Annotated in this window: 52 protein-coding genes and 1 riboswitch; of the genes, 26 read left to right on the forward strand and 26 right to left on the reverse strand. The window is 40.5% G+C overall.

Translation table 11 applies throughout. From position 1 onward, the window contains the following. On the forward strand, positions 1-256 hold a 256-nt coding region (locus tag BM375_RS07930; RefSeq protein ID WP_139227531.1), incomplete at its 5' end, for a transposase. A 72-nt stretch (positions 257-328) separates the two neighbouring features. Here BM375_RS07930 and BM375_RS07935 read toward each other — a convergent pair. From BM375_RS07935 to recQ, 4 genes are all read right to left on the reverse strand, one after another. After that, on the reverse strand, positions 329-1,561 hold the full coding sequence (locus tag BM375_RS07935; RefSeq protein WP_093365034.1) for a site-specific integrase: 1,233 nt from the start codon (positions 1,559-1,561) through the stop codon (positions 329-331). A gap of 259 nt (positions 1,562-1,820) precedes the next feature. Next, on the reverse strand, positions 1,821-2,000 hold the full coding sequence (locus tag BM375_RS07940; RefSeq protein ID WP_093365036.1) for a hypothetical protein: 180 nt from the start codon (positions 1,998-2,000) through the stop codon (positions 1,821-1,823). A 354-nt stretch (positions 2,001-2,354) separates the two neighbouring features. Beyond that, on the reverse strand, positions 2,355-3,170 hold the full coding sequence (gene kdsA, locus BM375_RS07945) for a 3-deoxy-8-phosphooctulonate synthase (RefSeq protein ID WP_093365039.1): 816 nt from the start codon (positions 3,168-3,170) through the stop codon (positions 2,355-2,357). A gap of 251 nt (positions 3,171-3,421) precedes the next feature. Beyond that, positions 3,422-5,611 carry a DNA helicase RecQ gene (gene recQ / locus BM375_RS07950; protein ID WP_093365042.1) on the reverse strand — a complete coding sequence of 730 codons (2,190 nt, stop codon included), beginning with the start codon at positions 5,609-5,611 and terminating at the stop codon, positions 3,422-3,424. Between the two features lie 96 nt (positions 5,612-5,707). Here recQ and BM375_RS07955 point away from each other — a divergent pair, with 96 nt between their 5' ends. From BM375_RS07955 to BM375_RS07970, 4 genes are all read left to right on the forward strand, one after another. After that, the gene (locus BM375_RS07955; RefSeq protein WP_093365044.1) at positions 5,708-6,673 is read left to right on the forward strand and encodes a KpsF/GutQ family sugar-phosphate isomerase; all 966 of its coding nucleotides are present in this window, start codon (positions 5,708-5,710) and stop codon (positions 6,671-6,673) included. A 219-nt stretch (positions 6,674-6,892) separates the two neighbouring features. Then, positions 6,893-7,270: a DUF1573 domain-containing protein gene (locus tag BM375_RS07960; protein ID WP_317614816.1), complete on the forward strand. Its 378-nt coding sequence runs from the start codon at positions 6,893-6,895 to the stop codon at positions 7,268-7,270. Between the two features lie 90 nt (positions 7,271-7,360). Further along, on the forward strand, positions 7,361-8,560 hold the full coding sequence (locus tag BM375_RS07965; RefSeq protein WP_093365049.1) for a pyridoxal phosphate-dependent aminotransferase: 1,200 nt from the start codon (positions 7,361-7,363) through the stop codon (positions 8,558-8,560). 121 nt (positions 8,561-8,681) lie between these two features. Next, positions 8,682-8,975 carry a hypothetical protein gene (locus tag BM375_RS07970; RefSeq protein ID WP_093365051.1) on the forward strand — a complete coding sequence of 98 codons (294 nt, stop codon included), beginning with the start codon at positions 8,682-8,684 and terminating at the stop codon, positions 8,973-8,975. Between the two features lie 45 nt (positions 8,976-9,020). Here the strand turns inward: BM375_RS07970 and guaB are convergent, their stop codons facing one another. Beyond that, positions 9,021-10,496, reverse strand: coding sequence for an IMP dehydrogenase (guaB, locus tag BM375_RS07975; RefSeq protein WP_093365053.1), 1,476 nt, complete (start codon positions 10,494-10,496; stop codon positions 9,021-9,023). A gap of 959 nt (positions 10,497-11,455) precedes the next feature. Between guaB and BM375_RS07980 the strand changes: the two genes are divergently transcribed. The 4 genes from BM375_RS07980 (at position 11,456) to gap (ending at position 16,903) form a co-directional block, all read left to right on the forward strand. After that, positions 11,456-11,959 carry a hypothetical protein gene (locus tag BM375_RS07980; RefSeq protein WP_093365055.1) on the forward strand — a complete coding sequence of 168 codons (504 nt, stop codon included), beginning with the start codon at positions 11,456-11,458 and terminating at the stop codon, positions 11,957-11,959. A 221-nt stretch (positions 11,960-12,180) separates the two neighbouring features. Beyond that, positions 12,181-15,174 (forward strand): protein translocase subunit SecDF, encoded by a 2,994-nt coding sequence (gene secDF / locus BM375_RS07985; protein ID WP_093365057.1) that lies wholly within the window; start codon positions 12,181-12,183, stop codon positions 15,172-15,174. Positions 15,175-15,314: 140 nt separating this feature from the next. Beyond that, the gene (locus tag BM375_RS07990; RefSeq protein ID WP_093365059.1) at positions 15,315-15,908 is read left to right on the forward strand and encodes a peroxiredoxin family protein; all 594 of its coding nucleotides are present in this window, start codon (positions 15,315-15,317) and stop codon (positions 15,906-15,908) included. Next, entirely contained in the window at positions 15,908-16,903 is a 996-nt protein-coding gene (gap, locus tag BM375_RS07995) for a type I glyceraldehyde-3-phosphate dehydrogenase (protein WP_170852620.1), read from the forward strand. Before BM375_RS07990 ends, gap begins: the two co-directional genes overlap by 1 nt. Positions 16,904-16,928: 25 nt before the next feature. On the opposite strand, the gene BM375_RS08000 is transcribed toward gap, so the two are convergent. After that, entirely contained in the window at positions 16,929-17,705 is a 777-nt protein-coding gene (locus BM375_RS08000; RefSeq protein ID WP_093365063.1) for a TIGR02757 family protein, read from the reverse strand. A gap of 211 nt (positions 17,706-17,916) precedes the next feature. On the opposite strand from BM375_RS08000, the gene rlmF reads away from it, so the two are divergent. Beyond that, entirely contained in the window at positions 17,917-18,822 is a 906-nt protein-coding gene (gene rlmF / locus BM375_RS08005) for a 23S rRNA (adenine(1618)-N(6))-methyltransferase RlmF (RefSeq protein WP_093365066.1), read from the forward strand. A 41-nt stretch (positions 18,823-18,863) separates the two neighbouring features. Here the strand turns inward: rlmF and nhaA are convergent, their stop codons facing one another. After that, a complete protein-coding gene (gene nhaA / locus BM375_RS08010; protein WP_093365068.1) occupies positions 18,864-20,030 on the reverse strand; it encodes a Na+/H+ antiporter NhaA in 1,167 nt (388 codons plus the stop codon). Between the two features lie 316 nt (positions 20,031-20,346). Here nhaA and BM375_RS08015 point away from each other — a divergent pair, with 316 nt between their 5' ends. From BM375_RS08015 to BM375_RS08025, 3 genes are all read left to right on the forward strand, one after another. Further along, on the forward strand, positions 20,347-21,726 hold the full coding sequence (locus BM375_RS08015; RefSeq protein WP_093365071.1) for a TrkH family potassium uptake protein: 1,380 nt from the start codon (positions 20,347-20,349) through the stop codon (positions 21,724-21,726). A 12-nt stretch (positions 21,727-21,738) separates the two neighbouring features. Then, positions 21,739-22,416, forward strand: a complete 678-nt coding sequence (locus tag BM375_RS08020) for a potassium channel family protein (RefSeq protein ID WP_093365072.1) — start codon at positions 21,739-21,741, stop codon at positions 22,414-22,416. Between the two features lie 120 nt (positions 22,417-22,536). Continuing rightward, positions 22,537-23,385 carry a universal stress protein gene (locus tag BM375_RS08025; RefSeq protein WP_093365073.1) on the forward strand — a complete coding sequence of 283 codons (849 nt, stop codon included), beginning with the start codon at positions 22,537-22,539 and terminating at the stop codon, positions 23,383-23,385. 34 nt (positions 23,386-23,419) lie between these two features. On the opposite strand, the gene BM375_RS08030 is transcribed toward BM375_RS08025, so the two are convergent. The 3 genes from BM375_RS08030 to BM375_RS17310 are packed head-to-tail and all read right to left on the reverse strand — an operon-like array spanning position 23,420 to position 24,374. Beyond that, positions 23,420-23,860: a hypothetical protein gene (locus BM375_RS08030; RefSeq protein WP_244525850.1), complete on the reverse strand. Its 441-nt coding sequence runs from the start codon at positions 23,858-23,860 to the stop codon at positions 23,420-23,422. 52 nt (positions 23,861-23,912) lie between these two features. Beyond that, entirely contained in the window at positions 23,913-24,074 is a 162-nt protein-coding gene (locus tag BM375_RS17305; protein WP_212611646.1) for a hypothetical protein, read from the reverse strand. A gap of 33 nt (positions 24,075-24,107) precedes the next feature. Further along, the gene (locus BM375_RS17310; RefSeq protein WP_212611647.1) at positions 24,108-24,374 is read right to left on the reverse strand and encodes a hypothetical protein; all 267 of its coding nucleotides are present in this window, start codon (positions 24,372-24,374) and stop codon (positions 24,108-24,110) included. Between the two features lie 578 nt (positions 24,375-24,952). Here BM375_RS17310 and BM375_RS08045 point away from each other — a divergent pair. After that, positions 24,953-25,426 carry a tetratricopeptide repeat protein gene (locus BM375_RS08045; protein ID WP_093365078.1) on the forward strand — a complete coding sequence of 158 codons (474 nt, stop codon included), beginning with the start codon at positions 24,953-24,955 and terminating at the stop codon, positions 25,424-25,426. A gap of 30 nt (positions 25,427-25,456) precedes the next feature. Then, positions 25,457-26,800 carry a LuxR C-terminal-related transcriptional regulator gene (locus BM375_RS08050; protein WP_093365080.1) on the forward strand — a complete coding sequence of 448 codons (1,344 nt, stop codon included), beginning with the start codon at positions 25,457-25,459 and terminating at the stop codon, positions 26,798-26,800. A 109-nt stretch (positions 26,801-26,909) separates the two neighbouring features. On the opposite strand, the gene BM375_RS08055 is transcribed toward BM375_RS08050, so the two are convergent. The 7 genes from BM375_RS08055 to BM375_RS08085 all read right to left on the reverse strand — a co-directional run bounded on the left by BM375_RS08055 (position 26,910) and on the right by BM375_RS08085 (position 33,839). Continuing rightward, positions 26,910-27,191 carry a Trm112 family protein gene (locus BM375_RS08055; protein WP_093365083.1) on the reverse strand — a complete coding sequence of 94 codons (282 nt, stop codon included), beginning with the start codon at positions 27,189-27,191 and terminating at the stop codon, positions 26,910-26,912. Positions 27,192-27,277: 86 nt separating this feature from the next. Continuing rightward, positions 27,278-27,910, reverse strand: coding sequence for a thiamine phosphate synthase (locus tag BM375_RS08060; RefSeq protein WP_093365086.1), 633 nt, complete (start codon positions 27,908-27,910; stop codon positions 27,278-27,280). Further along, positions 27,907-28,974 carry an AIR synthase-related protein gene (locus BM375_RS08065; RefSeq protein WP_212611648.1) on the reverse strand — a complete coding sequence of 356 codons (1,068 nt, stop codon included), beginning with the start codon at positions 28,972-28,974 and terminating at the stop codon, positions 27,907-27,909. The genes BM375_RS08060 and BM375_RS08065 overlap by 4 nt, the downstream gene beginning before the upstream one ends. Then, positions 28,971-29,693, reverse strand: coding sequence for a class I SAM-dependent methyltransferase (locus BM375_RS08070; protein WP_093365088.1), 723 nt, complete (start codon positions 29,691-29,693; stop codon positions 28,971-28,973). The genes BM375_RS08065 and BM375_RS08070 overlap by 4 nt, the downstream gene beginning before the upstream one ends. Positions 29,694-29,759: 66 nt before the next feature. Continuing rightward, positions 29,760-29,855, reverse strand: a riboswitch (TPP riboswitch). A 59-nt stretch (positions 29,856-29,914) separates the two neighbouring features. Beyond that, positions 29,915-30,271 carry a bleomycin resistance protein gene (locus BM375_RS08075; protein ID WP_093365090.1) on the reverse strand — a complete coding sequence of 119 codons (357 nt, stop codon included), beginning with the start codon at positions 30,269-30,271 and terminating at the stop codon, positions 29,915-29,917. A 273-nt stretch (positions 30,272-30,544) separates the two neighbouring features. Next, positions 30,545-32,476 carry a heavy metal translocating P-type ATPase gene (locus BM375_RS08080; RefSeq protein WP_398357698.1) on the reverse strand — a complete coding sequence of 644 codons (1,932 nt, stop codon included), beginning with the start codon at positions 32,474-32,476 and terminating at the stop codon, positions 30,545-30,547. A gap of 208 nt (positions 32,477-32,684) precedes the next feature. Continuing rightward, a complete protein-coding gene (locus BM375_RS08085; protein WP_093365093.1) occupies positions 32,685-33,839 on the reverse strand; it encodes an aldo/keto reductase in 1,155 nt (384 codons plus the stop codon). A gap of 220 nt (positions 33,840-34,059) precedes the next feature. Between BM375_RS08085 and BM375_RS08090 the strand changes: the two genes are divergently transcribed. The 4 genes from BM375_RS08090 (at position 34,060) to BM375_RS08105 (ending at position 38,105) form a co-directional block, all read left to right on the forward strand. Then, positions 34,060-34,779, forward strand: a complete 720-nt coding sequence (locus tag BM375_RS08090) for a sensor histidine kinase (RefSeq protein ID WP_093365095.1) — start codon at positions 34,060-34,062, stop codon at positions 34,777-34,779. A gap of 109 nt (positions 34,780-34,888) precedes the next feature. Further along, positions 34,889-35,368, forward strand: coding sequence for a LytR/AlgR family response regulator transcription factor (locus BM375_RS08095; RefSeq protein WP_093365098.1), 480 nt, complete (start codon positions 34,889-34,891; stop codon positions 35,366-35,368). Between the two features lie 218 nt (positions 35,369-35,586). Continuing rightward, complete coding sequence (locus BM375_RS08100; RefSeq protein WP_093365100.1) at positions 35,587-37,857, forward strand: cation:proton antiporter; 2,271 nt, start codon at positions 35,587-35,589, stop codon at positions 37,855-37,857. Positions 37,858-37,886: 29 nt separating this feature from the next. Next, positions 37,887-38,105, forward strand: a complete 219-nt coding sequence (locus BM375_RS08105) for a hypothetical protein (RefSeq protein ID WP_093365102.1) — start codon at positions 37,887-37,889, stop codon at positions 38,103-38,105. A gap of 100 nt (positions 38,106-38,205) precedes the next feature. On the opposite strand, the gene BM375_RS08110 is transcribed toward BM375_RS08105, so the two are convergent. After that, positions 38,206-38,412, reverse strand: a complete 207-nt coding sequence (locus BM375_RS08110) for a hypothetical protein (RefSeq protein WP_212611649.1) — start codon at positions 38,410-38,412, stop codon at positions 38,206-38,208. Between the two features lie 135 nt (positions 38,413-38,547). Between BM375_RS08110 and BM375_RS17315 the strand changes: the two genes are divergently transcribed. After that, the gene (locus tag BM375_RS17315) at positions 38,548-38,703 is read left to right on the forward strand and encodes a hypothetical protein (protein ID WP_212611660.1); all 156 of its coding nucleotides are present in this window, start codon (positions 38,548-38,550) and stop codon (positions 38,701-38,703) included. A gap of 75 nt (positions 38,704-38,778) precedes the next feature. Next, positions 38,779-39,744: a sugar phosphate isomerase/epimerase family protein gene (locus BM375_RS08115; RefSeq protein WP_093365103.1), complete on the forward strand. Its 966-nt coding sequence runs from the start codon at positions 38,779-38,781 to the stop codon at positions 39,742-39,744. A 318-nt stretch (positions 39,745-40,062) separates the two neighbouring features. Here the strand turns inward: BM375_RS08115 and BM375_RS08120 are convergent, their stop codons facing one another. Both BM375_RS08120 and BM375_RS08125 read right to left on the reverse strand, forming a co-directional pair. Further along, entirely contained in the window at positions 40,063-40,707 is a 645-nt protein-coding gene (locus tag BM375_RS08120; protein WP_212611651.1) for a YiiX/YebB-like N1pC/P60 family cysteine hydrolase, read from the reverse strand. Positions 40,708-40,740: 33 nt separating this feature from the next. Continuing rightward, positions 40,741-41,139 (reverse strand): NUDIX hydrolase, encoded by a 399-nt coding sequence (locus tag BM375_RS08125; RefSeq protein ID WP_093365106.1) that lies wholly within the window; start codon positions 41,137-41,139, stop codon positions 40,741-40,743. Positions 41,140-41,308: 169 nt separating this feature from the next. Here BM375_RS08125 and BM375_RS08130 point away from each other — a divergent pair, with 169 nt between their 5' ends. Both BM375_RS08130 and BM375_RS08135 read left to right on the forward strand, forming a co-directional pair. Beyond that, on the forward strand, positions 41,309-41,701 hold the full coding sequence (locus tag BM375_RS08130) for an RNA polymerase sigma factor (protein ID WP_244525851.1): 393 nt from the start codon (positions 41,309-41,311) through the stop codon (positions 41,699-41,701). A gap of 4 nt (positions 41,702-41,705) precedes the next feature. Then, the gene (locus BM375_RS08135) at positions 41,706-42,263 is read left to right on the forward strand and encodes a hypothetical protein (protein WP_093365108.1); all 558 of its coding nucleotides are present in this window, start codon (positions 41,706-41,708) and stop codon (positions 42,261-42,263) included. A gap of 21 nt (positions 42,264-42,284) precedes the next feature. Here the strand turns inward: BM375_RS08135 and BM375_RS08140 are convergent, their stop codons facing one another. After that, positions 42,285-43,571, reverse strand: coding sequence for a Gfo/Idh/MocA family protein (locus BM375_RS08140; RefSeq protein ID WP_093365109.1), 1,287 nt, complete (start codon positions 43,569-43,571; stop codon positions 42,285-42,287). A gap of 364 nt (positions 43,572-43,935) precedes the next feature. Between BM375_RS08140 and BM375_RS08145 the strand changes: the two genes are divergently transcribed. Together BM375_RS08145 and BM375_RS08150 are read left to right on the forward strand one after the other, a co-directional pair. After that, complete coding sequence (locus BM375_RS08145; protein WP_093365111.1) at positions 43,936-45,327, forward strand: aminopeptidase P family protein; 1,392 nt, start codon at positions 43,936-43,938, stop codon at positions 45,325-45,327. Continuing rightward, on the forward strand, positions 45,293-47,497 hold the full coding sequence (locus tag BM375_RS08150) for a S9 family peptidase (RefSeq protein ID WP_244525852.1): 2,205 nt from the start codon (positions 45,293-45,295) through the stop codon (positions 47,495-47,497). Before BM375_RS08145 ends, BM375_RS08150 begins: the two co-directional genes overlap by 35 nt. A gap of 222 nt (positions 47,498-47,719) precedes the next feature. Here BM375_RS08150 and BM375_RS08155 read toward each other — a convergent pair whose 3' ends face one another. The 5 genes from BM375_RS08155 to BM375_RS08175 all read right to left on the reverse strand — a co-directional run bounded on the left by BM375_RS08155 (position 47,720) and on the right by BM375_RS08175 (position 56,163). After that, positions 47,720-48,994, reverse strand: coding sequence for a glucose-1-phosphate adenylyltransferase (locus BM375_RS08155; RefSeq protein ID WP_093365112.1), 1,275 nt, complete (start codon positions 48,992-48,994; stop codon positions 47,720-47,722). Between the two features lie 10 nt (positions 48,995-49,004). Further along, the gene (locus BM375_RS08160) at positions 49,005-50,417 is read right to left on the reverse strand and encodes a glycogen synthase (RefSeq protein WP_170852621.1); all 1,413 of its coding nucleotides are present in this window, start codon (positions 50,415-50,417) and stop codon (positions 49,005-49,007) included. Between the two features lie 4 nt (positions 50,418-50,421). Beyond that, positions 50,422-52,329 carry a 1,4-alpha-glucan branching protein GlgB gene (gene glgB / locus BM375_RS08165; protein ID WP_093365117.1) on the reverse strand — a complete coding sequence of 636 codons (1,908 nt, stop codon included), beginning with the start codon at positions 52,327-52,329 and terminating at the stop codon, positions 50,422-50,424. Positions 52,330-52,353: 24 nt separating this feature from the next. After that, positions 52,354-54,810: a glycoside hydrolase family 31 protein gene (locus BM375_RS08170; protein WP_093365120.1), complete on the reverse strand. Its 2,457-nt coding sequence runs from the start codon at positions 54,808-54,810 to the stop codon at positions 52,354-52,356. 105 nt (positions 54,811-54,915) lie between these two features. After that, entirely contained in the window at positions 54,916-56,163 is a 1,248-nt protein-coding gene (locus BM375_RS08175; protein WP_093365122.1) for an ABC transporter permease, read from the reverse strand. 202 nt (positions 56,164-56,365) lie between these two features. Here BM375_RS08175 and queA point away from each other — a divergent pair, with 202 nt between their 5' ends. Beyond that, entirely contained in the window at positions 56,366-57,415 is a 1,050-nt protein-coding gene (gene queA, locus BM375_RS08180) for a tRNA preQ1(34) S-adenosylmethionine ribosyltransferase-isomerase QueA (protein WP_093365124.1), read from the forward strand. Positions 57,416-57,671: the final 256 nt, after the last annotated feature.

Here is a 57,671-nt window from a genome sequence, read left to right on the forward strand (position 1 = left end):
CTTCGAGTATTCGCCTGATATCCGCAGAGCTATTTATACCACAAATGCTATTGAGGCTATGCACCGTCAGATCAGAAAAGTGACCAAAACGAAAGGTGCATTTACTTCTGATCAGGCACTCTTGAAGTTGGTTTATCTCACGGTTAAGGAGATTTCAAAAAAATGGACCATGCCTATTCGAAATTGGGGATTGACAATGCAACAACTACATATTAAATTTGGGGATAGAATTAAGGCCTTCGGCAACTCCTTTTAGGGTTCGCACTCGAGGCTTTCAGCCTCTGAGCACGAACCCTAAAAGGAGTGATGTGACACAGTTCAGTTTACACTACCGCCAAATGTACCACATAAATTCACTGCCTTGGAAGACAATACGATTTACATTCTGGCTGGTAATTTTCGCATAAATCTGTGTGGTAGAAATATTCTTGTGTCCCATCATTTTGCTTAAACTTTCAAGCGGAACGCCCTCTGTCAAAAACATTGTGGCGAATGTATGACGTGCAGTGTGGAATGTTACTTTTTGTTCAGTAATAATACCTGCTTGTTCAATCAGTTTACCAATGTGCTTGTTACAAGTTGCATTGGACGGCATAGAAAACACATATTCGTTTCGGGAAACTCCACGATATTTTTCAATGATGCGTTTCGGGATTTCCAAAAGACGGACGTTGGAACTAACATCAGATTTTTTTCTTCTGCTGATTATCCATTGGTGTCCATCAAAGAATGACTGAATATTACTCCATTTTAGCTTCTTGATGTCAATGTAAGAAAGTCCGGTAAAGCAACTAAAGATAAAGAGATCTTTTACAAGTTCAAATCTTGGCTTTGACGGTTTCAGTAGCAATAAGGTTTCTACATCCTCTTTTAAAAGATAGCTCCGGTCGGTTTCCTCCATACTGATTTCATAATCCTCAAACGGATTGTCACGTATCAGCCCTTTTTTGATAGCCAGCTCTGCCAAAGCGATAACAGGCATCGTATAGACCCAAACCGTATTATGTGTACATTCTTTATCAATGCGGAGAAAGAAATCAAACTCACGTATAAAATCGGAAGTAAGCTCACGGAAAGCCATATCGTCCCTATGATAACGCTCTCTTATAAATTCGCTAAGATGATTGTAACCCGTGTTATACTTGCTATAAGTGCTTTGGGAGCGTTTTCTCTTAGCGACCAGTATTTTGAAATCTTCATTTTGGTCGTTGAAAACTTTCAGTATGGCATCATCCATCACACCTACACCGAGAAATTTATTTTTTACTTTCTGTGCAGTAGCAAAGCCCTCGTGTTTCAGCATATCTTCATAAATCTTGTCGATACGCCCACGTATGTTGTCCAGCTTTTTGTTAATGCTCAAAGCTGTGGCACTCTTGCCCTCAACTCTTCCATATTTTAAATCCCAATTGTTGGGATCAATTTCTAACTTTGTACCCAAAGTCTTAGCTGTTCCGTCAATGGTAATACGTGCCATAATAGGGCCATTACCGTTCTTTTTCAATTCGTTCTTTTTCAAATAGAAAAGCAGTTTGAACGTCGATTTTTTTGTCTGCTCCATAACTCAAATGTTTAATGTTTAAAATTAAATTACATTGAGTTACAAGGAAATAGAGAAAATGGTGCAAAAGACTGAAATATAATCAGTTACTCTATGCTATTACCTTTGTCAATCGGTAACGAATTAGTAACCTAACCTTGTCATTTTAAGCCCAAAACCTATCAGACACCGAGTTCCAAACTAAGACTACTCTTTTACAAAACGTTATATAACAACGGTTCTAACCGTTTTGCTTATTTTTGCTTTTATCTAATCTTTTTTAATAGAAAAATATGAAATAAATCGCCAATAATATAACAATGGCAACAATAATTGTCCAATTCACATTTTTCCCTGCAGGCTTGTCATCAGGTTCGTCCTTTACTACATCCGCAACTTCTTGTTCTGGTGCACCTTGAATCTCTTCATGCTCATCATATTTTCTCTCATTCTCTTCCATAATATTATCCTCCTTTTATACGACATTAAATAAAAAGCCAACGTTATGTAAAAGAACAACTTAGCGAAGGTTTTGGTTTTACCAAATGGAAGAAAGGCTATTCGTATAGAAACTTTAAACAAAAATACCCTCATTAGAGCTGTCCTAAGCGTTTCGGGTGCACGACAGATTACAGTACCTCCTCGTTGTCGTCATTGCTTCGTCGTACCTCCTCGCAATGACGACAACGAAAAAATCAGATTGCTTCGTTCCTCGCAATGACGTTTTTTCAGAACCGGATTTTGTAATGCATCTGCAAAGGCAAGTCGGCGAAGAACAACAATAATGAGGGGTTTCCTAAAGAGGATTAGAAAATTACAATATCGCTTCTCTAACCCGAACCAGTTTTTCCATCAAACCATCCAACAGATCAAGGTGCAGCATATTGGCTCCATCAGATTTGGCATTTGCCGGGTCTGGATGCGTTTCAATAAACAGCCCATCTGCACCAACCACTATAGCTGCTTTGGCAATTGTTTCGATCAATGCAGGTTTACCACCTGTTACTCCAGAAGTCTGGTTAGGTTGTTGTAGGGAATGTGTACAGTCCATAATCGTCGGCACATCAAATGACTTCATCTCTGGTATTCCACGAAAATCTACAATCAGATCCTGATAACCAAAAGTATTACCCCGGTCTGTCAAAAAGACTTTATCATTCCCCGAATCCTTAACTTTATCCACAGCAAACTGCATTGAACCCGCCGACAAGAATTGTCCTTTCTTGATATTGACCACTTTCCCGGTTTCAGCAGCTGCAACCAACAGTTCTGTCTGACGACAAAGGAAAGCTGGAATTTGCAATACGTCCACATAAGCCGCCGCCATCGCAGCTTCATGGCTTTCATGTATATCCGTTACAGTCGGCACACCAAAAGTACGTCCCACCTTTTCCAATATCTTCAATGCTTTCTCATCTCCAATACCTGTAAACGAATCCACACGCGATCGGTTCGCTTTGCGATAAGAGCCTTTAAAAATATATGGGATACGGTATTTGTTAGTAATCGTAACAATACGCTCTGCTATACGCAAGGCAATTTCTTCACCCTCGATAGCACAAGGACCCGCCATTAAGAAAAACTGAGTCGAATCTCCGTTTTTGATAGCAGGCAAATAATGTAGAATCATATTTTAAAGTTTGTGGCTTTAAGCTGTATGCTTTAAACCGTAATCATCTGTATAATTTATTTAAAGATTATCGCCTACAGCCCCTATTGCCGTAAGCTCTATTTTAAAGTTTCCCATTTAAACCTATAAGGTTTTTCCTGATATGGCGGTTTTCGTGAGACCCCATTTTTCTAATGGATATATAACCAAACCTTATAGGTTTTTATTTTAAAGTTATCGGGCTGATGGAAGGAATATCTCAATACTCAATACTAATTCCCTAGCTCTGACATAAACTTGATACGCATCAACTGAATATCCTCGTAGGTGTAATCCTCTTCACCCAATTCGCTCAGTGCAGTGTCGATGGAGTCCACCTCTGCGCTTTTGAAATAATCATAAACCTCATCCTGACGATCTTGGTCAATCATTTCATCCACGAAATAGCCGATATTGAGTTTTGTTCCTGAGTTTACGATGGATTCCACCTCTTTCAATAGGTCTTCATAGCTGATACCTTTTGACGAAGCAATGTCATCCAACCCGATTTTACGGTCTATATTCTGGATAATGGATACTTTCAAAGCAGACTTGTTCGCCGTGCCCTTTACAATTAAATCCTGTGGTCGGTCAATCTCATTTTCCTCTACGTACTTCTTAATTAGCTCTACAAACGATGCCCCGAACTTCATAGCTTTACCTGCTCCAACCCCCTGTATCTGCTTTAATTCATCCAACGACACCGGATAATGCGTACACATCTCTTCCAACGATGGGTCTTGGAAAATAACAAACGGAGGTAAAGATTTTTGTTTGGCAATCTTCTTACGCAAGTCCTTCAACATCTTCAATAGCTCCACATCTAGTGCACTGGAAGCTTGCATCACATCATCTCCGCCCTCTTCTTTCGCTTTTTCCATCGGACGGTTAAGAACGAACCGCAATGCATAAGGATTCGCTATATATTTCCGTCCACTTTCCGTCAGCTGTAACAGCCCGTAATGGTCAATATCTTTCTTGAGGAAATCGTTAAGCTCAGCTTGGCGAATAAGTGAATTCCAATAATTCACACCCTTTTCCTTACCTTTTCCGAACAGAGTATGTGTATCATGTTTATAGGAAGATATCGGTTGATTGTTCTGTCCTACCATGACATTAATCATGTGGTGGTCATCAAACTTCTCTCCTTGCTCCTGAATGAATTTCAATACATCCAGAAGTGATTCTTCCGCGTCAAAATAAGTCTTTTCTGTACGACAGTTATCACACATATTGTTACAACCAGTCTCGTCGAACTGCTCTCCGAAATAATGTAATATCTGTTTCCTTCGACATACCGAGGATTCCGAATAATCGATAACCTCCTTGAGTATTTGTGTTCCTATTTCCCGTTCGGAAACAGGTTTATCTTTCATGAATTTTGTCAATTTTTCAACATCCTTCTCAGAATAGAATGCCAGACAATAGCCTTCGCCTCCGTCACGTCCCGCACGGCCTGTCTCTTGATAATAGCCTTCCATCGACTTTGGAATATCATGGTGGATAACATAGCGCACATCCGGCTTGTCTATCCCCATACCAAAGGCAATGGTCGCGACAATTACCTCTACATCTTCCATAAGGAATTTGTCTTGTGTGTCTGCCCGTGTCTTAGCATCTAAACCTGCATGGTAAGGCAACGCCTTTATTCCATTAATATTCAACACTTCCGCAATCTCTTCTACTTTTTTACGGCTTAGACAGTAAATAATCCCTGTTTTCCCACTATTGGCTTTTATAAATCGGACAATTTCTTTAACAACATCAATCTTCGGACGTACCTCATAGTAAAGATTCGAGCGGTTGAACGAAGACTTGAACAAGGTAGCATCGTTCATTTGGAGGTTCTTACGGATATCCGACTGCACTTTGGGTGTAGCTGTAGCAGTCAAAGCAATGATAGGAATATTTTCGCCGATACCGTTAATAACTTGTCTGATTTTTCGGTATTCCGGACGGAAATCATGTCCCCATTCCGAAATACAATGCGCTTCATCTACTGCTACAAATGAAACATTTATCTGCCTAAGAAACTGCACATTATCTTCTTTGGATAAAGACTCAGGCGCTACATATAACAATTTTGTCTTTCCATCAGTCACATCCTGTTTTACACGAGTAATTTCTCCTTTATTGAGCGAAGAATTCAGAAAGTGCGCAATACTATCTCGTCCACCAAAAGCCCGCAACTGATCCACTTGATTTTTCATCAAGGCTATCAGCGGAGATATAACGATTGCCGTTCCCTCGCTCATCAACGCAGGCAGCTGATAGCAAATAGATTTACCCCCTCCCGTAGGCATAATCACAAAAGTATCCTTTTTATTGAGGATATTCGTGATGATAGCTTCCTGATCCCCTTTAAAGGTATCAAAACCAAAAAACTCTTGCAGATTGTCAAATAATGACTTTTCTATTTCCATCGACTGTTGAACAAAAAATTAGTTAGACCTGTACCTCTTTTGAATCTGAAATAACTTACTTTTGTAATTTCTAAAATAAAATTAGACATTTTTTCCGTGATACACAACATTGATATCAAAAAGACAGCCATAGACACCTTACTCCTTGAAGCCCATGCTTTAGAAGGATTGGTGCAACATATTGACACTGACTTCGAAAAGGTCATTCAATCCATATTAGAGCTGGATGGACGGGTCATTGTAACAGGTATAGGAAAAAGTGCTATTATCGCTCAAAAGATAGTAGCCACTTTCAACTCCACAGGTACTCCGGCAATCTTTATGCATGCTGCAGACGCCATACACGGTGATTTGGGAATTATCCAGAAAAATGATCTCATCATCGCTATTTCTAAAAGTGGAAATACACCTGAGATTAAAGTACTTGTTCCTTTTTTAAAACAAACTGGCAATATTTTGGTAGCCATGGTTGGTAATTTAAGTTCTTTTCTGGCACAACAAGCTGACTACATCTTGAACACGACTGTGGACCGTGAGGCCTGTCCGAATAACCTTGCTCCTACAACTAGTACCACTGCCCAATTAGCAATGGGCGATGCGCTCGCTGTGTGTTTGCAAACCTGCCGACAGTTCTCTGATCGGGATTTTGCAAAGTATCATCCGGGCGGTGCTCTTGGTAAGCAACTTTACTTAAAAGTAAGTGACCTTTCCGATAATAACGGCAAACCTGCCATCGACACAGACGCCTCCGTCAGAGAAGTTATCATCACGATTACCAATTTCAGATTGGGTGCTACGGCAGTGCTATCCGACAACAAGATTATTGGTGTTATCACCGATGGAGATATCCGACGTATGCTGGAAAAGCACGAAGATCTCAGCAATCTTACCGCAAAAGATATCATGAGTCAGAATCCAAAAACAATTGAAAAATCAGTTTTAGCGGTCGATGCCCTACATAAGATGCGTGAAAACAATATCACACAGCTCTTGGTCACGAATGAGGGTCAATACGATGGCATCATTCATATACAGGACTTATTGAAGGAAGGTATTATTTAGTTTTTTGTTTAAAGGTTAGAGGTTATAAGGTTAAGGTTTAAGGGTTAGGAGTTAATTCAATTAAACAGTTAACCGTTTCACCAATTAAACAGTTCACCAATTAACCACATTAACTGTAAAATTTTTGTAGGTTTTGGAGAAGTTATCAAAAAAGCCAAATGGTATTTCTATTTTTGGCGCATAATTTGAGTATATTTGGTAAAACTAAATTAACGAGATATGATGAAGAAAGCATTAGGAATACTTACCATGTTGGTAGCAGTAATAGGTTTCACAGCAATGGGATTAGCGATTGGTGAGTTTAAGTTTGAAAAAGAAACACATGATTTCGGCAAAATTGAACAAAGCAAACCGGTATCGTATGATTTCAAATACACCAATAGTGGTGATGCGCCGATTATCGTTTCCGAAGTAAAACCGTCCTGCGGATGTTCGGTAGCTGAATTTACAAAAACACCTGTAAAACCAGGTGAGACTGGCACAATCACCGTTACCTTCAATGCTGCTGCGAAAGGACCTTTCACCAAGCAGTTTACGGTAAGATCCAATACGAAAACTCCTGTCAAAACCTTGACTATTAAAGGTGCAGTAGAATAAGATATTGATTGGGTAAAACAAAAAAAGCCATCAATGATGGCTTTTTTTGTTTTTTATAATACTTTTGAACCAAAATTAAACTAAAACAGCATGCCAAAAATATCGAACAAAGGCATTAACATGCCTGCTTCACCTATCCGCAAGCTCACACCTTTTGCGGACAAGGCAAAAAAAGAGGGTAAGAAGATATATCACCTTAATATCGGACAGCCCGACATCGAAACACCGGAAGTCATGCTCAATGCTTTAAAAAACATTGACTTCAAAGTATGGGCTTATACGCCATCGGAAGGAACAGCTTCATATCGTAGCAAACTAGCGGAATATTACAACAAGCTCAACTATAACGTGGAGCCTACAGACATCTTGGTAACCAATGGAGGATCTGAAGCCATTACCATTGCCATGCAAGCTTGTCTAAATCCGGGAGAGGAAATTATTATCCCAGAACCGTTCTATGCCAACTATAACGGCTTCGCATGTTCCTCAGATATTGTTGTCAAGCCTATCATGTCCTATATCGACAATGGTTTCGCACTTCCTCCTATTGCGGAATTTGAGAAATTGATTACAGAGAAAACGAAAGCTATCGCTATCTGTAACCCGAACAACCCGACAGGTTACCTTTACTCACGCGAAGAGTTGGATGCTCTTAAGGAATTATGTTTAAAACATGATCTTTATCTATTTTCTGACGAAGCCTATCGAGAATTTTGCTATGACGGCCGTGCTTTCATTTCACCTATGCATTTAGATGACCTAGAGGAGAATGTGGTGGTACTGGACACGGTGTCTAAACGCTATTCTGCCTGTGGAGCACGTATAGGCTGCTTAATCACTAAAAACAAAGAACTATATCAGGTAGCTTTAAAATTTGCCCAAGCACGTCTAAGCCCGTCTTTAGAAGGGCAGATTGCAGGCGAAGCCGCCGTTGACACACCTGACAGCTACTTTGAAGCGGTATCCAAAGAATATACAGCACGTCGCAATACCTTGGTAGAAGGACTGAATGCCATGGAAGGCGTATTCTGTCCAAATCCGGGAGGTGCTTTCTACGTAGTCGCAAAGCTCCCTATAGACAATGCCGACGTATTCTGTCAATGGATGTTGGAGGAGTTTGCATACGAAAGCGAAACCGTCATGATGGCTCCAGCCACAGGTTTCTACAGTAGTTCTGACGCAGGGAAGAACGAAGTACGTTTAGCCTATGTGCTCAATCAACAGGACTTGAAAAAAGCCTTGACCTGTCTTCAAAAAGCATTGGAAGTCTATCCAGGTCGAGTAAGTTAAAAACGTTTATATCAAATCTAGAAAAAATCTCCTTGGTCATTATGACCAAGGAGATTTTTTTTTCCAAAACAAAACCACCTTTCTATATGTTCTATCCTTAGAATCAAAAAATAAAAGTGATATGGATAAGTTGAAAAAATTTGATTTAATGGAAAAAATAACCCGAGAACTGGAAGATGTCCGTCATAGCCAACAGGCTGTTTTGGAAAAGATCGGTAAGATCGAGGTGGACAATATCGAACTCGGGGACAAGGTTATCGAAAACAAAATTCCCGACATTTATCAGCGTACAGCTGAAAATGCCGATGCTATCAAAGAAATTCTGGAATCATTTCAACAGAAGACAGAAGAATTTGGAGAGAAGAACAATGTCGACAAACTTCGGGAACAAGAGGCTATCAATAATTTAAAATGATAATCAAACAAAAAGGGCTTGCAAATGCAAGCCCTTTTTGTTTGATTATCCTCGACTATTGTAGTTCGGTGCTTCTTTCGTAATCGAAATATTATGTGGATGTGACTCTCTTAAGCCAGCACCTGTAATCCGCACAAATTGCGCTTCTTTCAATCTTTCGACTGTCGGTGCTCCACAATAGCCCATTGAAGCTTTCAATCCACCAATGTATTGGTAAACCACTTCGGCCAATGTCCCCTTATAAGGCACACGTCCTACAATGCCTTCTGGCACCAATTTTTTTATATCGTCTTCTACATCTTGAAAATAACGGTCTTTGGAACCTTTTTGCATAGCTTCCAACGACCCCATCCCACGATAAGATTTGAATTTACGTCCTTCGTAAATAATGGTTTCACCCGGTGCTTCCTCTACACCAGCAAACAATGATCCAGCCATAATGGTATCAGCACCAGCAGCTATAGCTTTCGCTATATCCCCCGTTTGTTTAATACCACCATCAGCGATCAATGGAACCCCCGTACCTTTTAAAGCTTTAGCCACTTCATATATCGCATACAATTGTGGGACACCTACACCCGCGATAATCCTTGTCGTACAGATTGATCCCGGACCGATACCAACTTTAACAGCATCAGCTCCTGCTTCAGCTAATGCCTTTGCTGCTGCGCCTGTTGCAATATTACCAACGATTACCTGCAACTCAGGGAATGCGCCTTTCACTTCTTTCAATTTATCAATTACTCCTTTGGAGTGACCATGTGCCGTATCAATCGTTACCACATCCACACCTGCAGCCACTAAAGCTTCCACACGCTCCAAAGTGTCTGCCGTAACCCCTACCGCAGCACCTACCAATAGGCGTCCATGAATATCTTTTGCTGCATTTGGATAATGCTTATATTTCTGAATATCTTTAAAGGTAATCAAACCCTTCAATATACCGTTTTCATCCACTACCGGTAGTTTTTCGATTTTCTCATTTTGCAAAATCTCTTCTGCCTGAATCAAGTCTGTACCCACTGGAGCAATGACCAAGTTGTCTTTAGTCATCAACGTATTAATCGGTTTTGACATATCCTTTTGGAAACGCAAATCACGATTAGTCACGATACCAACCAATTTTCCTTCAGCATCCACGACAGGGATTCCGCCGATCTTATGGTCTTTCATAATTTTGAAAGCATCTCCTACGGTAGAACCTTCCAACAAAGTTACCGGATCCTGAATCATTCCACTTTCCGAACGCTTTACTTTACGAACTTCGGCAGCCTGCTCAGCGATACTCATGTTCTTATGCAGCATACCGATACCGCCAGCTTGTGCAATAGCAATAGCCAGATCAGCTCCAGTTACAGTATCCATAGCGGCTGAAACTAAAGGAATGTTTAATCTGATTTTTCTTGTCAATTGGGTGCTCGTATCGACATCACGAGGCAAAACTTCAGAGTAAGCTGGTACTAATAATACATCGTCATAAGTGAGACCTTCAGCTACAAATTTTTGTGGATCTAATTGCATATGGCAAATATCTTTGGGGTTTCTATTTGCGAGGCAAAACTACGTATTTTCTCTTACTTTTCCAAATAAAATATTCTTTTGAATAAGGTAAGCGCATATTATTTTCAACCCGTTATGCATTATGGAATAAAAAGCATCCTAAATTGTCCTTTGCTATCCGTAGTGTTAAGCGGATCGCACTACGGATGGGGAAATAAAAGGTAGTCTGAGACTACCTATCATAACAAAGTCCTTAGACACCCTTCGGAAGTCGAAGGACAGTAAGAGGTAGGTGATTTGGAATTATTGCCCCTCCTATCCGTAGTGTTGAGCGGAGCGCACTACAGATGGGGAAATAAAGGGTAGTCTGAGACTACCTACCATAACAAAGCCCTTAGCCCCCCTTCGAAAGTCTAAGGACAGTTAAAGGGAGAAGTATATAATATCTGAGCGGAATATTTCCGACGTTAAACCCTAATTGCACTATAGTTAAACCCTAGTTAAAAGGGACTTGAAGGGGCTTCCACGGACTTTAGCGGACTTTAGCGAACTTCTTCTCTTAATATTAGTAGTTTTTTATGATTAGAAAACAACCCCTCCAAATATACTTTTTTTAGCAGAAAATGAACTAACAGGTTACTAAGAAAAACATATCTTCACGTTTTACACTATTCGGTATCGAACAGTTCTCAGAAATAAAAATTTCAAAATATACTTATTCCCCTGCTAGCCGTAGTGTTGAGCGAAGCGCACTACGGATGAGGGAAATAAAGGGTAGTCTGAGACTACCTATCATAACAAAGTCCTTAGACACCCTTCGGAAGCCTAAGGACAGTAAGAGGTGGGTGATTTGGAATTATTGCTTACAGATAAAGTAATCTTTTCTTTTTTTGGCAGACTATTTGCTTAGAGCTTATTCAAGAGGGATTCAATAGTTGATTTCCTCAGTTTAAGTTAACATTATATATAATTAAAGATCCATGAAAAAAGTATTTTACTCTTTATTAGCGACTTCAATCTTGGCAATGGGGGCACAGGAACTTAAAGCACAGACGCGTTACAGGACTGCTTTGGGTTTAGGTATCGATGTGGGTGATGGACCTACTTTAGTTGGACCACAAATAAAGCATTTTTTTGATGGACAAAATGCCGGAAATGCACAGGTTCTTTTTGGAGATGACGTAACTGTATTAGGTGTGGACTATTCTTACAACCAGGCTATTCGAGGTGCAAACGGTCTAAGTTGGTATGTTGGTGTGGGGCCGCAATTGACTTTTATAAACCATGGACGTTGGCACAGTGGTCACTGGGACGGCGATAATCATACGGATGTTGCTATTCGCCCAGCGGTAGGATTAGAATTCAAGATTCCTACTGCTCCGTTGGCTTTCCACTTTGATTGGAAACCATGGTGGAATTTATCCCACGATTCAGATTTTGAACCAGCCCGTTTTACTTTAGGGTTTAAATTCACCCTTAAATAAGAAGTAGGTTTACCTTTCTAAAGATGCCCGTAGCTCACTACGGGCATTTTTTATACCTATTTTCCCTCCAAAAAGCATAACCAAAATTTAATTGTCATATATATACAATAATCTTCGCTTTATACAAAATTTTTATACCTTTGCGAATCTTGGCTACAATTAGGAAAAGCCTGAATTTGTTAAGAAATTATTAAAACTAATACACGAATTACTAAAAGACAATGCAGAGTAAAGGGTTGATTAAATTTTTGGTAGTAGTGGTATCAATAGCATGCCTCTATTCCCTATCATTCACATTTGTTACCCGTAAGGTTGAACGTGAGGCCGCTGAATACGCAAAAGGCGACATGGCTAAAGAAAAAGCGTATTTAGACTCTATGGCCAGTGAAGATGTTTACAATTTAGGAATTGCAAAATTCACGTATCGTGAGGCAAAAGCTAACGAATTAGCATTAGGCCTTGACCTTAAAGGTGGGATGAACGTAACAATGGAGATTTCCTTAGAGGAATTGATCCGCAATTTAGCCGACAACCCAAAAGACGAGAAATTTAATGTTGCATTGGAAAATGCCGTTAAGAAAAGTAAATCCGTAAACAAAGGTGTTGTTGATCTATTCGTTGAAGAATACAAAGCGGTAGGCGGCACAACGCCATTGGCTTCTTTCTTCGCTACGAAAGACAACGCTTCTTTAATCCAAGCAACCGACTCCGAAGGAAAAGTACGCAGCTTCTTAAACCAAGAGGCAGACAATGCTATACAAAACTCCTACAAAGTCTTGCGCACACGTATCGACAAGTTCGGTGTGGCTTCTCCGAATATCCAGATCCAACAAGGAACAAACCGTATCCTTATCGAGCTTCCGGGTGTTAACGATGAAGACCGTGTACGTAAACTATTACAGGGTTCTGCAAAATTGGAATTCTTCGAAACCCATGACAATTATCAGGTATATCCTTTATTGGAGAATATCAATGGTATTTTGGCCCCCTCATTGAAATCCAACAAGACTCCTGCTACAACTACTCCTGCTGACACAGCTGCGGTAGAAACAACCAAATCCGATGAGAACTTATTGGCGAACTTAGGTGCGGGTAGCACAAACAATGCAGATTCTGCTGCTGTTTCTGCTGAATTAGCAGCTAACAACCCATTATTCGCTATCCTAAATCCAGCAACTTACGTAGAGCAAAATGGTCAACCTCAGTTGATGCCTGGTCCAATGGTAGGTATCGCTAACTTGAAGGATACTGCTCGTGTAAACGAATATTTGAACCGCCCAGAGGTTCGTTCTATCATTCCGAACAACCTAAAATTATTATGGGCTGTTAAACCTGAGCAAAGAACACCAAACTTCCTTTCTTTGTATGCGATCAAAACATCGGGTACAGAAAGCGGAGCAGTAATGACTGGTGATGTCATTACGGATGCACGCGATAACTTCGACGAACGCAACAATCCGGTTGTCTCCATGCAGATGAATACCGATGGTGCTCGTCAATGGCGTAAAATCACTGCACAAGCTGCACAGAACAGAGAGGCCATTGCTATCGTATTAGACGGCGTTGTTTATTCAGCACCTAACGTAAACGAAGAAATCCCTAACGGAAACTCACAAATATCCGGAAACTTTACTATCGACGATACAAAAGATTTAGCAAACGTATTGAAGGCGGGTCGTCTTCCTGCTACTGCTAAAATCGTAGAAGAAGCAATTGTAGGCCCTTCTTTGGGTCAAGCTGCTATTGATGCTGGTGTAAATTCTGCTGTAATCGGTATTATTGTGGTAATGATTTTCATGATTGTCTACTACAACCGTGCGGGTATTGCAGCCAATATCGCTGTATTGTTCAACGTATTTTTCTTAATGGGTATCTTGGCATCACTGAATGCTGTATTGACCTTACCTGGAATTGCAGGTATCGTGTTGACGATGGGTACCGCAGTGGATGCCAACGTACTTATTTATGAGCGTATCCGTGAAGAATTAGGCTTAGGCAAATCCATCCGCCAAGCTATTGCTGATGGTTACAAACATGCTATGCCATCTATTCTGGACTCACAGATCACCACTTTCTTGGTCGGTATCGTGTTGTTCTTCTTCGGTAGTGGTCCTATCCTAGGTTTTGCAACTACGTTGATGATCGGTATCATCACCTCACTCTTTACCTCTATCTTTATCTCCCGCTTGATTTTCGAATTCATGCTGGAAAAAGATTGGAAGATTTTAGTATCCTTCCCTTGGTCTGCAAACACGTTACAAAACGCAAACTTCAAGTTCATTAAGAAACGTAAAACTTTCTATGTTATTTCTATTATAGCGTCTATCATCGCTTTGGCGGCCATCTTTACCAAAGGATTTACATTAGGTGTAGACTTCAGTGGTGGTCGTACGTATACAGTAGCCTATGAGAAACCTGTAGATTTGGAAGAAGTACGTAAGAACTTGGATGCAACTTTTAACTTGACTACAGAGGTAAAAACTTTCGGTAGCTCCAATCAGGTGCGTGTAACAACAACTTACCATATTGACAACACCAATGATGAAGCAGATGCGGAAGTATTGGCCAAATTGAATGAAGGTTTATCCAAAATATCGGGTAATGGCTATGAAATCGTGTCTTCCCAAAAAGTAGGACCTACTATTGCGACGGACATTAAAGATCGTGCTATCTGGTCCGGTATCTTCTCTATTCTCATTATTGCGGGTTATATTTTGGTACGTTTCCGTAAATGGCAATACTCTATCGGTGCTGCCGTATCTACAATCCACGATGCGATTATCCTGTTAGGTTTATTCTCTATCTTAGATGGTATCGTTCCGTTCTCATTAGATATCGACCAGCACTTTGTCGCTGCTATCCTAACTGTTGTCGCTTACTCTGTAAACGATACAGTAGTTGTATTTGACCGTTTGAGAGAATACCTGAACAAGCCAAATGCACATCGTGAAGATTTTGGTGATACTGTGAACAGTGCAATCAACTCGACATTGAGCCGTACCATCATCACATCGTTGACGATTATCTTCGTATTAGCGGTATTATTCATCTTTGGTGGTGAAGTAATCAGAGGTTTCTCTTTCGCCATCTTGATCGGTATCGTCGTAGGTACCTATTCATCCATTTTCTTAGCAGCTCCAACCGTTTACGATTTGGGTAAAGGAAAACACATACATGAAACAAAAGCAGAAAAAGCTAAAATCGTGACCCCATAGTCACTTTCAGCCTTTTCTAAACAAAAAGCCCTCGGAAAAATTTTCGGGGGCTTTTTGTTATATTATTGTCTATAGATGACATCCCAGCCTCTACTCTCCTATTTTTTTGTTAGTTTTGAATTCAATAAAAAACACAACGCATGAGAAAACTATTCATCGGACTTTCTATCAGTTCACTTCTAGCTTTAGCATCTTGTCAGTCAGAGAAAAATAACAATACGCAACAGCAAGCGAATGAAACTCCCGCAGCGTCCCAACAGGAAGCTCAAACTATAGCAAAACCTCAACAGACTGTACCTTTAGCAAAAGAGCCGGCTACAACAATACCTCCATTCAAATTCTATAAAGTAAAATCTGGAATGGCCTTCAGCAATGAAGATATTCCTGCAAATAGAAACAATGTGTTCCTTCTCTTCGATCCGAGCTGCGGACATTGCCAACATGAGACTACACTTCTAGCAAAAAACTACGATAAACTAAAAGATGTGAATCTTTATTTTGTTTCCATGAACGATCCTGCATTAATGGCTACCTTCTTGGAAACTTTTGGCAAAGAGTTAGTTGGCAAACCCAATGTAGAGGTTTTATACGACCGCAATCAATTATTTATACAGCTTTTCCATGTACCTAAACAATTCCCAGCAAACTACGTTTACAGTGCTGACGGCAAGTTGAAAAGCAGTTGGGAAGGCGAAAAAGACATCAATTCTGTAATCGCTGAATTCACTAAATAATGAAAGTAGCCATCAATGGTTTTGGGCGCATTGGACGTAATACGTTAAGAAATATCTATAGGCGCAACCTCGAAAATCTCATTGAGGTTGTTGCCATTAATGATTTAACAGATTCTGCCACACTTGCCCATCTGTTGAAATACGACTCTGTACACGGACCGTTTGAGGTTTCTATTGCTCATGATGAAAATCATCTATTCATAAACAATAAACCGATACAGGTTTTAAGAGAAAAACACCCAGAAAAGCTTCCCTGGGCAAGTCTAGGTATTGATGTGGTTGTTGAATCTACAGGCCTGTTTACCTCAAGAGAAAAGGCTGAAGGTCATTTAAAGTCAGGCGCTAAACAAGTCATCATCTCAGCGCCATCCTCCGACAGAGATGTCCCCACCGTCGTACTAGGCATTAATGACGAACAGTTTGATTGGAGGACGCCTCTCTTTTCCAATGCATCCTGCACCACAAATAATGTAGCACCACTAGTTAAGGTATTAGACGAAAACTGGGGGATTAAAGATGGTTATATCACGACCGTACATTCCATGACAGGAGATCAGAACCTACATGATGCCCCACACCGTGATTTACGTCGTGCGCGAGCTGCCTCCTCTTCTATTATTCCAACAACAACCGGAGCAGCCAAAGCTATCACCAACGTGTTTCCACACTTGGAAGGCAATCTTGGTGGAGCAGGTATACGCGTCCCTGTACTGAACGGTTCCTTGACCGATTTCACTTGCACTTTGCATAAGCAAACTTCTGTAGAAGAAATCAACCAAAAGTTTAAAGAGGCTGCTGAAGGTTCGTTGAAGAGCGTCCTGTACTATACCGAAGATCCTATTGTATCCGTAGATATTATCAATAATCCTTATTCCTGCGTCTTCGATGCACAACTTACTTCTATCGTTGGCGGATTGGTCAAAGTAGTGGGTTGGTATGACAATGAGTTTGGTTATTCCAATAGAATGGTCGACATATTAGTTTGTTTATTATAGAAGCGTAGCTTCTATAATAAACAAACTAAACTTCTCTCTCCACTCCAATTCCAAATAAGGCAAAATCATATTTCACAGGATCATTTGGATCCAAACGCCGTAAATTCTCTGTAAGCTCTACCGCCGTTTTCCAATTGACCTTATCAGCGGTAATTAGTCCAAAGCGTCGCGCCACACGTTCTACATGTACGTCGCAGGGACAAATTAAATCAGCTGGTCGAATGCGCTTCCATAGACCAAAATCTACACCTTTATCATCTTGGCGCACCATCCAGCGCAGAAACATATTTAAACGCTTACAACTGGATTTTTGACGCGGAGAGCTGATATGCTTCCTCGTACGAATGGGATAATCCTGTAGTGAGAAAAAATAAGCTTTAAACTCATCCAAACTACGTTCAATAGATATTGTTTCCACTTCCTCCTGTTCGATTAGGAAAGCATCCTCCAGAGAATCGAAGCGCTCGTAATGAAACCTAAGAAAAGCAACAAAGTACAGTAAATCCGTATCGTTAAAAGTGCGATGCTTGAATCCCAGCAGGTGCTGTAAGTCTCTTTCCTGGTGATTTCGGATAAAGTCATAGGGTTCGCCTCCAAAACGTTCTATAAGTTCCATACATTTATTGATGATGGTCTTGCGTTGACCCCAGGCCAATATAGCCGCAAAGAATCCCATAATCTCTATGTCCTGTCTTTTTGTAAAACGATGTGGAATAACAATAGGGTCATTCTCGATGAAAGTAGGTTGGTTAAACTGCTCAACCTTTGCGTCCAAAAAGCCTTTAATATCAAAATCTGCCATAATCTCCTCCAACCGTAAAGATATTTATTTCATCCATACCTGCCATATTTATAATACCTTTGTATTAGTACATCACAAAAATGATGTCATCGTCATTGCGAGGCAACGAAGCAATCTCATGACATCAAAAACACAGATTGCTTCGTCATTCTTCCTCGCAATGACGTGTTTTTTTTGTCATGTAGTGAATAGTTTGTTTAAAAATTAGAACATGGACAGCAACACATCAAAAAAGACGCTACATGAGCGCAATATACACAAAACAGGATATGACTTCCCAAAGTTGATCCGCGCAAATCCTGCATTGAAAGAATTACTTATCAAAACCCCGAAAGGGACAACTTCCATAGATTTTGCTGATCCTGTATCCGTATTAGCGCTGAACAAGGCTCTTCTGCTAGCTTACTACAATATACAGAACTGGTCTATCCTTAGCCATAGCTTATGTCCACCTATCCCAGGACGTGCCGATTATATTCACCATTTGGCAGACCTGTTGGTTTCCGAAAATGATGGCAATATACCTACAGGCAATAAAGTTAATATTCTGGATATCGGTACAGGTTCTTCATTGATATATCCCATCCTGGGAGAGCGGATTTATGGATGGAACTTTGTAGGAACAGACATTGATGAGACAGCACTTAACCATGCCCAATCCCTCATCAAAACCAACCGTGATCTATCCAAACATATTACCTTGCAATTACAGGAAGACAAAAAACAGATTTTTAAAGGCATCGTCCGCAAAGAAGACCGCTTTAATGCCGTGATGTGCAACCCTCCCTTCTTTAAATCCCGCGAGGACAATTGGGGCAAAACGTCGAAAAAATTCCATAACCTTCATAAAAATCCTGAAAAGCTTCCTGTACAAAACTTCGGCGGACATGCCAATGAACTCTGGTGTGAAGGCGGCGAAAGGCAATTTATCCGTACAATGATTAATGAGAGTATGCTCTATAAAGGGCAATTAGGCTGGATAACGACCTTAGTTTCCGATAAAGACAATCTGAAACCTTTAATTGCCAATCTGGAATATAATAAGGCTTCCAAGATTGAAATCATCCGCATGGAACAAGGAAACAAGACTATGCGGATATTAGCCTGGAAATGGTAACTGAGGCATCGGGGGTCTATAGAAAAACCTATAGACCTATATTAGGTTCGTTGTTTTATACTAAGGAATAAATAACCTAAGACACCAGCCAATAAAGAAGTCAGGAGGATAGAAAGCTTTGCTTCGGCAATGTGCAGAGCGTCTTCAAAAGATAGGATAGCGATAAAAATAGACATGGTAAAACCAATACCTGCTAATAGCCCCACTCCTATTATATGCCTCCAACCGCTTCCCTCCGGCAACGCACTCAACTTAACTTTGGTACAAATCCAAGAAGTCAAAAATATACCTATAGGCTTTCCAAGCAGCAATCCCAGCGAAATTCCTAATCCTAATGGAGCTGTTAAACCATGAATCATATCACGCTCTAATGTGATATTTGTATTGGCAAATGCAAATATCGGAATAATCAAAAAATTCACAGGCTTTGCAATAGTATGTTCCAGTCTTTCCAATGGAGATTCCTTATCTGTATCATTGGTCGGGATAGTCATCGCGACCAATACGCCGGCAATCGTGGCATGTATGCCCGAATGGTGCACAAAATACCATATAAAGACTCCTGGTATCAGATAGAGATATGGATTTTGCACATTCATCCTATTCATGATAATCAAGATAATAATGCCTATCCCTGCATACAAAAGATAGGTCATCTCAATACCCGAGGAATAGAAGAACGCTATGACTAATATCGCTATCAAGTCATCCACAATAGCCAGTGCCGCCAGGAATATTTTTAAACTGCCCGGAATACGATCACCAAGCAGATTGATAACCGCTAAGGCAAAGGCAATATCCGTTGCCATAGGTATTCCCCACCCTCCTGCTGTGTCCTTGCCTGCATTCAGGCTCAAATAGATCAAGGCTGGTACGACAGCACCGCCAATGGCACAGAGAATCGGTAAAGAAGCTTTCTTCGGAGAGGACAACTCTCCTTCTACGATTTCCCGCTTTATTTCCAGACCGACCAGCAGGAAGAAAATGGCCATCAACCCATCATTTATCCACAACAGCACACTGTAACGTAAATGCAGGTATTGGTTTTCAAATCCAATCGGATAATCCAGTATACGCTGTAATCCCGCTGCCAAAGGCGTATTGGCGATAACCATAGCGATTACTACGCCAATAAATAGTAGTATTCCTCCTGCATTGCTGGATTTCAAAAAGTCTTTAAAAGCATTCAGATTGATCAATTGAGCCATGATTAAGATTCGATTTTATTATTTTCTATTACATACATCTATTGCAGAAAAGGTACAGCATGCATCAACCAGGATAAGCACAACAATACACTGTTTATTAACTACTAACAGCTGAATGAATTTATTTTATTTATTCAAAAATTGAAGTGCCCAAAATAGATAAATCCGGGTGTGTTTTACAGAATTATTGCATAGATAATTACTATAAAAAAGACAAAATAAATCAATTTAATTTATCAGTTCGCATATTCATCTTTTTCCACCTACAGCTCAAAAATTATTTTATATCTTTACACCGAATTTATTCATTTGAAAATTGAAGAAACGTTTCTACAATCCGGCACAGCTCTTCGTCCTCAGTTTTTTCCTGCTGATAGTCACAGGAACATTATTACTGAAGCTGCCATTTGCCATTAACCAACCTTTATCTTGGATTGATTCCCTTTTTACTTCCACAAGTGCCGTTTGTGTGACGGGGCTTGTCGTGGTCGACACAGCCACCCATTTTACTATTTGGGGGCAACTCATCATTATGTTACTTATTCAGGCCGGAGGGATTGGTATTTTGAGTTTTGCTGGTTTGTTTGCCTATTTCCTAAAAGGCGGCAGTTCGTATGAAAACCAGCTAACCATAGGTGGTTTTTCGAATACTGAACGCATGTCCGAAGTGTTTGACCTTCTTAAAAACACCATTGTCATTACTTTCGGGATAGAATTGGTTGGTGCATTAGCCATTTACTCCAGCATCAGCAATGATATTCCGGCTTCCCTAAGCTCAAAAGTTTTTTTCTCCTTATTCCATTCCGTATCGGCATTCTGTAACGCAGGTTTTGCTATCTTGCCTGATGGGCTTATGAATACCAGCGTTGTTTATAATTATAACTTTCAGCTCATCATTGCTTTTATTTATATTTTCGGTGGTCTGGGTTTTCCTATTGTTTTAAATGTATTGACGTATATTAAACACCTTTGTTCTTTAATGATTGGGAAATGGGCTTATAAGAAAGCTATGTATAAGCCGTGGGTGCTAAATATAAACAGCAAAATAAACCTCATAACCACAGCAGTTATTTCTTCTTTAGCCACCGTTATCCTTTTTGTTAATGAGTACGACCATGTCTTCTCCGAACATGGTTTCATTGGTAAAATTGTCATTGCATTTGCCACGGCAACCACACCAAGAACTGCGGGTTTCAACAGTATCGATTTTGGAGATTTACAATTCTCGTCCGTCATGTTCATCATCTTTTTAATGTGGATTGGGGCCTCGCCTAACTCTACAGGAGGGGGAATCAAGACCAGCACGTTTTCCATAGCTTTACTAAACGTGCTAAGCTTAGCCAGAGGTAAGGATCGCACAGAGATTTTTGGACGGGAGATCAGCAAAACATCCATACAGAGGGCATTCGCCACTATGTTCTTGTCTTTAATGACCATTGGTTTAGGTGTATTTTCCATATCTTTTTTTGAGCCTAAAAGACCTTTATTGGAGATTGCTTTTGAATGTTTTTCTGCGTATAGCACCGTTGGTCTTTCCTTAGGTGTCACCCACGAATTTGTGTATGGCAGCAAAGTTGTTTTAATCTTATTGATGTTCATCGGCAGAGTAACCATGCTCTCTATACTTATTGCCTTTATTAAGAAGACAAAATACACGTATTACAGATACGCACAAGAGGAGCTCACTGTTTATTAAAATTTTAAAATCATGAAATTCATTGTTATCGGATTAGGAAATTTCGGTGCCTCATTGGCCGAAAAGTTAACCATGCAAGGCAATGAAGTCGTAGGCGTAGACCAACGAATTGAAAAAATAACCGCCTTAAAAGAGAAAATAACACATTGTATCTGTTTAGATGCAACAGATGAGGCAGCCTTTCATACACTTCCGCTAAAAAATACAGACGTGGTCGTGGTCGCTATCGGTGAAGATGAAGGAGCGAATATCATGGTAACCGCCCTCTGCAAAGAAGCCCAAGTGAAGAGACTAATCAGTAGAGCCGTCAATCGACTGCACGAAAAGGTTTTAACGGCATTGGGGGTATCAGAGATTGCACATCCTGAAGAGGAATCTGCAGAACGATGGTCTAAAAAATTATGCATGACAGACTTAGTAGATTCCTTTGAACTAAACAGCAATTACTCCATTGTGGAAGTGGTTGTGCCGGAAAAATACGTTGGTAAAAGTATTCAAGAGATTGGCTTCAGGGAGAAATATGAACTTTTGGTACTAACCATATTAAAGAGCCAGGAACAAAAAACATCTTTTGGCAGCAGTATGGTCACCACAATACTACATGGCATACCTAAGCCTAATACCATCTTGGAGAAGGGAGATATTTTAGCCATATACGGCTACAACAATCATATTAAATCTTTCTTATAGAGAAAACCTTTACAAAATCAGGCAGTATTTTTCAGAATTAACAATATTTTTCTTTATTTTGGAATAAGCACACTTTTGCTTTGTTTAAAGCATCAACAACTTTTACAATCATACCATATCATGATGAGCAAGACCATTTTAATACCTTCCGATTTTTCCAATAATGCTTTAGTTGCAACACGTTATGCCTTGGATTTGGCTAAGCAGCTTGGTGCGAACCTACATATCTTGCATGCGTACAGCTCCTTCAATTCTGCATTTCAAAGCCAATCAGTCAATGAAACCGATGCAACACGCGCACAAAGTGATGCAGAAAATAACATGGGTGAGTTCTTAGGAAAAGTAGGTGATTCTAAAAATGTCACGATCACGACTTCGCTCCTTAAAGATAGCCTTACAGATGCTGTAGAGGCTTACTTAAACACGAATACGACCGTGTGCCTTATGATCATGGGAACTCATGGTGCTTCCGGCACACGTAAGGATATATTGGGTAGCAACACCTACGATATAGCCAAGTCGGTCAATATCCCATTGCTTATTGTCCCTGAACATGCCTCATCATTTCATTTGGAGCGTGTTGCTTTCTTTACCGACTATCAAAATCAAGACATCGCGACGCTACAGAGCCTCAAAAACCTATTGGATGGACAGGAACTTCCCTGTACATTGGTACATATTACACAACTCAAAGACAGTTCTTTGCAAGAACAGGTAGCATTGTTAAGCAATTGGTCTAAAAAGCTGAGCCAAACAGTAGGCTATGCAAACCTGAATACAGAATTGGTTAGTAACAAAGAGGATATTACGATTGTTGATACGGCTTTAGATCGTCTGTCAGCTGATCTTTGCCTACTTACGGTGGTAGGTGGGCGCAGTTTCTTTGAGAAGCTCTTTCACAAAAGTTTAGCCCGGGAAATTATCCTTAATCCTAAGGTACCGGTTTTACTGACCTCGGGGCATAGATAAATATAAGTAGGATAACACGAGGTTAGCTCTACGGCTAACCTCGTGCTGTTTCCAACATCTTCATCAATGGTTCCAAAATCTCCTCCTCATATGTCATTGCTCTTTGCTCTGCCTTTTTCCCTGCGCCAAAGCTTGGGCTTATCTTATAACTTTTAAGAAACTGCTTTTTCTTGACTCCCAAACTGTAATACCAATCTCCCGTATCAGAACTTGTAAATATCGTGACCTCATCAAAATGCATAAGTTTTCGTTTTCCAAATAATGGGCTTTCCCTATAAACGGTCTTACTATTCAGATCAAATCGATAACGTATAGGCCGTCGGAACAGATAGTCTATCAGAACATGGACTACACAGTAAAGCACAATAGCTAAACCTATCATCTGTCCCCTTTCGCCTAGCCAATCCCCAAACAACAATAAGACAACGACAATAACTGCTATAATACCTGCAGACCATAACAAACTATGCTTCATATCTCGATGAGGTTGAAACGAGATACCATTGGCATCAGATTTAAATCGCAATCTATCCTGCAGATTCATTTTTCCCTAAAATATCATCTACATCATTCAAAATACGTTGTATTGGACGGGAGAAAAAACTTTGCACCAAGCTGGCTTCCTTTTCCTTCCCTTTGTCATTTATATAGCTTGCCACTAATGATACATTTACTGTAATAAATCCCATATATTGTACTTTATGCACACTAAAGCCCTGTAACTACTCAATAGGAATAGTAATCGGTTTGCTGAATAACCCTGCGCGGATACGGATTTCTCTTTGGTTCATATCAACGATTAAGGAATACTTCAAGAATAAGAAAAACATAAGTAGAGCAATACCTAACATCCACCACTTAAAGGACGATTCAGGCGCTTCAGTAAACCCTACTATGGATAAAATCAGGAAGGCTCCACATAAAGGAACAAACATACCATATTGCTTTTTCAATGTGTAGACATTACCGTCTTGGATAAATTTTTTCATATTATGGCGATTAAAGTATTTTTGTTATTTAAGAACATTGGGACAAAATGATAGAAAAGACTAATAACGCAAAAAAAGCAATCAGCAGAAAAAACGTCCACCATGGTGTCTTCGCTTTTGTTACCTCTATTTTATAGTTATCCAAAAGTGCGTTCGAAAACTCTTTTTTATTAAGTACTTGCTTACAGTGGGCACAAACAGAGGTCGTGGACTTCCATAATGGAAAAACTGGTATCCAGAACAAATGAAAGTAATTTTGATGTATAAAGAACCACACCTGTTTCTCCTCACAATGAGAACATGGTATCGTTGCCTGCTTTTCGACAATTTTTGTCGAGCGTAGTCCAAAGAAAAATATCATATGCACTAAATTTATATAGAATCAAAGTTCTGACATTCACTTGAAATAAAGAAGAATATCTGGACTACAAACAGACCACGAGCAACAAAAACAATGACTACAATGTGACTACAAAACTCATAAACACCTAATTATCAAACTATTTAAACAACCAACAGAAACAATATTTTATATAGCTATCCAGCCCTACTATTTGGAGGTTCATTATATTTGTATTATGAAACAACCCATCCCTACGATTGTCTTTATCTTTTTATCCCTATGTGCACAAGCACATAATGGGTATATCGACAGTTTACAGAGGGTGTTGAAACAAGCCTCCGATTTCAATAAAAAGATTGCCATCCAACAGCAGATTGCCGATTGGTATCGATCTAGTGAGCAATATTCGGAGGCCATCAGCATGGCTAACCTTAGCTTGCAGAACAGTTTGGATATTTCATCGCATAACTTAGACGTTACTCGTTCCTATTGGTTATTATCCAATATCTACACCAATATGGAGAATTTCGAAATGGCCAGAGAATATGTGGATAAAGCTTATCAATCTGCAGAAGCACAAAACAGCCCTTTGCCCATGGCTTATGCACATTATGCGGAAGTAATCTTGCAACGCACATTATTTGATGCAGATATTCCAATCCAGAAACTACACGAAGCACTCTCAAAAATTAAACATCCAAAAGAGTAAGCAGCTCTGGTTGCTCGCATCTATTACCAATTGTACGGTATCTATTCTGAATGGAACGATGCGGATAAATCACAGGATTATGCAGAGAAGTCCATTACCTTTGCTAAATTATCGGGCAACAAAAATCTACTGGCCAATGGCTATAGTGCACTATCCGTGGCTTATACGTACCGATATGAGCAAAATAAGGAGCAACAGTATTTAGATAGTGTGATGCACCTTCTGGATGCAGGTATTTTACTATATCAGCAATATCCCGGGCAGATATTGCATAATACCTACTCCATGCTACACATTAACAAGGCAAGTTATTATCAGAAATACTATAATCAAAACGATAACCATATCAAGCAACAAATACGAAACCATGTACGCGAAGCCATGCTTGCCGCCCAAGAAACTAGTGGTAATGAAGCTGTAGTAGCCAGTGGGTATGGTATATTGAGCGAATTAAGCCTTCAAGAACAAGATCTACAATCAGCAGAGAACTATCTCTTGTTAGCATATACAATGATGGTTCAGAAAAAAAGCCCTTATTATCACACCCTTATCAATGTTTTGCAATCTTTGGTCAAAATCAATGTCCAAAAAGGCGACTTCCAAAAAGCTTTCGACAATCAACAGGAGATCACCAAGTACAGTAGGATACTTTTCAATGAAGAGTCTGAGGCAAATGCCAAAAGATTGGAGGCCCAGTTTGACTTCACCAAGAAAGAGCAAGAAATACAGCTACTGAAAGAACAGACAGAAAGCCATCGTAAACAGAAACAACTTCTGATTGGACTCATTGCTATTGGTCTGGTGGGTGCATTTTTCATGTTTCGTTCCTATCATTTCAACCTGAAGTACTCTTTAGCAAGAGAAAAACAACTGACAGCTGAAAAGAACGAAAGTGTCTTACAAATCAAATATGAAAAAGAAGAACAAGCTCGATTAAAAGCTGAACAGGAATTATTGGAATTGCAACAGCAAAAGCTACAAGACGAGGTTCTGCTTAGCCAGCTACAGTTACGCCATAAGAGTGAAGTACTCCAACAGGTAAAAGAAAGATTGACCACAGAAGATACAGACAATCTGAAACAGATTCTTCGCGAGGAGACTTTGGTAGACGGTGATTTTGAACGCACGAAGTTCCACATCCAAGAGCTGCATCCCAACTTTTTTCAGCATCTCACCGAACAGGCCCAACAAAAACTTACCCTCTTGGATCAAAAATACTGTGCATATCTCTATTTTGGTATGGAGACCAAACAAATTGCTTTATTACTAAACGTAGAACCTAAAAGTGTACGAATGGCCAAATATCGGCTAAAACAAAAATTTAATCTTAATTCCGAAACAGATTTAGTGGACTATTTAAAGGGTATCGGATAATTTGAAACCCTATGCTTCGATACGACGATAATAAAAATCAACAAAGGTAATCCAAAGTATAAAAATAGAACAGCTCACTAGGATTTGAATTGTTCTATTTTTATACTTACTAAACCAAACTATTTGATTCAATCAATCTAAAATTCGTTATAGTTTTACCATTCAGGTGCTTCTCCCACCTTTCCAAAAGCGGTTTCTCCAGTTCAAATTCTCTGTATTCATCCGGGCTCATGATAGGGATTCCCCGTATAATAGGGTATATTCTCGTACAACTTGAACACAACAGATATCCTTCTTCAATGTTTCCATCCAATTTAGTATGGATAGTAGTCAATGTTAGCTCGCCTCTATCAAAAAGGCAGCAAAGTTTTTTTATGGTTTCTATATACATAATCTCGTTTCTAATAAATGTTTTAAAAAGCTTCCTTACTAATCTTCTCGCTATATTCAATCCTAAAGATGTATAGCACATAGTATTTAACATCCATTTTTAAGGTATTCACGTATGGATTGGTCGGGTGTATCACTATTCATCACGCCCGATATAACAGCAATGCCAGTATAGGGTAAGTTTCGAAGCTCACCAATATTATCAGGGTTGATTCCTCCAGCTAAGAAAATAGGTCCTTCAAAAATTTCTCTTGCTTTTCTTACAGAGTTATGGTTTACCAGTTCACAGCTCTCCACAGTTTTCGAAGGAAACATAGAACAGAATGATATATAATCCACCTTGTGGTCCCTAGCCCATAGAATGTTATCCATATCATTCGAACAAGTTATTCCACATAAGAACGATCTATTAATTTCTTCTTGGAGCTGTTCATAATACAGAGGAACAACGTCAAAATGCACTCCATCCAACATCGTACTCCTAAGATACTGCCATTGGTTGTTAATCAACACCGGAACACCCTTAGCATGGCAGCGCAGACACAGCTCATCAATCAGACTGTCAATATCATCTTCTTGGTCAAAGTTGTCCCAAATCTGCACAGCTGCAATTTTCTCCGTTAGTATTCTCTCGATTTTGCTGTACAATACTGATCTCTCCATAGAGGGATCTATAACAATATAGATTCCGGAACCAATATCCTGTAGCTTACGTATCATTTCCACCCCCTTTCACAAGCGTGATAGAAAGCAGCCCAATAGGGATCATCTTCGTAGTAAGTCAATTCCTTTTCGAAGCCCTGTTCTATAAGTTTTATACCTGATGAGATATTCGTAAGCCTACCGACTTCAACACAAGATATACTTACTGTTTTTAGACGATGGATAATACGCTGTGCTGCTGCTTCACGACAGGCAATAACCATAGAACCAGCTCCGACACAATAACGATAGTCCAAACCAAATATCTTACATATCTCATCCTGTACAGGTGACACTGGCAGTTTATCACTATCAATGACGACACCGTTGTGGGAAGCATTTGCCAATTCATAAATAGCCCCGAGCACTCCTCCTTCCGTTACATCATGCATGTCACTGACATCATCCACATGCTCATTATTTTCTACCGCAGTAAGAGCGTCTTTAAGAGAGGAAGTTTGATAAAAAGAGTTGCAAGCCAATTGATAGAGCTCTGTACCGACTTTGTTCTGTACAGTTTGAGGGAAACTCATAGCTAATATTGCTGTCGAAGAAATAGCAAATTGCTTTGTTACCAACAAGACATCCCCTTCTCGGGCATCGGTAGAATTACGCATTGTTCCCTTCGGAGCAATTGCCACGAACGTACCACCGCCTGAAATAGTCGAATTTTGATGTTCAACGAAGCCTGTATGCCCTCCTGTAATTGCTACACCAATATCTACACAGAATCGGTGGATATAAGACCAATACTGCTTAAAATCTTCCTTAGTCAAAGATGTCGGTAAGTTCAAAACAAACTGTCCATACATAGGAGCATGGCCTGTTGTTGCCATATCATTAGCCATAAGGTGCACCGAAAGCCACGCCGATGCCTCCAAACCTAATGAGGGAATGAGAGAAAGAGGGTCGCTAGTCATTGCCATGGATATCCCTCCTGGCAAATCCACAAGCGATACATCAACGCCAAACTGTGGCCCACGCCTTACCTCTTGCCGTTTGTAACCCTTCATCGATGCAATAGTGCTATCAAAGATCGGTATTCCAATCTTCCCAAGTTGCTTTTCTGTCGTTGTCATCATTCTACATCGTTAAATTGCACATACAACCCAAAAAAGTCACCATAAGGGACGCCCCATTGCTGCACAGGAAACCAGCTTGGAAGTCCGGCACAAGTCCATTCAATGGTATATTCACGTCCTCGTAAAGCTCTATGAATGATATGGGTTAGCATTTTAGGTGTGTAGAACGTGGCCGTTAGATAGAAGGGGTTCTTTCCAAATAGTTCCTGCACACGACGGCGTACAACCTTAGGAGAATTACGGTTCATCATGCCCATGGCAATACCGTATTTGCCTACACGAGCAGCTTCCTGAATAACGCGTACTGGATCTTTGTAATATTCGAATGTAGTGATAAAGGCAAGCGCATCAAAAGTATGATCCTTAAAAGGCATATGATGAGAATCTGCCATGACCAGATCTCCCGCAAAGAGATGCATTGCCTGCGAAAGCATCAACGGTGAGATATCTCCACCTGTAGCTTCAATACCGATTTCTTTCCACCATCGTGTGAAACGTGTGGTACCACATCCAAATTCCAGCAAAGTCTTTACGCGTTGGTCCTTGACCAACAGCTGTTCCATTACTTTTTTCTGCCAAACTTCGGCACGCTTGTACCGCCCTTCATACCATTGCTCATAAGTGTCGGTATGCGCTCTGTTGAAAAACCATTCTGGGCGGTTTTGCCAGTTTTCTTGCTGTTTCGGAATGAGTTCTAATGTTGTTTTTTCTTGTTCCATATTATTGCCAATGTTTATTAGCAACCTTAAATGGAAGATTGCCCAAGGCAACGAACAAGAATCTTGATCTTGTGCGGTGTGCATCCCTACGTTGGCATTATCCAAATCAGGTCATAGGGTATAATCTCAGCCCCGATTATCGAGGCACCCCTTGCTATGTCTGTAAACAAAGATAATTAATTTTTTGAGTAAAAGAAAAATGTCTGGGTTATACTACCCTCTTATAATTTTACCCCCTGTCCAAACGTCAACAAATTGCTATCCGGATCGAGCAAAGAGAACTCCCTTTGTCCCCAAATCTTCGTTTCCAGATGACCATTCTGATGAATAGGAATATTATTGTTCAAAAGAGACTGGTAAAGTCTGTCTATATTATCCGTGCGGATATAGATCTGACCGTAATTTTCTTTAGGATCAAGCATTCTGAATTCAAAAAAATGAATTTCGACAGCGTCTTTTTCAATAATCAGATAGTCCCCATAGTCCGCCAATTCCTTAAAACCTAATTGATCAAGGTAAAAACCTTTGGTTGCGACTTTGTCTCGCATGGGCAATTTGGGGTTGATAGATGTAAGCATATCAATAAATTTAAACTAACCGTTGTACATTACGCAATAACAAGTCTCTTAGTTGTCACTCTGAGCTTGTCGCTGTGCCTCGACCATGGCGAAGGAAGAGCGACATGTCTATCCTTCGACAAGCTCAGGATGACAATTCCTTCGATAAATGTCAGGCTGAGTCTATCGAAGCCTCAGGAAGACAAAAAAGGCGATAATGCATAACGGATTAAACTCACTTATTTGTTATTCAGTCCTTATACATTTAACGCAATAACCTTGAGACAGACAGACTCAAAACTGCATCCTCTGTATTCTTACAGCATTCAATATCGCCAACAAGGCCACGCCTACATCAGCAAAAACAGCTTCCCACATCGTTGCTAAACCACCTGCTCCAAGGATAAGTACAATTGCTTTTACACCAAAAGCTAAAGCAATATTCTGCCAAACAATGTTCTTGGTTTGCTTTCCGATACGAATGGCCATAGGTATTTTACTAGGCTTGTCATCTTGTATAACCACATCAGCCGTTTCAATAGTAGCATCACTTCCTAAGCCTCCCATAGCAATACCGACATCACTCAGTGCTACCACAGGAGCGTCATTCACACCATCCCCAACAAAAGCTACATTTTCACCTCTGGCTTTTATTTCTTTTACTTTATTCACTTTATCTTCAGGCAACAAATCGCCAAAAGCATGGTCTATTCCAAGTTGCTCGGCTACGTATTTTACAACGGTGCCTTTATCACCGCTGAGCATCGTCGTTCTCACTTGCAGTCTATGCAGCAGGTTGATAGTTTCCTGCGCATCTTCTTTAATGCTGTCTGCGATCGTGATGTAGCCAACAAATTTATTATCATAAGCAACAGCAATAGTTGTGTAGACAATACTGCTCGGATCTAAGCCGTATGATAATCCAAATTTATCCATCAATTTGAAATTCCCTACTAATAAATCCTTCTCATCAATAGAAGCTTTCAATCCGTGTCCAGCGATTTCTTCTATATTTTCCAGAAGGATCTCATGGTTTGGTTTTCCGACATATTCATGAATAGCAGTTGCCACGGGGTGCGTGCTCTTACTTTCCAATGCATTGACCATCTCCAATATATCATTTTGATTGCAATTAGGGTCAAAGACAACTTCCTGTACTTTAAAAACACCTTCGGTCATTGTGCCCGTCTTATCCATCACGACATTTTGGATATTAGCAAGGCTATCTAAAAAGTTACTCCCTTTAAACAGTATTCCATTGCGTGAAGCGGCTCCAATTCCTCCAAAATACCCTAAAGGAATACTGATAACTAAGGCACATGGGCAAGAAATCACCAAAAATACCAGTGCTCGATAGAGCCAATCTGTAAATATATAATCAGTAACAAATAATGCTGGCAACAAGGCTATTCCAATAGCAAGGAACACCACAATTGGTGTATAAACTTTAGCAAATTTGCGGATAAACAATTCTGTTGGGGCTTTTTGCGAAGTAGCATTTTGCACCAATTCCAGAATTTTACTCAATTTACTATCGGTATATGCAGTAGTCACCTTTACCTGTGCAACGGTATTCAGGTTTATCATCCCTGCCAAAACTATTTCGCCTTTGTTTTTAGTATCAGGTTTGCTTTCTCCGGTTAAAGCGGAGGTATTGAAAGATGCTGTCTCGGATAATAATTCTCCGTCCAAACCCAATTTTTCCCCTGGTTTTAACTGTATTATCTGACCAATTTTTACAGCTTCGGCCTTAATCGCTTGCGGTTCATTGTTTACCAATACCACTACCTCGTCAGGCCGCTGATCAAGTAAGGATTTGATGTTTGATTTTGCTCTTCGCACCGCCATTCCTTGAAATACTTCCCCGACAGAATAAAACAGCATTACAGCGACTCCTTCAGGATATTCACCAATGGCAAATGCGCCGACAGTAGCAATTCCCATCAGAAAGAACTCTGAAAAAACATCACCTTTACGAATGCTTTCAACGGCATCTTTCAGTACAGGTACCCCAACTGGAACATACGCCACCACATACCAAATAATCCTCAACCAATCTTTAAACCAAGTTTGCGGAAACCAATTGTCCATGGCGATGCCTAAAAGCAATAGCACAAAAGAAATAAGAGCAGGCGCAAACATCTTGAAAATACTACCGTTACCATGCGCATGATCGTGTCCGTCACCATCAGTATGATTTTTTGTACAGCAACTATCGTTCTGCATAGTAGAATTTACTTTGAGGCTTACTTTCTCTTCATGCATACAACAATGCTGTTGGCCATTTTGTTCGTGTTCCATGATTTTGCATTTGCGGTTAACCAAAGATAACGGACTAATTCCTGTAATCCTATTGAAAAATTTTGTTCCGTACAAAAAAACAACCTTTATCAGCAATGAAAAGGCGTACTTGTAACTTCGGCGATAGAACTATTTACTTCGCAGTCGGATAACCTGTGGTATACCGTTCACCGAAAATCTCTACGCCTGATAAATCCTCGGTTAGCTTTTTCAATTCATCTGCCATGAATTCATATTCCGATGCCCACATATTCTCCTGCAAATGTGCCAGCTTGGTTGTGCCGGGGATAGGAACAACAAAAGGCCTTTGCGCTAATAGCCAAGCCAATGCTACCTGTGCGACGGTCAGACCTCTGTGGTCACCAAACTCTTTCAGTATATCTATTATCGGCCAGTTGGCAATAATCGTTTTAGGTTCATATCGAGGCAATGTTGCACGGTTATCGTTATCCGGGTTGTATTTCGTGCGTTCATTGATGTAGCCCGAAATAAGCCCACGGCTCAACGGACTATAAGGCACAAAACCGACACCCAACTCCCTGCATAAATCCAGCACACCGTTCTCCGGATTACGGGTCATGGGTGAATATTCACTTTGGATAGCTGTTACGGGCTGTACAGCATGCGCCTTACGAACAGCATCTAATCCTCCTGCACTCGCGTTGAAGTCCCTTTCACTCATGCCAAAGTGCCTCACTTTGCCCTCGGCAATAAGGTCTTTTACCGTCCCGGCAACATCTTCCACGGGCACATTCGGGTCAATACGATGTTGATAGAGTAAATCGATATAATCCGTTCGCAGGCTTTTAAGCGAGTTCTCGACAACCTCTCTGATCCTTTCGGGGCGACTATCCAGACCTATCTCGGGTCGACCTTCCTTAAAACCAAATTTGGTAGCGATGATGATCTCATTGCGGATGGGTTCCAGCGCTTCGCCCACTAATTGTTCATTGACAAATGGTCCGTACGCTTCTGCCGTATCAAAAAAATTAACTCCAAGATCAGCAGCCTGACGAATCATCTTTATCATCGCTTGCTTGTCCGGTATGAAACTTCGGTGGTAACTCATTCCCATGCAACCTAATCCCAAAGCAGATACTTCTATACTGTGATCGCCTGTTCCCAGTGTACGTTTGGCGTTATCCTTTTTTGTGTTATTTGAAGTACCGTTATCTTTGTTCGAATCTGCATTACAACTCTGTAACCCCACTGTCGCTAAAGCCATGGCAGAAGTTGCCAACACACCCGTAGTCAGAAATTGTCGACGGTTCAAATTTGATTTTTCCATATTGTTCTTTTGAATCAATTGTTTACAAGATAAAGTTCTTTAAAATCTGCTTAGAGATTGGTATACAAATTACTGTTTTCCCTACCAAAATTACGGATTTGGATGTTCTTCGATATTATGGACACTATAATCCCTACAACAAAATATCCATTACCATTCCTCTCGAACAGTCGAGTTTAAGTATATTTGCTCGACATAGCTTATCAAAGGAAGAACAAAAATGGAAGACCATTTCTATTGGCTAATTATCATTGCAATAGGTATTGCTGCCTCTTGTGCCTTGTGGATCATGTACCGAAAAATACAGGATCTTACGAAAAGGAACAAAAGTCTTTTGGAGCAGAAAGAGACAGAACGAAATAGCTTCCATCCCGACCTCACTCCTTATAAGTTAGATCCGCATTTGTTAAAAAATGCATTAAATGCCATCCAGTCGCACGCCTACCACAGCTATCATGCCTTGGACAAATTATCGAATGTCTTAGATTATATCCTATACGAATCAGACGAGAAGCTAGTCAAACTAAAAGACGAAATAAACTTTGCCCAGAACCTGATAGAGATTAACCGTTTAAAGGTCAGTCCATTATTTGACCTCCACATGCGCACAAAAATCACTCCTGAAGCAGGAAACTTGATGATTGCACCTTTCATTACGATAAATCCCATCGAAAATGCTTTTAAACACGCAGATCTACAAAACGAAAATAGCTTTATCTCAGTCGTGTTTGAGGCTACGGAAGACACAGTCCTACTATCCGTATCAAACAAGATAAAAGAGAATACAATGGCCAAAGGCACCGAACGTGGAGGGATTGGTAATAGGTCCTTTAAAAACAGGTTGGATAAATTGTATGGCAATCGGTATACTTTAGTCACCGAACAAAAGGACGATGTGTATCATGTCAAAGTTGAAATAAAATTATCTGGCAATGATTAAGTGCATTCTACTGGATGATGAGCTACCTATGTTAAGTTACTTGCAGGCTTTATGCCGAGAGTTAAATGATACGGAGATAGTCAAATAGTACAATAATCCATTAAAGTTTCTGAATGATATTAACAGTCTGGATTTTAACACCTGCATTCTGGACATCAATATGCCAGGCATAAATGGCTTAGAACTGGCCAAAAAGCTGGAAGGGAAAGCCATTATTTTCTCTACAGCTTACAAGGAATACGCTGCTGAAGCCTTTGATTTAGATGCGGTGGATTATATCCGCAAACCCTATCAGCTGGAGCGTCTGGAAAAGGCAATGAATAAAGCTCGGACTTGGCTGTCCCATAATAAAAATGCTACTCCGATTTATATAGAGCTCAACAGCAGTCTTGGGAAGTCGAGGATAAACCCAAATGATATTGCTTATATCGCTGTTGCGGAAAATGACCGTCGCGACAAGGACATCTGCTTTAAAGACGGTCAGCGCCTTTTGGCAAAAACATCACTTTCGATGAACTTCTCGAAAAGCTTCCAAAGGATAAATTTTGTAAAATTAACCGAAGAACAGCAATTGCTGTGGATACTGTAAGCCATTATACAACACAATGGATTTCTTGCGAGCTATCAAGCCATAAAACGCCCATCCAATTTAAACTATCCGAGCAATACCGGGAACAACTGATGACACTACTTCCAAGTTAGTACAAAAAAAAGTCGTTTCAGTACAAAAACAATTCTTTCCGACATAGCCTTCCAAACAAAACAAATATACTTGTGTCAATAACTTTATAGACAACGGATACAAGTATGAAATTACGAAGCATCTTATATTATCTTTTTATTATCGGTGGAGGTTTGGCATTAGGCTATTGGATTATCCTTTCTGGTGGAAATATCGAAAGCAACACAACTTTGAAACAAGTCGCTTCTGAAGGATCTGCCTGGCAGCATTTTGTGGAAGGAATCCAAACCAATTTAGCCTATCCAGCAGCGATACTATTGCTTCAGATAATTGCTATAATTCTCGTCGCAAGATTTTTTGGCATTTTATTCCGGAGAATCGGTCAGCCCTCTGTTATTGGTGAAATCGTCGCTGGTATCGTCCTTGGTCCTTCTCTATTGGGAAATTATTTTCCAGAGGTATCGGCATTTCTTTTTCCTGTGGAATCCCTGGCAAACCTTGGTGTTGTCAGCCAACTGGGGCTTGTCCTGTTTATGTTTGTTGTGGGGATGGAACTTGACTTAAAAATCCTTAAGAACCAAGCCCATGATGCCGTTGTTATCAGCCATGCCAGCATTATCTTTCCTTTTCTTTTAGGAATGTCGCTGGCTTATTTTATCTTCCAACAAACAGCACCTCCTGATATTTCTTTTCTTTCCTATGCCCTTTTCATCGGCATTTCGATGAGTATCACGGCATTTCCTGTCCTTGCCCGTATCGTTCAGGAACGCGGCATGACCAAGACAAGATTGGGTTCTATAGCCATCACTTGTGCAGCTGCCGACGATATAACCGCGTGGTGTCTGTTGGCAGCCGTAATCGCTGTGGTAAAAGCGGGTTCATTGGCGAGTGCTGGCTATACTATTCTATTTGCAACGGCTTATGTCGTACTGATGCTGCGATTCGTACGCCCTTTCCTACAGCGCATAGGCGACCTCTATTCCAGTAAAGAAAGGTTAAGCAAACCTGTGGTCGGCATCTTCTTTTTGACTCTTCTCATTTCCGCATGGACAACAGAGATTATCGGTATACATGCCCTATTCGGTGCTTTTATGGCAGGCGTTATTATGCCCGCCAACGTCAGTTTCCGAAACATCTTTATCGAGAAAGTAGAAGATGTGTCACAAGTGCTTCTGCTTCCATTATTTTTTGTTTTTACGGGATTGCGTACACAAATCGGCCTGCTAAATGAACCTGGATTATGGCAGATATGTGCCTTGGTAATTGTGATTGCCGTAGTGGGGAAATTTATCGGAAGTGCTATATCCGCCAAATTCGTCGGACAGAACTGGCACAGCAGTCTCACGATTGGTGCTTTGATGAATACCCGCGGTTTAATGGAATTGGTAGCCTTGAATATCGGATATGATCTCGGCGTATTGACTGCTGAAATGTTTGCCATATTAGTACTGATGGCCTTAATCACAACCTTTATGACAGGGCCAGCCCTTGACTTAATTAACCGCTTCTTTGAACCGGAAAAAGAGGTTGAAGAGGCAGGCATTCCCATGAAGAATAAATACAATATCTTAATCTCTTTCGGCAATCCTAATACAGGTAAGGTTCTATTAAGACTTGCCAATATGTTGACAAAGAAATCTATCAATACATCCACCATATCGGCCCTACATCTATCGCCCGGGAACGACTTGAACCAGTTCAACACCGAAGAATACGAGCGGGAGAATTTCTCTCTATTGGATAGGGAAAGTGAGCTTCTGGATCAGCCCTATAGACCGATCTTTCGGGGCACGGATGACATAGAGGAGGATATTGCCCAGATGGCTAATGCAGATGACTACGACCTACTGCTTACCGGCATGGGGCAGTCGGTATATGAGGGTACTTTATTGGGTAGAATATTCGGTTTCACCAGCAAAATGATCAATCCTGAGCGACTATACGGCACACTAACGGGCAAAGAAAACCTATTTGTAAGCGATTTTTTTGATGATCGCACAAAGAACCTTATCAAGACGGTGAACATCCCCTATGGTATCCTTATCGACAAAGGTTTGCCCGAAAATATCAACCGTATACTGGTTCCTATAAATTCATTAAGCGACAGCTTCCTCTTGGTCTATATCCATAAGTTAATACAGAACAGCGGTGTGCATATCACGCTTTGGGATCTCAATGACACCATTAAAACGTCGTTAGAGCTCAAAGAAGCGGTGCGATCTATTGATCATGCTGCACCAAACCATATTGCGGTACAGTATGATATGTTCAATAGCTCTACTGAACTTCAATATTTTGAATTGATGCTGAGCAGCTTAACGACATGGAAAGACTTGTTCCAAAAGGATGAGGAATGGTTAAGAGATATACCCAGCGTCTTAATATTAAAAGCGTAATTTTTGATAACCCATAAAACTATAATGTCATGGAAAATTTCAAATTCGAAGCATTGGTAACAGAAGAATCCCAATTAAAAAGATTGGAGAAATGCGTACAAAAAATTCCGAATGTCAGCGATTGGCAGGTCACAAAATATATCAACGGGATATTGCTGTCGGTAAAGGCTGTTAATATCCGTGCATTCGATATTCTACAGACACTGCAGCAGGAAGGTTTTACACTGGAACAGGTGTATGAAGAATAATTGGGTTTTCGAGTAATACCCCTACTTTGCATTGCACATTTTTAGATTTTTTATACTATGGAATACGCTATTGCCATGCGTATTCCATACCTGTAATGCATCACCGTCCGTCTAACCCTTTTTCCTTTAACCAGTCAGAAAGCAGATCGGCTATTTCTATATTGTTCAGGTCAGAAAAAGGAAAATGCGTGTTTCCCTTTATTCCGATTTCGGGCAGGTGGATCACAGTGACATCGCCACCATGCTGATTCACCACATCCCGCCATAGTTTAGCCATTTCCAAGCGAGCACGCCAACCATTTGCCAAGGTCTTTGAGCTAAATTCCGAGATGATACACCCCTTTGCTATCTATAATCAGAAACGGTCGTGACTTTGAGTAAAATTTACTCTATACCCAACTGACAATACAGCATCAATATTGTAATACTTTACTTTAACATTTTGGCTTTTCCCTTGAATTGCTCCGTGTTGGGTGGTATGTTCCAAAACGGAACTAACCGCATTTTCGTCCAATTCTGGGTTAATATACAGTCCTTAGGGAATTATGATTGGGCAGAAGCTGATAAACCTATTGTTTGCAAACTGATGGTGGAATAAATTGATTATCGTTTATACATTTTAAAGCAGAATAATTCTTAAATTGTGCCTTATATAAACCCTAAATCAAATACCATGAAAGAAGAAACATCATTATCCCGCCGCACATGGCTTAAAAACGTCGCGTTGGCAGGAGCTGCAACGGTGCTATCATCGGATTTATTAGCAGAAGAAAAAGTAGCGAACAATAGTAAACCTGCTAAATATGAATCTCCAATACGCTTTGCCGTATCTTCCTATTCCTACTGGCATTTTGAAAAAGTAAAGTATCCCATAGAACGTGTTATTGAAAATGCTTCAAAGCTAGGTTTCGATGGTGTGGAAATTCTACACCGACAGATGGAGAGTGAAGAGATTCCATACATGAATAAATTGAAGCGTTTAGCCTTTGATGCTGGTCTGGCACTCCCTATGCTATCCATCCACCAAAGCTTTGTTAAACCTGATATCGAAGCACGGAAAAAAGATATTGAACACACCAGACACTGCATAAGATTAGCTGTACAGATGGGGATTCCCTGTATCCGGATGAACACGGGAAGTTGGGGAACAGGCCGATCCAATCCTGATTATTACAAAACAGGAATAGAGACTCCCCTTCCTGGATATACAGATGAAGATGCTATCAAATGGTGTATCGATGGTTTAGCAGAGTGTTTGATAGATGCCGAAAAAGCAGGCGTTATATTGGCTATTGAAAACCATTGGGGTTTGTCTTCAAACATCGATTATCTAGAACGCATTTACTTAGCCTTAAAGGATTCTCCAGCCATGGGATTGAATTTGGATACAGGAAATTATGTTGGCGACCCTTATCCACAATTTGAACGTTTAGTGGGTCACGCCAATATTATACAGGCAAAAACATATTATGGAGGAGGACATTATTACGACTTAGATTTGGATTATCCACGCATTGGAAAAATAGCCCGTGAGAAAGGCTTCAAAGGCTATGTATCGTTAGAGATGGAAGGTAAAGAAAACCCAGACATCGCCGTACCGAAAAGTTTAGAGGTTCTTCGAAAAGCATTTAATGGATAACACCATTATTGAATGACATCCTTACCTGCTATATTGACAGTTTTCAAAAGGAGTACGGACTTTACAGGAAATGATCAGTTGTAAAAAAACATAGAATCATTTTGTTACTGTTAAAATCTGTTAAGCAACCTGTCATTTTCAAAAACGGCACAGAGATTGATTATATCTTAATACTTTTCATAAATTAGGTTTATAATTGGTTAGTTAGCTAAAATCCTGAGGTTTCCCGCCTCAGGATTTTTATGTTTTACTTAAACCAAGAAGAGAATAAGAAATTTGCATTCATCATAGAGAATAGCAGTTAAATGCGCATAAAGACTACTGAAAAACACCTATACGCTGGACATGTTCATTTGCTGCCAAACCATTCGGATTACAACCAATTTTTCCTTCTGGCGCTTCTATGCCCAATTTCTCATAAAAAACTAGCCAAAAATCGTCAACTTTTCCGGTCTGCGGATTGACAAAAGTCATCGGTTCAAGTGAAAACAGCGATACCGATCGGAAAGCTCTTTCAATAAAATCGGAGCAATAATAAGACGTATCATTCAGCACATACGACCAATTATAAGGTTTGCCCAACATAGATCTTGCACGTTCGATAGCTTCTGGAATAGCTGCTCTAAATACCTCACTGACACGATAAACCACAAAAGTAGTTTCTTTTTGCTCTCCCCGTTTCAACAAACTATCCAAAGGCTCTCGCACCGAACCTTTAGAACCCGTAGCATGCAGGACATAGGGTTGTCCCTCGGCAAGCTCGATTAATCCTACATGGTCAAAAGACACATCAGCCGTACGTTGGGTCACGCGATTGATGGCTCCAGAGAGATGCTCACGTTGCGCTCCCACAAAAACCAAATCGCCGGAATACAAAGCCACACCCCGATAGCTCAAAGGCTCTTGACCAAATACAAATGCTTGAAAGGTTATAAAAAGAAATAACAACGTGAATTTCATCATAACACAAAGATAGTAGGTTCGGAGAAGAATGCTCTATTCTATCCAGTCGTTTTCCAGTAGATATGTGAAAATAAACTGATCCACAGGAGAAATCTTATCTCTATCAGCTGTACTCAAAAAAGCATATTCAGCAATTTCAGAGGTGGGTCGGATCTGCCCCTTATAATCTGCCGTATAACAAGTCATCTTTACGATGACACCTTGTGCGTGGTTGGCTGCTTGTGCTTGAAATGTGCCGATATAACGCAGACTACTCAAGTCGATTTCCACATCAAGCTCTTCTTTGATCTCCCTTGTAAGGGTTTCCACATCATTTTCCAAGGGTTCACGCTTGCCTCCTGGCAGAAACCAAATCTCCGAACCCGCAGAACGGGTGCTAAGTATTTTCTTATCTTGAATATATATCCAGGCAACTTTATCTATTACTTTCATCCGTCACAAATTAATGAAACTTACAAAAAAAATTAAATCTTTGTAAGAATTGCTCTCCAAAAAACAACTAATTACAAAAACACATGAATGGAAAAAGACTTTTTACATATTATCGATCAACATCAGGGTATCATTTACAAAGTCTGCAAATTATACAGAACTTATAAAGATGAACAGGAAGATCTTTTTTCAGGACATTGTACTCCAATTATGGCGGGCTTACCCGAAGTTTAGAGGAGAATCCAAAGTAAGTACGTGGATATACCGTATCGCCATCAATACAGCGATAACCTCCTTTCGTAAAAAAAATGCTCCTATCGAATTACAGGAGCATTTACCCGCTGACAACTGGCACACTGAAAATATCGAACCCTCAGAAAATGAAGAGAAGATGTTTCAGGCAATCCGCATGTTAAAAAAAGAAGATAGGGCCTTAATAGCTCTTTTTCTGGAAGATTATTCTTATCGGGAAATAGCACAAATTATAGGAATATCGGAAAACTATGTGGCTGTAAAAATGAGTAGAATAAAAGACAAATTAAAAGATATACTAAAAAGTTAAAAGCATGAATATCGAACAATTAAAAACGGAGTGGCAACAATTCCCCTCTCCTCACAAAAGCAAAAAACAACTCTGGTCAATGACAAGAATCATCAATCATCCCGATTTATACCGAATACGAGTACAGTTTGTTATGGAAGTCATCGCCATCTCCCTATTTTGTTTTATTTATTACGATGCTTTTGACGGGCAGAATAAACCCCTATGGGCAAATGTCCTCTTACTATGCAGTATAACCATTTATCTCGTACAACGCATCATGGCTTGGTTTTATTTACGGTCTACATACCATAATCAAAATCTTAAAGCTAATTTAAACCATTTTGTGAAGAGATTAAGATGGATTTCCCTATTATCCCTTTCTACGTATATTCTATTCATGACAGCAGTAGTAACATTCTTTCTGTCGTCCATAATATTTACACCGACAAAATTAACAGGCTTAATTCTTATTATAATCGCTACGGCCTGGGGAGGCTTTTCCAGTTTAAAACTATGGAGAAAAAGAATAACCGGTATTCAAGCCGTACTCCGTGGATATGAAGAAGAATTTCACACATAGGAAAAATTCATATCGGTATGGCTATCCCAAAATAGCAGGTAGTTCATACCCATTATTATAGCTCGGCTGTATATAAACATTGGCTTCAGCATCCGTAAACTGTTCCTGTGCAACATCCCAAAACAACTTTTTACCTGTTCGGTAAGCAATATTCCCCATTTGCGAAAAGCGGGCGATATGTGCTCCTGCCTGAATAGGCGCATGAAGCAATTTCGTATTCCGCTGGCGGATAGCCTGCACAAAATTTTTCGTATGTTCTTCCAAACCATTGTCCACAGCTTTTTGCAAGGATACAGCTTCCATCCTGTCGCCTTCCGGAATAACTTCCCAACCGTCCCTGTTAAGCACCAAAGTACCATTTTGACCAATAAAAGCCACACCATGATTTCGAACATAAGGTCCGAGACCAATACCTATAGCATGTTCCCATTGAATATTGAAATCCGCAAATTCATACACAACCGATAAAGTATCAGGCGTTTCCGAGGCCCCATTCGGCACCGCATATTTACCTCCCGATGCCATAATGGATATGGGATCGGAAACGTTCATGCCCAACAGGGCATAATCCAGCATGTGTACACCCCAATCCGTCATCAATCCACCGGCATAATCCCAGAACCAACGAAACTCAAAATGAAACCGGTTGGGATTAAACGCTCTTTTTGGAGCAGGACCTAACCACTTATCATAATGCACGCCCAATGGCGGCTCACTGTCCGGCATAGGTTCTATCGGCTTTTTCCAATCCACATAAGACCAGGCCTTAACTGTCCGTATTTTACCTAAATGCCCGGCATGGACAAAATTAATCGCATCCCGGAAATGTTGTTGGCTCCTTTGCCACTGCCCTACCTGCACAATGCTCGAATGCTTTTCCACCGCCTTCACCATGATGGCACACTCCGCTATCGAATTACCGATCGGCTTCTCCACATAAACATCTTTCCCGGCACGTACCGCATCAACCATTTGCAGACAATGCCAATGATCCGGCGTCGCGATAATGACTGCATCAACCGTATCTCCTTTCAGCATTTCCTTGTAATCGATATACTTTTTTACCGCAATGCCCTGTTTCTGCAATTCATTTGCCCGTTGCAGCAGGGTATTTTCATCGACATCACTGAGCGCGGTACACACAACATTCGTATTTTTCAGAATAGCTTTCAGGTTGGACCAACCCATACCATGCACACCAATCAATCCAACACGAATTGTAGAAACCGAGGTAGCGCCATAAGAAAAGGGCATAAAAGCAGAAGCCGCCAACAAAGATGAGGCCTTAATAAAATCTTTTCTTTTCATCTTGCAATAAAAAAACTCATTGATGCAGTTAAGGTTTATTACTCAAAAATAGCCATTACCAAATATATTCCCAAGCTTCCACCCTTGTAATAATTAAATTACGAACAGACGCACTTAGAGCCTGTTTAAAAATAAATACCCAACAGTTTCCAACCACTATGTTTTATCTTTCGACAAGCTCAAGATGACACATGAACGTTTTTTTTCACACTGAGCTCTGTCGTTGTGCCTCGCTGTGTCTCGGCTCTGACGAGGACTATGGCGAAGAAAGTGCGGTAAAACCAGAAATTTAAACAGCAGTCGCCAATTCTTGCTTTTTTTCTTAGATTCGTTTCACTTTTCAATTACACTAAAACACAATATTATGTTCTCTGTAGATACTTATCAACACCGAAGAGAAAGGCTAAAGAAACAAGTTGGCAGCGGTATTATCCTGCTTTTGGGCAATATCGAAAACCCCATCAATTTTGAACACAACACCTACCCTTTCCGGCAAGACAGTACTTTTTTATATTATTTCGGTATAAAAGCCCCAAAACTGGCTGCTATAATTGATCTGGATGAAAACAAAGAAATTATTTTTGGATACGAACTAAGCATTGACGATATCGTGTGGACAGGGAAGCAGGAAACATTGAAAGAGAAGGCTATGAAATCTGGCATAAACGACAGCAGACCTTTCGATACATTGGCAAGCTATTTACAGCAAGCCCTACAACAAAACAGGTTTGTCCACTATTTGCCAGCTTACCAATCAGCAAACAAAATCCTTATCAGTCAACTATTACAGATAAAAATAGATGCTATACAGCCTTCCACAACCTTAATCCAAGCAGTTGTAGCGCAGCGATCCATCAAGGAAGAACAGGAAATCGTACAAATTGAGGAAGCCATACGCGTATCAACAGAAATGCATCTTTTGGCGATGCGCATGACAAAACCCGGGATAAAAGAATATGAAATCACAAACGCGATACAGCATCTGGCCGCAAACCAGGGTTGTCCTTTCGCCTATCCGCCTATTGTCACCATACACGGTGAAATCCTACACAACCAAGCCAACCATAATCTATTGAAAAGCGGAAATCTGGTACTCAATGATTCCGGTGTGGAGACTGCTATGGGTTATGCCGGAGATTTGACACGTACTTTTCCTGTTGACCGCAAATTCACTACGAAACAACGCGAGTTATACGATGTTGTATTAAAAGCATTCACCGATGCCCGCGATATGCTTCGCCCGGGAATAACCTTCAAAGAAGTGCATCTGCAAGCTGCAACCTCTTTAGTTAACGGACTAAAGGAAGTGGGATTGATGCAAGGAAATACCGAAGAAGCCGTAAAAAACCATGCGCACACCATGTTCTTCCAATGCGGTTTGGGGCACATGATGGGTCTGGATGTACACGATATGGAGGATTTGGGCGAGCAATATGTCGGCTACACACAAGCAGAGCCGAAAGATACAACGACATTCGGGCTGAAATCTCTACGATTAGGCAAAGCCTTGGAACCGGGATTTGTGCTTACCATCGAACCGGGCATCTACATCATCCCAGACCTCATCGATATGTGGAGAGCAGAGAAGAAAAACGAAGATTTTATTAATTATGAAAAACTGGAAGAATATCGCCATTTTGGAGGCATACGCATTGAAGATGATTTCTTAATTACAGAAAATAATTTCCGCTTATTAGGACCTGAGTTGATAAAAACAGCAGATGAAATTGAAAACTATAGAACGAACCATGTATAAAATTAACATACCTCTTGTAAAGACCATTGTCTTTTTGACGAGCTTTTTTATAGCAAGTCTGTCGTTTGGACAAATGCAATGGACGCCAGACGGAAATGCCTATTATAGCTTTACGGAATCGGGTATCGATATTGTTCATCTTATCGACAAAAGTAAAAATACAAACTTCTTAAAGCGACAAGACCTTATCCCACAAGGGAAACATGAGCCGTTGCATGTACAAAGTTTCCAAGTCTCGCCAGATGGCAAGCTTCTTCTTCTATTTACCAATACTCAACGGGTATGGCGCGAAAATACCAGAGGTGATTACTGGATATTTAACAGCGAAAGCAAAAAATTAACACAATTAGGTGCAGGCCTTTCCGAAGCATCTCTTATGTTTGCCAAGTTTTCACCCGATGGCTCAAAAGTAGCTTTTGTTTCGAAACATAATATCTATATCCAGCGCTTAAACGATTTTCAATACGAACAAATAACCCACGATGGTACAGACCGCATCATTAACGGCACCTTTGATTGGGCTTACGAAGAAGAGTTCGGAACAAAAGACGGTTTTCGGTGGTCTCCTGACGGAAAGAAAATAGCATTTTGGAAACAAGATGCACGAAGTACCCGAAACTTCCTGATGATAAATAACACTGATAGTCTCTACTCTTTTACGATTCCTGTGGAATATCCAAAAGTAGGCATGAATCCCTCGGCAACAAGTGTCTGGTTGTACGACCTTGAAGAGAAGAGCACCAGAAAAGTAGAAATAGAAGGCGACGAAGCGCAACATTATATTCCACGCATGGAATGGGTTTTGGATGCTAAGTCCATTATCCTCCAACAACTCAACCGCAAACAAAATCACAGCAAAATCATACTGACAGATGCCAATACCGGAAAGAGTAGTACCATTCACACGGAGGAAGATTCCGCATGGATAGATATTAAAGCACGTTGGAATAACGGCGATCCCAGTGGTTGGGATTGGACAGACAATGGAAAAGCATTCATCTGGGTATCGGAGAAAGGTGGTTTTAGGCAGATATATAAAATCAACCTTGAAGGAAAAGAAACGCTCCTTACAACAGATGATTTCGATGTCATTCAGATAGATATGATCGATACCAAAAACGGTTACATTTATTTTTCAGCCTCTCCTTCCAATGCTACCCAGCAATACTTATACAGTATACCGTTAAAAGGAGGCAAAGCTACACGTGTAACACCGAAAAACTATGCAGGAACAAACTATTACAGTATTTCACCCAATGGCAAAGTTGCGCTTTTCCAAACAAGCAGTACAAGCTATATGGCTTCTGGAGCAGTCGTATCCCTTCCTGAGCACAAAGAGCTAGTAACACCACACTCGACACGCAAAGCCGGGCCTAACGATGCAAAGACAGAATTTTTCAAAGTAACTACAGTTGATGATGTGGAATTAGACGGTTGGATGGTCAGACCTAAAGATTTTGATCCAACAAAGAAATACCCTATTGTTTTCTTCGTATACGGAGAACCTGCCATGCAAACGGTAATGGACAACTTCTATGCCGGCAAAAACAGATTATACTTAGGCGACATGGCAGAAGATGGTTATATCTATGTATCTTTAGAGAACCGGGGAACGCCTGCACCCAAAGGTAGAAAATGGCGTAAATCAATCTACCGCAACATCGGAATCGTTAATATCCGTGACCAGGCAATGGGTGCCAAAGAAGTGTTCAAATGGGGATTTGTGGACACTACACGTGTCGCTGTATGGGGATGGAGCGGTGGCGGTGCTTCGACGCTCAACCTGTTAGGACAATATCCAGATATTTATCAGACAGGCATTTCCATCGCCCCTGTAACCAATCAGCTGCTCTATGACAACATCTATCAGGAGCGTTACATGGGATTGCCTCAAGAGAACGAGGCCGATTTCTTAAAGGGTTCTGCCATCACCTATGCTAAAAATGTGAAAGGTAATCTCTTGCTGGTTCATGGTACAGGTGACGACAATGTACATTATCAAAATGCAGAAGTATATATTAATGAATTGGTAAAACACGGGATTCCTTTCCAGATGATGGCTTATCCGAACCGTAGCCATTCCATCAATGAAGGTACTGGAACAAGTGAACACTTGGCAAAAACCTATTCCCAGTTTTTGAAGACATTTTGTCCACCAGGAGGGAGGTAAGACTGTTTATCTAAGGATATAAGCAAATCGATTTGTTAAAAAATGTTAAGACAGTGTAGAATATGTAATATAGGAACAGAAGTTGCCGTTATATAGGTACATTTCATAATTTCATAGGTTAATAATTGGTTAGTTAGTAAAAAGTCTCGGAGCTCCCCGCTCCGGGATTTTTTTATTAAAAAAGGGGCTGTTTCCAGCCCCTCACACTTTATAGTGGATTAATTAGCAGCCAATCGTTGTTCCATTTGGAATCACAGCATCTTTCTTCACCACAACAATTCCATCACAGATGGAATGTGTATAGAAGTTTCCGTCATCCAAGTGTGGACCACCTTTGATACGCACATCATTGCCAATACGACAGTTCTTATCCAGGATAACATTCTCGATATAGCAACGTTCGCCGACGCCTATTGGGGGTGGTTGCTGTGAACTAACTTTTTCCAACACCTCTTCCAATTTTTCGTAATAATCGCTACCCATCATATAGGTTGCTTTCATGACCGTGCCAGCTGCTATCCGCGAACGCACACCGATCACCGAACGTTCCAACTTATCTGCATTAAGAATACACCCATCGGCGACAACTGTATTATTTAATGTCGTTCCTGATATTTTAGACGGCGGCAACATACGCGCACGTGTGTAAACCGTCTCATTGAACAAGTTGAAGTCCGGAATATCATCCGTAAGACCGATATTGGCATCGAAAAACGATTTAATCGTTCCAATATCAGTCCAATAGCCGTCAAATTGATAGCTCAAAACCTTTTTAGTCTCTATTGCATCAGGAATGATCTCCTTACCGAAATCAAGGCCCGGGTTTTCTTCCAACATACCTTTCAAGACACCTTTGGAAAACACATAGATTCCCATAGAAGCCAGATAGTTCCTTCCTTGCTGTTGCATTTCTTCAGACACCTCAGACGGCCAATTAGGTAGTTCTTCTTTTGGTGGTTTCTCTACAAAGGACGTAATCTCATTGGCATCATTAGATTTTAAGATACCAAATCCTGTTGCATCTTTTGCCGTTACAGGGATGGTTGCGATGGTGACATCACCTCCATTTTCCACATGAAAATCAACCATAGCGGAATAATCCATCTGGTACAACTGATCGCCCGAAAGAATCAGCACATAGTCATAATCAACATTGATTAGATTCTTTTGTGTACGCCGTACAGCATCTGCAGTTCCCTCGAACCAGCTATCACCTTCGGCGGTCTGCTCTGCAGCAAGAATATCCACAAAGCCCTTACTAAAAAGGCTGAAATTGTAAGAATTCTTAATGTGCTTGTTCAAAGAAGCCGAATTGAACTGCGTCAATACAAAAATCTTGTTATAACCAGAATTCAAACAGTTTGAAATAGGAATATCGACCAAGCGATATTTCCCAGCAATAGGGACTGCGGGTTTTGAACGTTTTTCCGTCAATGGGTAGAGCCTCGTACCGCGGCCTCCTCCTAAAACAATCGATACTACTTTGTGTTGTGCCATACCTCTAAAATTACAACCGGTTATACAAATTGATATACTGTTGAGCGGATTTATCCCAAGAGAAATCCAACTCCATTTCTTTCTTACGGATACGTTGCATTTTGCCGCGTCCTCCAATATATTCCAAAGCACGTTCTACTGCCGAAACAGCATCCTGTGCCCTCGCTTCCGGGAATACAAATCCGTAACCGTTCTTTTCCGTTACGTCGACTACTGTATCCTTCAATCCGCCTATTGCCCTTACAATCGGAATTGTACCATATTTCATCGCATACAGTTGATTCAATCCACAAGGCTCTACACGTGATGGCATTAAAATCATGTCAGCAGCCGCATATACTTCATGCGCCAAGCCTTCATTATAGCCAAAGAACACTTTGAGATTATCGGGATACCTGTCTAACAACGCTTGTAGGTTCGCTTGGATTTGCTCATCTCCAGAGCCCAGTATAAATATACTTATTTTATTTTCAGGATTCCCAAAAATATTTTCAATTACTTCCGGCAACAAATCTGCACCCTTTTCACCCGCAAAACGTCCGATATAAGTTAATAAAGGCAACGAAGCATCCAAACCTACTTTTTCACAGAATGTTTTTTTATTCTTCTCTTTACCTTTTTTCACCGCAGCAACATCATAATTATTCGGAATCAGTTCATCTTCTGTAGGATTCCAATAAGCATCATCAATACCATTGACAATACCAAATCCTTTTTCAGATTCTGTTCTAAATAGCCCTTCCAGACCATTTGCCTGTTCATAAAGCTCCAACAAATAGCCTTCACTAACCGTGGTAAAAGCGTCACTGCACTTAATCGCCGAAGCTAAAGGATTAATCACTCCATCCCAGTCCAACAATCCCCAACGCCAAGTATCAAACGCGGGAAGTAAAACGCCTTTATTCCAAGGCATCCAACCTTGATACTGCCCGTTATGCACAGTAATCACTGTCTTGACATCATCAAATTGGTTAAAGTCCGTTGCATGTTTCATCAAGAAAGGTACCAGCCCCACATGATGATCATGGCAATTAACTACATCCGGCATAATATTCGCGTGCTTCATCCAATGTAGGAAAGCATGTTGAAAAGCAATCCATTGCTCAGCTTCATCCGGGTAACAATATACTTCCGGACGGTCTAATTTTCCTGGAATTTTGATAAGATAAAGAGGAAAACCCAAACTATCTTTTCCCTCCTTGAGAACTTGGTAATGCAGCACCTCCGACCCCTGAAAGAAACTTCCTTCAAATACGGTTTTCAGTTTTTTCGATTGTGTAAAAGGACGATCGTACCAAGGCGAAACCACCCATGCATCTTGCTTTAATTTTCTTTGATAACGTGGCAATGCACCAACGACGTCAGCCAATCCACCAACTTTTGCCAAAGGAAAACACTCTACACTTAAATGTATGATATGCATAATTTTAAACTCTTTTTAAAACCACCCCACTTAAAGGTGGTAATGTTAATGCTATAGATTGTTCACACTCCATCCACGCAATAGCTTCTGACTTAGCCGCTTGTTGATTGACACCACTTCCGTGATAAATTTCATCATCCGAGTTCAAGAGTACTTCCCATTCTCCCGCATACGGAACGCCAACACGATAGCCATCCCGCACAACAGGTGTCAAATTGAGAACCACTAAGACCGTGTCCGCTTGCTTGTTTCCCTTACGTAGGTAAGCAAACACACTATTGGTATGATCACCCAATTCTATCCATTGGAAACCATCCGAACTAAATGCTTTTTCGTACAAAGCTGGCTGCTCTTTGTAAAGTGCGTTAAGATCTTTGACAAATCGCTGCAGACCTTTATGTGGCGCAAATTGCGTCAAATGCCAATCGAGCGATTGGTTAATACTCCACTCCGCGGTTTGCCCAAATTCACCGCCCATAAACAAGAGCTTCGTACCAACGAACGTAAACATATACAGGTAAAGCGCACGCAGGTTGGCAAATTTCTGCCATTCATCGCCCGGCATTTTGTATAACAAAGATTGCTTGCCGTACACGACCTCATCATGCGATAGCGGCAGCATAAAGTTTTCATGGAAACTATAAACCGTTCCAAAGGTCATCTTATCGTGATGGTACGAGCGATTGATCGGATCCTCCTTAAAATAGTTCAAGGTATCATGCATCCAACCCATCATCCATTTCATACCGAAGCCAAGTCCTCCATCGAATGTCGGGCGGCTTACGCCTGGCCAGGAAGTGGATTCCTCAGCAATAGTCTGCACATCAGGAAAGTGGGAATAGACCGCTTCATTGAACTCCTTTAAAAAGTGTACAGCTTCCAAATTCTCATTTCCGCCATACTCATTTGGTATCCATTCATCTGCTTTACGAGAATAATCCAAATACAACATCGAAGCCACTGCATCAACACGTAAACCATCAATATGATATCGGTCTAGCCAGAAAAAGGCATTGGAGATCAGAAAAGATCGCACCTCATTCCGTCCGTAATTGAAAATATAGGATTTCCAATCCGGATGGAACCCTTTACGAGAGTCTTCATGCTCATAAAGAGCCGTACCATCAAATCGGTATAAGCCGTGTCCATCACCAGGGAAATGCGAAGGTACCCAGTCAAGAATAACACCAATATTGTTTTTATGCAACATATCGATAAGATACATCAGATCCTGCGGACTGCCATATCTGGATGAGGTTGCAAAATACCCTGTAATCTGGTAGCCCCATGATGGATAATACGGGTGCTCCATAATCGGCATTAATTCCACATGCGTAAAACCCATCTCCTTAATGTATGGCACCAATTTGTCGGCGACTTCACGATAGTTCAAAAAACGTTCGGGGTCTTCCGGGTCTCGCTGCCAGGAGCCGATGTGCATTTCGTAGACCGAATACGGCTTGTCAAGAGCATTGTGATCCGCACGGTTGCGCATCCAAGCATTATCATTCCAAGCATACCATGTTGTGGATACAATGGAGGCGGTTTTCGGGGCCTGTTCAGCGAATAAAGCAAAAGGATCGGCTTTCTCTAAGTGTTCACCAGTACTGGAGTGGATCTGATATTTGTATACCTCACCTAAGCCAAGCCCTTCAATAAAACCTTCCCAAATACCACTACTATCCCATCGCGGATACAGCTCATGACTGTGCGGGTTCCACCCGTTAAAATTTCCGATAACGGATACCGATTGTGCGTTAGGGGCCCAAACGGCAAAATAAACACCTTCTTTACCATTTTGGGTAACTGTACGAGAACCTAACTTCTCGTACAATTTAAAATGTTTACCAGATCGAAATAACGCTATATCAAAATCTGAAAAAAGGGAATATACTTCTACTGGATAATTCATAACCCTCGGTTTATTTGTTAAAGATTAGTCAATTATCAATTTTCTGAATTCTTTCTCTACGGAAATGTAAGGTGTTCCTTCTTCATCGTAAGACCAAGCGACAGTATCACCATCCACGTGTACGGATTTGCTCTCTGCTGGTAAACCGAAGAAATACAACTTGTATGTATCAAAACGTTCGTTGTACAAGCCTTCTATATGCTGTCTAACCGAAAGCACATTATTCTGACATTCTACAATAAAGTGTTTTTCATTGTACACACTTTGCTCATAAGCAAAAGTCTCTCCATGGTCAATGTATACATAAGAGTCATGCGTACCCTCACCATAGTAGATATTCAGTTTTAATGCATCAATGTTTTTCTCAAATGTATATTGCATCACTGGATATTCTGGAATTACGCTACCTCCTTTTACGAAAACAGGCATCTCATCCAAAGGAGTATCTATCAAATGCTCCTGACCTCCTTCAAAAAATTTCTCACCGAAATAATAGTACCAACTTCCTTCAGGTAGATAGACCACTTTAGAAGTCTGTCCTGGATTAATCACAGGAGATACTAAAATCTGATCCCCAAAACCAAACTCTTCTTCTCTCAGTAAGTTCTTAGGCTTATGCTGTTCCAACAAGGAAATAGGACGCAAAATCGGCTCACGATACTTGTGTTGACGCCAAAATATCGTGTAGATATAAGGCAATAACTTATAACGCAATTCAATAAATTTCTTACAGATAGCCTCCCATTCTGGTCCAAAACTCCATGGCTCACGGTCACGGGTATCACCTGCAGAGTGTACGCGCATGAAAGGTGAGAACACACCAAACTGCATCCAACGCGTATACAATTCTCCATCCGGTTCACCTGTAAAACCACCAATATCTGTACCACAGAATGACAACCCCGACATAGACAAACGTTGTAATTGCAACAAGCCTATGCGCAAGTGTTCCCAAGTAGCAATATTATCACCTGTCCATACGGACGAATAACGTTGTGTTCCCGCATAAGCCGCACGTGTAATCGTAAACGGACGTTTGTTTTTCTGCAATTTTTTCAGACCATCGTATGTAGAACGAACCATCTGCATACCATACACATTATGTGCTTTGCGGTGGGAACCTCTGATTCCATCAAAATGGTGTCTTACATCGTCAGGGAAAGTTCCGCGCCCAAATACAGCAGGCTCGTTCATGTCATTCCAAACCCCCGCTACACCGTCTTCCACAAGACCCTCATACAACGTTCCCCACCATTCACGCACTTTCGGGTTGGTATAATCTGGGAACTGGCAGCGTCCTGGCCACACATAGCCCTCCATAAAATAGTCATCTCCCCGACGACAGAAATATTTATTTTCTTTTCCTTCCTGGAACACCCAGTAATCTTCGTCTACTTTGATCCCTGGATCAATCATCACGACCGTCTTGAAACCATCGGCTGCTAAGTCGGCAATCATCTTTTTAGGATCTGGGAAATAACGTTTATTCCAAGTGAAACAACGATAGCCGTCCATATAATCTATATCCAAGTAGATTGCATCACATGGGATAGAGCGTTTTCTGAATTGCTCCGCTACCTCACGAACATTCGCCTCTGGATAATAGCTCCAACGACACTGGTGGTAACCAATCGCCCACAATGGTGGCATATAGTGTGTGCCCGTAAGTTCATGATAGCGCTTTATAACGTCCATCATTAACGGCCCTTGGATATAATAGTATTGCAACTCACCTCCTTCGGACCAGAAACTGGTCTGGTTATTCTGTTCTGCAGCGAAATCAAAGAAAGTTTTAAACGTATTATCAAAGAAAATACCATAGGCATCACTATCAGTCACACCAATATAGAATGGTATAGTCTTATATAAAGGGTCTTGGTTAAAACCAAACCCATAAGTATCAGAATTCCAGTTGCTAAAGCGACGCCCACGAAGATTTAAATTTGTCGATTTATCTCCCAAACCAAAAAATGCTTCATCGCTCTGAGCTTCTTTAGTACAATAGACATAGTATCCCCCAAAATCCGGGCTTTCTTCCCAGTGCATCGGTGCATGGTCACGATTAATCGTTTTCCCTTTCGTATCGCCAAAGGAAATGAAGAAATTATCTTTCTGAATTCTACAGGTTGTAGCTGCTGTTTTCACCAAATAAGCATCTTCTAATTCTTCTAACGAGAAAGAGGTTGGATGCAGGTGTAGATCTGTTTTCACGGCATATGAAAAATCATCCAAGAAAGTTCCTTGCGGAGCTAATCGTACGCGGATAATTTCATCCGAAAAGATGCGAACCTCAACTTTGGCTTTTCCATCGGTAAAAACATAGGCGTTTCCTTCTTTGGAATACGAACGTACTTGGGATAAATAATTCTTCTCAATTGCAGGGACATCCAACACTGGATTGTTCACGTGATGTATATTATCTAAGGACTCCTCGCCCAGTATATCCACTGCGAATTCTTCCTTTTTTTCTAAATCAGGCATTTTACTTCTCTCTCTTATGGTTTACATTAAAAATTATTGCACTTAAATTACAATAATTTCCTTGATAAAGAAGAAAAATAAAAGAAAAAAATTTGAAAAATGAAATTATTTACTTCGGATGGCCTCTACAGGATCAAGACGGGCAGCATTCAGAGCGGGAACGATTCCGGCAATCAAGCCTATGATGGTAGATAGAATAGTTGTTAGCATGACCATCTTCAAACTCACCACAATAGTTACATCAAGAGCCAATTTCACTAAACCAGCCAAACCGTAAACAATACCCAATCCGATCGCACCGCCAATCAAGCAGAGTAAAATACTCTCAATCAGGAATTGCGAAAGAATAAAAAAGTTTTTTGCTCCCAAAGCCTTTTGAATTCCAATAAGATTAGTTCGCTCTTTCACACTTACAAACATGATATTCGCAATACCGAAACCTCCAACAAGAATAGAAAAGATACCGATACAAAAGCCAGCAAGGTTAATAATCGTAAACATTTGGTCGAGCTGAGCTGTTATCAGTGTTGTTTTATTTACAGAAAAATTATCTTCACGCTGAGGAGCTAGTCTACGCGATGATCGCATAATTCCTATCAATTCACTTTCAGCTTCCTCTAAGGAGTAGGGATATTTCACTTCTATGGCGATACTAGGACCATAATTTTCATAGTTCACAATATTTCGCGCCAGCGTAAAAGGAATATAAGCAACATCGTCATTTGACACGTTCATTAATACGCCTGCCCCTTCTTTCTTAAGCACACCAATAACTTGCAGTCTTCGCCCCACCAAAGTAATATATTTCCCAATAGGGTCTTCATTGGGGAAAAGCCCTTCAGCGATGGTTGCACCAAGAATAACGCTCGGCCCTGCTGCACGCGATTCCTGTTCCGTGAAATACCGACCTTCTACAATATCTAAATTCCGAATACTGTAAAGCTCATGCGTACCCGCGGTTACCGTAATATTCGCGGCAGAATTATTATCATATTTTGCTGTGCTGTTTGAGATATTGATGGTATAGGCTACCTGTTCTGCAGTAGTCATTCGGTCTCTGACAGCTTCAAAGTCTACATATTTAGGTTCAGGACGATTGATGTACTTCCACCAAGGAAAATCTGGCCCTCCATCCCAAGGCCATTTTTCTATATACAAAGTACGACTACCTATCTTCTTAACGGATTCTTCCAGGTTATTACGCAGGGTATCTACCGCAGAAAAAACACCTATAATGGTCATGATTCCGATAGTCACACCCAACAGAGACAACAGTGTACGCGTACGGTTATCCCGCAACGCCGACACGGCAAAAACGAAACTTTCTCTGATCAGGGTTAGAAACAAACGCATACGGTTATAAAAGTATAATTTTTTTTTGATTAACCAATGAATTGTTTTATCTGTCTCGATAACGGTCTATAAGGTTAAACAATACAAACAAAACATGATATTTAGATTAATAATTCGTAGCTTTGTAAGCCTTTTTGAAACCTTAAGGAGCGGTTGTTTGTTAAGGTATTCAACAACATACATAATATTGAAATAGTAAAAGATGAAATTATCACAGTTTAAATTCAACTTACCGGAATCACTGTTAGCGTCAGAACCTTCAGAGCACCGTGATGAATCACGCCTTATGGTTTTACACCGTGATACGGGAAAAATAGAGCACAAGATTTTCAAGGATGTTTTGGATTATTTTGATGACCAAGACGTCATGATCTTGAATAACACGAAAGTTTTCCCTGCGCGTATGTACGGTAACAAAGAGAAAACAGGCGCTACCATCGAAGTGTTTCTTCTAAGGGAATTGAACAAAGAGTTGCGTTTATGGGACGTTCTTGTTGACCCAGCTCGTAAAATCCGTGTGGGCAACAAGCTATATTTTGGCGATGATGATTTATTGGTTGCAGAAGTCGTAGACAACACAACTTCCCGCGGACGTACTATCCGTTTCCTATTTGACGGTACAGATGAAGAGTTCCGCCGCAATATCGAAATATTGGGTGAAACCCCACTTCCAAAATACATTAAACGTAAAGCTACTCCGGAAGACAAATTCCGTTACCAGACCATCTATGCAAAAAATGAAGGTGCTGTAGCAGCTCCAACTGCTGGCTTACACTTCTCTCGCGAATTGATGAAACGCTTAGAATTGAAAGGCATCAATTTTGCCGAAGTGACATTACATGTTGGCTTAGGGACTTTCCGCACAGTAGAAGTAGAAGACCTGACCAAACACAAAATGGACTCAGAGCAATTCATCATCACCGATCAGGCAGCTAAAGTAGTCAACAAAGGTATAGATGAAAAAAGAAGAGTTTGTGCCGTGGGAACAACTTCCATGCGTGCTATCGAATCTTCTGTTTCAGCCGACAAACACCTCAAAGCAGCTAACGACTGGACTAGCAAATTTATATATCCACCTTACGATTTCAGCATCGCTAATTCGATGATTACCAATTTCCACACACCGGAATCAACTTTATTGGTAATGATTGCAGCATTTGGCGGTTATGAAAATGTAATGAACGCTTATGAAGTAGCTGTAAAAGAAAAATACAGATTCTATTCCTACGGCGATGCTATGTTGATTATTTAATAATCTAAAATAAATAATATTGGGTAGAGACGTAGCGATGCTACGTCTCTACTAATATAAGGCGGTTAGTAAATGAGAAAACGATGATTGTGAACTACTTTAAACTCCAGGGAAGAATCCTCAAAAGGCACATCTCCGATGCCGGCTTCCCTCCCGTTGTTCTCCTTCCAGCAATAATTCTGCTTTACATAGCCTTATATTACTTTTATCAAATCGTCTCCAACTTAGGGAGCTTACCTCCTCATCTTAGCCAACA

This window comes from Sphingobacterium wenxiniae, assembly GCF_900116225.1.
GTDB classification, from domain to species: domain Bacteria; phylum Bacteroidota; class Bacteroidia; order Sphingobacteriales; family Sphingobacteriaceae; genus Sphingobacterium; species Sphingobacterium wenxiniae.

Coding starts and splice junctions, on each gene's coding strand:
- BM375_RS07935 (WP_093365034.1), bottom strand. CDS start 1,561: ATGGAGCAGACAAAAAAATCGACGTTCAAACTGCTTTTCTATTTGAAA.
- BM375_RS07940 (WP_093365036.1), bottom strand. CDS start 2,000: ATGGAAGAGAATGAGAGAAAATATGATGAGCATGAAGAGATTCAAGGT.
- kdsA (WP_093365039.1), bottom strand. CDS start 3,170: ATGATTCTACATTATTTGCCTGCTATCAAAAACGGAGATTCGACTCAG.
- recQ (WP_093365042.1), bottom strand. CDS start 5,611: ATGGAAATAGAAAAGTCATTATTTGACAATCTGCAAGAGTTTTTTGGT.
- BM375_RS07960 (WP_317614816.1), top strand. CDS start 6,893: ATGATGAAGAAAGCATTAGGAATACTTACCATGTTGGTAGCAGTAATA.
- BM375_RS07965 (WP_093365049.1), top strand. CDS start 7,361: ATGCCAAAAATATCGAACAAAGGCATTAACATGCCTGCTTCACCTATC.
- BM375_RS07970 (WP_093365051.1), top strand. CDS start 8,682: ATGGATAAGTTGAAAAAATTTGATTTAATGGAAAAAATAACCCGAGAA.
- guaB (WP_093365053.1), bottom strand. CDS start 10,496: ATGCAATTAGATCCACAAAAATTTGTAGCTGAAGGTCTCACTTATGAC.
- BM375_RS07980 (WP_093365055.1), top strand. CDS start 11,456: ATGAAAAAAGTATTTTACTCTTTATTAGCGACTTCAATCTTGGCAATG.
- secDF (WP_093365057.1), top strand. CDS start 12,181: ATGCAGAGTAAAGGGTTGATTAAATTTTTGGTAGTAGTGGTATCAATA.
- BM375_RS07990 (WP_093365059.1), top strand. CDS start 15,315: ATGAGAAAACTATTCATCGGACTTTCTATCAGTTCACTTCTAGCTTTA.
- gap (WP_170852620.1), top strand. CDS start 15,908: ATGAAAGTAGCCATCAATGGTTTTGGGCGCATTGGACGTAATACGTTA.
- BM375_RS08000 (WP_093365063.1), bottom strand. CDS start 17,705: ATGGCAGATTTTGATATTAAAGGCTTTTTGGACGCAAAGGTTGAGCAG.
- rlmF (WP_093365066.1), top strand. CDS start 17,917: ATGGACAGCAACACATCAAAAAAGACGCTACATGAGCGCAATATACAC.
- nhaA (WP_093365068.1), bottom strand. CDS start 20,030: ATGGCTCAATTGATCAATCTGAATGCTTTTAAAGACTTTTTGAAATCC.
- BM375_RS08020 (WP_093365072.1), top strand. CDS start 21,739: ATGAAATTCATTGTTATCGGATTAGGAAATTTCGGTGCCTCATTGGCC.
- BM375_RS08025 (WP_093365073.1), top strand. CDS start 22,537: ATGATGAGCAAGACCATTTTAATACCTTCCGATTTTTCCAATAATGCT.
- BM375_RS08030 (WP_244525850.1), bottom strand. CDS start 23,860: ATGAAGCATAGTTTGTTATGGTCTGCAGGTATTATAGCAGTTATTGTC.
- BM375_RS17305 (WP_212611646.1), bottom strand. CDS start 24,074: ATGGGATTTATTACAGTAAATGTATCATTAGTGGCAAGCTATATAAAT.
- BM375_RS17310 (WP_212611647.1), bottom strand. CDS start 24,374: ATGAAAAAATTTATCCAAGACGGTAATGTCTACACATTGAAAAAGCAA.
- BM375_RS08045 (WP_093365078.1), top strand. CDS start 24,953: ATGAAACAACCCATCCCTACGATTGTCTTTATCTTTTTATCCCTATGT.
- BM375_RS08055 (WP_093365083.1), bottom strand. CDS start 27,191: ATGTATATAGAAACCATAAAAAAACTTTGCTGCCTTTTTGATAGAGGC.
- BM375_RS08060 (WP_093365086.1), bottom strand. CDS start 27,910: ATGATACGTAAGCTACAGGATATTGGTTCCGGAATCTATATTGTTATA.
- BM375_RS08065 (WP_212611648.1), bottom strand. CDS start 28,974: ATGATGACAACGACAGAAAAGCAACTTGGGAAGATTGGAATACCGATC.
- BM375_RS08070 (WP_093365088.1), bottom strand. CDS start 29,693: ATGGAACAAGAAAAAACAACATTAGAACTCATTCCGAAACAGCAAGAA.
- BM375_RS08075 (WP_093365090.1), bottom strand. CDS start 30,271: ATGCTTACATCTATCAACCCCAAATTGCCCATGCGAGACAAAGTCGCA.
- BM375_RS08080 (WP_398357698.1), bottom strand. CDS start 32,476: ATGCAGAACGATAGTTGCTGTACAAAAAATCATACTGATGGTGACGGA.
- BM375_RS08085 (WP_093365093.1), bottom strand. CDS start 33,839: ATGGAAAAATCAAATTTGAACCGTCGACAATTTCTGACTACGGGTGTG.
- BM375_RS08090 (WP_093365095.1), top strand. CDS start 34,060: ATGGAAGACCATTTCTATTGGCTAATTATCATTGCAATAGGTATTGCT.
- BM375_RS08100 (WP_093365100.1), top strand. CDS start 35,587: ATGAAATTACGAAGCATCTTATATTATCTTTTTATTATCGGTGGAGGT.
- BM375_RS08105 (WP_093365102.1), top strand. CDS start 37,887: ATGGAAAATTTCAAATTCGAAGCATTGGTAACAGAAGAATCCCAATTA.
- BM375_RS08115 (WP_093365103.1), top strand. CDS start 38,779: ATGAAAGAAGAAACATCATTATCCCGCCGCACATGGCTTAAAAACGTC.
- BM375_RS08120 (WP_212611651.1), bottom strand. CDS start 40,707: ATGATGAAATTCACGTTGTTATTTCTTTTTATAACCTTTCAAGCATTT.
- BM375_RS08125 (WP_093365106.1), bottom strand. CDS start 41,139: ATGAAAGTAATAGATAAAGTTGCCTGGATATATATTCAAGATAAGAAA.
- BM375_RS08130 (WP_244525851.1), top strand. CDS start 41,309: ATGAACAGGAAGATCTTTTTTCAGGACATTGTACTCCAATTATGGCGG.
- BM375_RS08135 (WP_093365108.1), top strand. CDS start 41,706: ATGAATATCGAACAATTAAAAACGGAGTGGCAACAATTCCCCTCTCCT.
- BM375_RS08140 (WP_093365109.1), bottom strand. CDS start 43,571: ATGAAAAGAAAAGATTTTATTAAGGCCTCATCTTTGTTGGCGGCTTCT.
- BM375_RS08145 (WP_093365111.1), top strand. CDS start 43,936: ATGTTCTCTGTAGATACTTATCAACACCGAAGAGAAAGGCTAAAGAAA.
- BM375_RS08150 (WP_244525852.1), top strand. CDS start 45,293: ATGAAATTGAAAACTATAGAACGAACCATGTATAAAATTAACATACCT.
- BM375_RS08155 (WP_093365112.1), bottom strand. CDS start 48,994: ATGGCACAACACAAAGTAGTATCGATTGTTTTAGGAGGAGGCCGCGGT.
- BM375_RS08160 (WP_170852621.1), bottom strand. CDS start 50,417: ATGCATATCATACATTTAAGTGTAGAGTGTTTTCCTTTGGCAAAAGTT.
- glgB (WP_093365117.1), bottom strand. CDS start 52,329: ATGAATTATCCAGTAGAAGTATATTCCCTTTTTTCAGATTTTGATATA.
- BM375_RS08170 (WP_093365120.1), bottom strand. CDS start 54,810: ATGCCTGATTTAGAAAAAAAGGAAGAATTCGCAGTGGATATACTGGGC.
- BM375_RS08175 (WP_093365122.1), bottom strand. CDS start 56,163: ATGCGTTTGTTTCTAACCCTGATCAGAGAAAGTTTCGTTTTTGCCGTG.
- queA (WP_093365124.1), top strand. CDS start 56,366: ATGAAATTATCACAGTTTAAATTCAACTTACCGGAATCACTGTTAGCG.